Source organism: Streptomyces sp. LUP47B, assembly GCF_001746295.1.
In the GTDB taxonomy this organism is placed as follows: domain Bacteria; phylum Actinomycetota; class Actinomycetes; order Streptomycetales; family Streptomycetaceae; genus Streptomyces.
The window spans coordinates 113,254-168,492 of record NZ_MJAH01000005.1 but is presented as its reverse complement, the minus strand read 5'-3'; the positions used below and the strand labels follow the sequence as shown (position 1 = coordinate 168,492).

At 71.4% G+C, this 55,239-nt stretch carries 54 protein-coding genes (2 of these 54 cut by a window edge); 31 read left to right on the top strand and 23 right to left on the bottom strand.

The features are described from left to right. Positions 1-54, bottom strand: partial view of a 5-dehydro-2-deoxygluconokinase gene (gene iolC / locus BFN33_RS16945; protein ID WP_069760894.1) — the start only. The gene continues 900 nt to the left of window position 1, outside the view; 54 of the gene's 954 nt are visible here — the first part of the coding sequence; it begins with the start codon at positions 52-54; the stop codon falls past the left edge of the window. 178 nt (positions 55-232) lie between these two features. Between iolC and BFN33_RS16940 the strand changes: the two genes are divergently transcribed. Next, on the top strand, positions 233-1,234 hold the full coding sequence (locus tag BFN33_RS16940) for a LacI family DNA-binding transcriptional regulator (protein ID WP_069760893.1): 1,002 nt from the start codon (positions 233-235) through the stop codon (positions 1,232-1,234). A gap of 189 nt (positions 1,235-1,423) precedes the next feature. On the opposite strand, the gene BFN33_RS16935 is transcribed toward BFN33_RS16940, so the two are convergent. Continuing rightward, positions 1,424-3,136, bottom strand: a complete 1,713-nt coding sequence (locus BFN33_RS16935; protein ID WP_069760892.1) for a helix-turn-helix domain-containing protein — start codon at positions 3,134-3,136, stop codon at positions 1,424-1,426. 169 nt (positions 3,137-3,305) lie between these two features. Between BFN33_RS16935 and BFN33_RS16930 the strand changes: the two genes are divergently transcribed. The 6 genes from BFN33_RS16930 (at position 3,306) to BFN33_RS16905 (ending at position 9,759) form a co-directional block, all read left to right on the top strand. Further along, positions 3,306-5,045, top strand: a complete 1,740-nt coding sequence (locus BFN33_RS16930) for an FAD-dependent monooxygenase (RefSeq protein WP_069760891.1) — start codon at positions 3,306-3,308, stop codon at positions 5,043-5,045. 66 nt (positions 5,046-5,111) lie between these two features. Continuing rightward, positions 5,112-5,981, top strand: a complete 870-nt coding sequence (locus tag BFN33_RS16925; RefSeq protein ID WP_069760890.1) for an intradiol ring-cleavage dioxygenase — start codon at positions 5,112-5,114, stop codon at positions 5,979-5,981. Continuing rightward, positions 5,978-7,045 carry a maleylacetate reductase gene (locus BFN33_RS16920; RefSeq protein WP_069760889.1) on the top strand — a complete coding sequence of 356 codons (1,068 nt, stop codon included), beginning with the start codon at positions 5,978-5,980 and terminating at the stop codon, positions 7,043-7,045. Before BFN33_RS16925 ends, BFN33_RS16920 begins: the two co-directional genes overlap by 4 nt. 43 nt (positions 7,046-7,088) lie before the next feature. After that, positions 7,089-8,003 carry a YceI family protein gene (locus tag BFN33_RS16915; RefSeq protein ID WP_069761130.1) on the top strand — a complete coding sequence of 305 codons (915 nt, stop codon included), beginning with the start codon at positions 7,089-7,091 and terminating at the stop codon, positions 8,001-8,003. Positions 8,004-8,054: 51 nt separating this feature from the next. Next, complete coding sequence (locus tag BFN33_RS16910) at positions 8,055-8,462, top strand: DUF3224 domain-containing protein (protein ID WP_069761129.1); 408 nt, start codon at positions 8,055-8,057, stop codon at positions 8,460-8,462. A gap of 190 nt (positions 8,463-8,652) precedes the next feature. Further along, on the top strand, positions 8,653-9,759 hold the full coding sequence (locus tag BFN33_RS16905; protein ID WP_069760888.1) for an NAD(P)/FAD-dependent oxidoreductase: 1,107 nt from the start codon (positions 8,653-8,655) through the stop codon (positions 9,757-9,759). Between the two features lie 63 nt (positions 9,760-9,822). On the opposite strand, the gene BFN33_RS16900 is transcribed toward BFN33_RS16905, so the two are convergent. Further along, positions 9,823-10,500 carry a response regulator transcription factor gene (locus BFN33_RS16900; protein ID WP_069760887.1) on the bottom strand — a complete coding sequence of 226 codons (678 nt, stop codon included), beginning with the start codon at positions 10,498-10,500 and terminating at the stop codon, positions 9,823-9,825. A 232-nt stretch (positions 10,501-10,732) separates the two neighbouring features. Here BFN33_RS16900 and BFN33_RS16895 point away from each other — a divergent pair, with 232 nt between their 5' ends. From BFN33_RS16895 to BFN33_RS16875, 5 genes are all read left to right on the top strand, one after another. Then, complete coding sequence (locus BFN33_RS16895; protein ID WP_069760886.1) at positions 10,733-11,584, top strand: hypothetical protein; 852 nt, start codon at positions 10,733-10,735, stop codon at positions 11,582-11,584. 126 nt (positions 11,585-11,710) lie between these two features. Next, positions 11,711-12,757, top strand: a complete 1,047-nt coding sequence (locus BFN33_RS16890) for a LacI family DNA-binding transcriptional regulator (protein ID WP_256122772.1) — start codon at positions 11,711-11,713, stop codon at positions 12,755-12,757. Between the two features lie 120 nt (positions 12,758-12,877). Beyond that, positions 12,878-13,474: a hypothetical protein gene (locus BFN33_RS16885; protein ID WP_256122771.1), complete on the top strand. Its 597-nt coding sequence runs from the start codon at positions 12,878-12,880 to the stop codon at positions 13,472-13,474. A gap of 195 nt (positions 13,475-13,669) precedes the next feature. Further along, complete coding sequence (locus BFN33_RS16880) at positions 13,670-14,284, top strand: carbohydrate ABC transporter permease (RefSeq protein ID WP_256122770.1); 615 nt, start codon at positions 13,670-13,672, stop codon at positions 14,282-14,284. 26 nt (positions 14,285-14,310) lie between these two features. Further along, on the top strand, positions 14,311-16,374 hold the full coding sequence (locus BFN33_RS16875) for a beta-galactosidase (RefSeq protein WP_069760884.1): 2,064 nt from the start codon (positions 14,311-14,313) through the stop codon (positions 16,372-16,374). A 5-nt stretch (positions 16,375-16,379) separates the two neighbouring features. Here the strand turns inward: BFN33_RS16875 and BFN33_RS16870 are convergent, their stop codons facing one another. Further along, a complete protein-coding gene (locus tag BFN33_RS16870; protein WP_069760883.1) occupies positions 16,380-17,225 on the bottom strand; it encodes a helix-turn-helix transcriptional regulator in 846 nt (281 codons plus the stop codon). A gap of 103 nt (positions 17,226-17,328) precedes the next feature. On the opposite strand from BFN33_RS16870, the gene BFN33_RS16865 reads away from it, so the two are divergent. Beyond that, on the top strand, positions 17,329-18,036 hold the full coding sequence (locus tag BFN33_RS16865) for an SDR family oxidoreductase (protein WP_069760882.1): 708 nt from the start codon (positions 17,329-17,331) through the stop codon (positions 18,034-18,036). Positions 18,037-18,058: 22 nt separating this feature from the next. Here the strand turns inward: BFN33_RS16865 and BFN33_RS16860 are convergent, their stop codons facing one another. From BFN33_RS16860 to BFN33_RS16830, 7 genes are all read right to left on the bottom strand, one after another. Next, positions 18,059-19,021, bottom strand: a complete 963-nt coding sequence (locus tag BFN33_RS16860) for an electron transfer flavoprotein subunit alpha/FixB family protein (protein ID WP_069760881.1) — start codon at positions 19,019-19,021, stop codon at positions 18,059-18,061. Positions 19,022-19,042: 21 nt separating this feature from the next. Continuing rightward, positions 19,043-19,828, bottom strand: coding sequence for an electron transfer flavoprotein subunit beta/FixA family protein (locus BFN33_RS16855; RefSeq protein WP_069760880.1), 786 nt, complete (start codon positions 19,826-19,828; stop codon positions 19,043-19,045). A 33-nt stretch (positions 19,829-19,861) separates the two neighbouring features. Continuing rightward, positions 19,862-20,608 (bottom strand): GntR family transcriptional regulator, encoded by a 747-nt coding sequence (locus BFN33_RS16850; protein WP_069760879.1) that lies wholly within the window; start codon positions 20,606-20,608, stop codon positions 19,862-19,864. Next, positions 20,601-21,767, bottom strand: a complete 1,167-nt coding sequence (locus BFN33_RS16845) for an acyl-CoA dehydrogenase family protein (RefSeq protein ID WP_069760878.1) — start codon at positions 21,765-21,767, stop codon at positions 20,601-20,603. The genes BFN33_RS16850 and BFN33_RS16845 overlap by 8 nt, the downstream gene beginning before the upstream one ends. Positions 21,768-21,793: 26 nt before the next feature. After that, on the bottom strand, positions 21,794-22,987 hold the full coding sequence (locus tag BFN33_RS16840; protein WP_069760877.1) for a CaiB/BaiF CoA-transferase family protein: 1,194 nt from the start codon (positions 22,985-22,987) through the stop codon (positions 21,794-21,796). 134 nt (positions 22,988-23,121) lie between these two features. Beyond that, entirely contained in the window at positions 23,122-23,388 is a 267-nt protein-coding gene (locus BFN33_RS16835) for a hypothetical protein (protein WP_069761127.1), read from the bottom strand. A gap of 634 nt (positions 23,389-24,022) precedes the next feature. After that, positions 24,023-24,481: a MarR family winged helix-turn-helix transcriptional regulator gene (locus BFN33_RS16830; protein ID WP_069760876.1), complete on the bottom strand. Its 459-nt coding sequence runs from the start codon at positions 24,479-24,481 to the stop codon at positions 24,023-24,025. Positions 24,482-24,616: 135 nt separating this feature from the next. Here BFN33_RS16830 and BFN33_RS16825 point away from each other — a divergent pair, with 135 nt between their 5' ends. Then, positions 24,617-24,970: a hypothetical protein gene (locus tag BFN33_RS16825; RefSeq protein ID WP_057618086.1), complete on the top strand. Its 354-nt coding sequence runs from the start codon at positions 24,617-24,619 to the stop codon at positions 24,968-24,970. Positions 24,971-24,985: 15 nt separating this feature from the next. On the opposite strand, the gene BFN33_RS16820 is transcribed toward BFN33_RS16825, so the two are convergent. Together BFN33_RS16820 and BFN33_RS16815 are read right to left on the bottom strand one after the other, a co-directional pair. Then, positions 24,986-25,975: a helix-turn-helix domain-containing protein gene (locus BFN33_RS16820; protein ID WP_069760875.1), complete on the bottom strand. Its 990-nt coding sequence runs from the start codon at positions 25,973-25,975 to the stop codon at positions 24,986-24,988. A 321-nt stretch (positions 25,976-26,296) separates the two neighbouring features. Beyond that, positions 26,297-27,274 (bottom strand): alpha/beta hydrolase, encoded by a 978-nt coding sequence (locus BFN33_RS16815; protein ID WP_069760874.1) that lies wholly within the window; start codon positions 27,272-27,274, stop codon positions 26,297-26,299. Positions 27,275-27,543: 269 nt separating this feature from the next. Between BFN33_RS16815 and BFN33_RS16810 the strand changes: the two genes are divergently transcribed. Next, a complete protein-coding gene (locus tag BFN33_RS16810) occupies positions 27,544-28,425 on the top strand; it encodes an LLM class F420-dependent oxidoreductase (RefSeq protein WP_069760873.1) in 882 nt (293 codons plus the stop codon). A gap of 92 nt (positions 28,426-28,517) precedes the next feature. Here BFN33_RS16810 and BFN33_RS16805 read toward each other — a convergent pair whose 3' ends face one another. After that, a complete protein-coding gene (locus tag BFN33_RS16805; protein WP_069760872.1) occupies positions 28,518-28,724 on the bottom strand; it encodes a hypothetical protein in 207 nt (68 codons plus the stop codon). A 116-nt stretch (positions 28,725-28,840) separates the two neighbouring features. Between BFN33_RS16805 and BFN33_RS16800 the strand changes: the two genes are divergently transcribed. Further along, a complete protein-coding gene (locus tag BFN33_RS16800; protein WP_069761126.1) occupies positions 28,841-29,746 on the top strand; it encodes a LysR family transcriptional regulator in 906 nt (301 codons plus the stop codon). Positions 29,747-29,902: 156 nt separating this feature from the next. On the opposite strand, the gene BFN33_RS16795 is transcribed toward BFN33_RS16800, so the two are convergent. Further along, positions 29,903-30,466 (bottom strand): NAD(P)H-dependent oxidoreductase, encoded by a 564-nt coding sequence (locus BFN33_RS16795; RefSeq protein ID WP_069760871.1) that lies wholly within the window; start codon positions 30,464-30,466, stop codon positions 29,903-29,905. 120 nt (positions 30,467-30,586) lie between these two features. On the opposite strand from BFN33_RS16795, the gene BFN33_RS16790 reads away from it, so the two are divergent. The 4 genes from BFN33_RS16790 to BFN33_RS16775 are packed head-to-tail and all read left to right on the top strand — an operon-like array spanning position 30,587 to position 35,015. Further along, entirely contained in the window at positions 30,587-31,258 is a 672-nt protein-coding gene (locus tag BFN33_RS16790) for a TetR/AcrR family transcriptional regulator (RefSeq protein WP_088245346.1), read from the top strand. 47 nt (positions 31,259-31,305) lie between these two features. Next, complete coding sequence (locus BFN33_RS16785) at positions 31,306-32,352, top strand: LacI family DNA-binding transcriptional regulator (RefSeq protein WP_176742401.1); 1,047 nt, start codon at positions 31,306-31,308, stop codon at positions 32,350-32,352. Between the two features lie 17 nt (positions 32,353-32,369). Continuing rightward, positions 32,370-33,548 (top strand): 4-hydroxybenzoate 3-monooxygenase, encoded by a 1,179-nt coding sequence (locus tag BFN33_RS16780; protein ID WP_069760869.1) that lies wholly within the window; start codon positions 32,370-32,372, stop codon positions 33,546-33,548. Between the two features lie 30 nt (positions 33,549-33,578). After that, positions 33,579-35,015, top strand: coding sequence for a benzaldehyde dehydrogenase (locus BFN33_RS16775; protein WP_069760868.1), 1,437 nt, complete (start codon positions 33,579-33,581; stop codon positions 35,013-35,015). 9 nt (positions 35,016-35,024) lie between these two features. Here BFN33_RS16775 and trxA read toward each other — a convergent pair whose 3' ends face one another. Continuing rightward, positions 35,025-35,411 (bottom strand): thioredoxin, encoded by a 387-nt coding sequence (gene trxA, locus BFN33_RS16770; RefSeq protein ID WP_069760867.1) that lies wholly within the window; start codon positions 35,409-35,411, stop codon positions 35,025-35,027. A gap of 144 nt (positions 35,412-35,555) precedes the next feature. On the opposite strand from trxA, the gene BFN33_RS16765 reads away from it, so the two are divergent. Then, positions 35,556-36,986, top strand: coding sequence for an NAD(P)/FAD-dependent oxidoreductase (locus BFN33_RS16765; protein ID WP_069760866.1), 1,431 nt, complete (start codon positions 35,556-35,558; stop codon positions 36,984-36,986). On the opposite strand, the gene BFN33_RS16760 is transcribed toward BFN33_RS16765, so the two are convergent. Further along, on the bottom strand, positions 36,983-37,627 hold the full coding sequence (locus BFN33_RS16760) for a peptide deformylase (RefSeq protein WP_069760865.1): 645 nt from the start codon (positions 37,625-37,627) through the stop codon (positions 36,983-36,985). The genes BFN33_RS16765 and BFN33_RS16760 overlap by 4 nt on opposite strands. A gap of 136 nt (positions 37,628-37,763) precedes the next feature. Here BFN33_RS16760 and BFN33_RS16755 point away from each other — a divergent pair, with 136 nt between their 5' ends. Then, the gene (locus BFN33_RS16755) at positions 37,764-39,158 is read left to right on the top strand and encodes a PepSY domain-containing protein (protein WP_069760864.1); all 1,395 of its coding nucleotides are present in this window, start codon (positions 37,764-37,766) and stop codon (positions 39,156-39,158) included. A 52-nt stretch (positions 39,159-39,210) separates the two neighbouring features. On the opposite strand, the gene BFN33_RS16750 is transcribed toward BFN33_RS16755, so the two are convergent. Together BFN33_RS16750 and BFN33_RS16745 are read right to left on the bottom strand one after the other, a co-directional pair. Next, positions 39,211-39,657 carry a winged helix DNA-binding protein gene (locus BFN33_RS16750; RefSeq protein WP_069760863.1) on the bottom strand — a complete coding sequence of 149 codons (447 nt, stop codon included), beginning with the start codon at positions 39,655-39,657 and terminating at the stop codon, positions 39,211-39,213. Next, a complete protein-coding gene (locus BFN33_RS16745; RefSeq protein WP_069760862.1) occupies positions 39,654-40,136 on the bottom strand; it encodes a MarR family winged helix-turn-helix transcriptional regulator in 483 nt (160 codons plus the stop codon). The genes BFN33_RS16750 and BFN33_RS16745 overlap by 4 nt, the downstream gene beginning before the upstream one ends. A gap of 136 nt (positions 40,137-40,272) precedes the next feature. Here BFN33_RS16745 and BFN33_RS16740 point away from each other — a divergent pair, with 136 nt between their 5' ends. From BFN33_RS16740 to BFN33_RS16720, 5 genes are all read left to right on the top strand, one after another. Further along, complete coding sequence (locus BFN33_RS16740; RefSeq protein ID WP_069760861.1) at positions 40,273-41,238, top strand: pirin family protein; 966 nt, start codon at positions 40,273-40,275, stop codon at positions 41,236-41,238. 534 nt (positions 41,239-41,772) lie between these two features. After that, positions 41,773-42,711 (top strand): ABC transporter ATP-binding protein, encoded by a 939-nt coding sequence (locus BFN33_RS16735; protein WP_069760860.1) that lies wholly within the window; start codon positions 41,773-41,775, stop codon positions 42,709-42,711. Then, positions 42,708-43,547, top strand: coding sequence for a hypothetical protein (locus BFN33_RS16730; protein WP_069760859.1), 840 nt, complete (start codon positions 42,708-42,710; stop codon positions 43,545-43,547). The genes BFN33_RS16735 and BFN33_RS16730 overlap by 4 nt, the downstream gene beginning before the upstream one ends. A 27-nt stretch (positions 43,548-43,574) precedes the next feature. Further along, complete coding sequence (locus BFN33_RS16725) at positions 43,575-44,858, top strand: sensor histidine kinase (protein WP_069760858.1); 1,284 nt, start codon at positions 43,575-43,577, stop codon at positions 44,856-44,858. Next, a complete protein-coding gene (locus BFN33_RS16720; RefSeq protein WP_069760857.1) occupies positions 44,855-45,523 on the top strand; it encodes a response regulator transcription factor in 669 nt (222 codons plus the stop codon). Before BFN33_RS16725 ends, BFN33_RS16720 begins: the two co-directional genes overlap by 4 nt. Before the next feature lie 173 nt (positions 45,524-45,696). On the opposite strand, the gene BFN33_RS16715 is transcribed toward BFN33_RS16720, so the two are convergent. Next, entirely contained in the window at positions 45,697-46,308 is a 612-nt protein-coding gene (locus tag BFN33_RS16715; RefSeq protein WP_069760856.1) for a TetR/AcrR family transcriptional regulator, read from the bottom strand. A gap of 157 nt (positions 46,309-46,465) precedes the next feature. Between BFN33_RS16715 and BFN33_RS16710 the strand changes: the two genes are divergently transcribed. The 4 genes from BFN33_RS16710 to BFN33_RS16695 are packed head-to-tail and all read left to right on the top strand — an operon-like array spanning position 46,466 to position 51,351. Further along, entirely contained in the window at positions 46,466-47,023 is a 558-nt protein-coding gene (locus BFN33_RS16710; RefSeq protein ID WP_069760855.1) for a (2Fe-2S)-binding protein, read from the top strand. After that, complete coding sequence (locus BFN33_RS16705) at positions 47,020-48,012, top strand: xanthine dehydrogenase family protein subunit M (RefSeq protein ID WP_069760854.1); 993 nt, start codon at positions 47,020-47,022, stop codon at positions 48,010-48,012. The genes BFN33_RS16710 and BFN33_RS16705 overlap by 4 nt, the downstream gene beginning before the upstream one ends. After that, positions 48,009-50,126, top strand: coding sequence for a xanthine dehydrogenase family protein molybdopterin-binding subunit (locus BFN33_RS16700; protein WP_069760853.1), 2,118 nt, complete (start codon positions 48,009-48,011; stop codon positions 50,124-50,126). The genes BFN33_RS16705 and BFN33_RS16700 overlap by 4 nt, the downstream gene beginning before the upstream one ends. Then, positions 50,119-51,351, top strand: coding sequence for an XdhC family protein (locus tag BFN33_RS16695; protein ID WP_069760852.1), 1,233 nt, complete (start codon positions 50,119-50,121; stop codon positions 51,349-51,351). Before BFN33_RS16700 ends, BFN33_RS16695 begins: the two co-directional genes overlap by 8 nt. Before the next feature lie 185 nt (positions 51,352-51,536). On the opposite strand, the gene BFN33_RS16690 is transcribed toward BFN33_RS16695, so the two are convergent. The 3 genes from BFN33_RS16690 to BFN33_RS16680 all read right to left on the bottom strand — a co-directional run. Beyond that, positions 51,537-52,292: an NPP1 family protein gene (locus tag BFN33_RS16690; protein WP_069760851.1), complete on the bottom strand. Its 756-nt coding sequence runs from the start codon at positions 52,290-52,292 to the stop codon at positions 51,537-51,539. Between the two features lie 13 nt (positions 52,293-52,305). Next, positions 52,306-53,421, bottom strand: coding sequence for a chitinase (locus BFN33_RS16685; RefSeq protein WP_069760850.1), 1,116 nt, complete (start codon positions 53,419-53,421; stop codon positions 52,306-52,308). 72 nt (positions 53,422-53,493) lie between these two features. After that, positions 53,494-55,239 carry the 3' portion of an RICIN domain-containing protein gene (locus BFN33_RS16680; protein WP_069760849.1) on the bottom strand. The gene runs 441 nt beyond the window's last position, so the window shows 1,746 of its 2,187 coding nt (coding positions 442-2,187); the start codon falls outside the window, past its right edge; it ends in the stop codon at positions 53,494-53,496.

Sequence of the window (55,239 nt, the reverse complement as noted above, 5' to 3'; positions counted from 1 at the left end):
GAGCGGATAGACATCCACCCCCACGCGGCCCATGGTCAGCACATCGAACGGCATCGCTGAATTCCCTCCGCTGTCGCGCTCTACTAGCGCGCTCTAGTGCGAGTACGATGACCCCTGTCCAAATGTCATGTCAATAGCTTGTTGCCGGAAGATTTCGAGGCTGCCCTAGGGTGGGCTCCGTCGAAAGGTGGGTTCACGCGTGGGTGCAGCACCGGGCAGACAGCGGCCGACGATGGCCGATGTGGCCGACAAGGCAGGTGTGTCCCGGGCGCTGGTCTCGATCGTGTTCCGCGATCAGCCCGGCGCGAGCCAGGAGACCCGTGAGCGGGTGCTGAGGGTCGCCGACGAGATCGGCTACCGGCCGGACAGCGCGGCCCGGTTGCTGGCCCGGGGCCGCAGCCGCACGCTCGGCGTGATGTTCACCGTGCACCAGACCTTCCAGACCGACCTGATCGAGGGCATCTACCCCGAGGCCGAACGGCTCGGATACGACGTCCTGCTCTCGGCGTCGGTCCAGGGGCGCAGCGAGGCCAAGGCGGTCGAGGCCCTCCTCGGGCACCGCTGCGAGGCGCTGATCCTGCTCGGCCCCGACGCGGACGCCGGCTATCTCGACGCCCTCGGTCAGCGGGCCGTGACCGTGTCGGTCAGCCGTCGCGTCCCGCGGGCCCGCGTGGACTTCGTGCACAGCGCCGAGAGCAAGGGCGTCCGGCAGGCCATGGACCACCTGGTCGAACTCGGCCACCGCAGGATCGTGCACATCGACGGCGGCCGGGGCCCGGGGTCCGCCGAACGGCGGCGCTCCTACCGGGCCGCGATGCGCCGGCACGGCCTCGAGTCGGAGGTCCGGGTCATCCCCGGTGAGCACACCGAGCAGTCCGGTATCGAGACCGGCAGACTGCTCCTGGCGGAGCGGGACCGCGGGCTGCCGCTGCCGACCGCGGTGCTCGCGGGCAACGACCGGTGCGCGATGGGCCTGTTGATGCCGCTGGCCCGGGCCGGTGTCGAGGTCCCGCGGGACATGTCCGTCGTCGGCTACGACGACAGCCACCTCTCCCATCTCATGCCGATCGGCCTCACCACCGTGCGCCAGGACGCGGTGCTGATGGCCGAGCACGCGGTGCGGTTCGCCGTGGAGCGACTGGAGAATCCGCAACTGGAGCCGCGCGAGGCCGTGTTGGACCCGAAGCTCGTCGTGCGCGGCACCAGTGGGCCGCCGCCGCGGGAAGCGCCCTGAACGTTTAACCGTGGGCGTCGAGAACCAGGGCTCCGCCCCGGCGGTGTCCCCGCCCTGGAGCAGCAGAATGGCGAGCGCGTTGGCCGCGCGGCAGCCGCCCGCTCGTACCACCGCAGAGCGACGGCCTCCTCGCCCCGCCCGGCGAACAGGATCCCGAGGTTGCCGGTTGCTCGGGTGCGGAACCCGTGCTCAGCCCTCGTACTCCCGCAGCTTGCGGTACAGCGTGGCCCGCCCGATGCCGAGTACCGCCGCCGCGCGGGACTTGTTGCCGCCGTGGCGGTGCAGTGTCTCCAGGATCGTGGCGCGTTCGGCGTGTTCCATCGGGCTGAGCGGACGGACGGCGGGCCCTTCCCGCACGGTGTCCGGCAGTTCGGTCCGCCGTACCGGCCCGGAGGCCCGTCGGTGTTCCGTCAACGCCTGGACGACATGGGCGAGTTCGGTGACGTTCCCGGGCCACGGATGCTGTTCGAGCGCGCGCAGGGCGTCCAGCGTCCAGGTCAGCGGAGGACTTCCCGGCGCGGGACGCGGTGTGAGCGCCTGCAGCAACTCCCTGATGTCCTCGGTGCGTTCCCGCAGCGGCGGGAGGACGACCGTGCGGGCGGCCAGTTTGTCGAGGAGCCGTTGCAGGCAGGGGCCCGGCGAAGTGCCGGGGGTGTGGGTGACCAGCAGCCGGGTGTCCGGGTGCGCGTCGAGCAGGGAGTTGAGCGTGGCCACGGCGGGCTGCGTCAGCCGCTCGGCGTGCCGGAGGATGAGGGGGCTCGCCGCGGCCCACTCCGTCAAGTCCCCTTCGAGCGCGCCCCCTTCGGCCGCGTCGACCGTCTCGATCTCGGCCGGCCTCAGCAACTCCCGGGCCAGCGCGGTCTTCCCCGTCCCCCGTTCACCGGTCAGCAGCACGGGTTCGGGGGAGCGGATCAGTTCGGCGGCGCGCTCCACGGCGTACCGCCACGGCAGGGAGGAGCCGGTCAGGCGGGGGAGCGGGCGCGGCCTGGGCCTCGGCGTGCCCTCGTCGTGCGGCTCCAGGACGGCCACGATCCCCACGACCACGCCCGTCTGCCGCACCAGGTCGATCCGAGCGCTGCACCCGGCTCCCTCGGGCAGCTCGGCGGCGGCCGGCGCGTCCGTGTGCCGTGCCGTCGTCGCCGTACGCTCAAGAACCCGAAGCACTTCCTCGGTCATCAGCCGCTCCGCCGCCGCGCTGATCAGACGGTTGCGGCCGTCCAGTGCGACCACCGCGCGGTCCTCTCCTCGCACGGCTCGCAAGTAGGCGTCCAGAAGGACCTGTTCGGCACGTCCCGCCCGGGCGAGCAGTTCGGCCTCCACGGCGGCGGCAGCGGCCTCGGCGAGAGCCGCCTGCGGGTGCGGCGGGCATCCGCCGCACAGGTGGGAGGCGATGGTGAGGGTGCCGAGTGCCTGTCCGCTCTTCGGCGCGAACACCGGGACGCTGACCGCCGACACGTCCTGCCACACGTCGAGGAAGTGCTCGGGCCCGTGCACCTCGGCCCGGCGCCGATTGCGCAGCGCGAGGGCCGCGCTGTTGTGGCCGACCTCCTGCTCCGACAGTCCCGGGTGCGGAGTGAGCCCGGGCGCGTTGCCGGACGTCCACAGCACACGCAGTCGCGCGTCGGTGAGGAGGAGGACCGAGCGGCCGGTGCCCAGGGCGGGGGCGATCCGTTCGAGCACCGGACGGGCGGCGCCGAGTAGCGGCGACTCGACCGGCCGGGACGGATCGGCGGCGGGCTCCTTCAGGTCGTGCGGTACGCCGAAGAACCGGGCCCGCCGCCATGCCGCGAGGACCTCCTCCGGCACACCGTCGGGCAGCGGGCGCCCGGCCAGGAAGCGCTCGCGCGCCACTCGCAGCGGTGGGCGGGCGTGGACTGCGGGGGAGGGTTCTGTGGTGGTCACGACGTACCCACCGTAGCGGGTTCGGTTGAACCGACAACGACTGGCCTGTGCGGGCGGCGGCTGCCGTGACGTACGCGCCCCATGTCTCGTATTGAGACACCCGCACATCGCCGCGACGCACCATGATCAAGACTGTCCGTCGTCCGTGAGCCCACGCCAGGAGCGCCCCGTGTCCCCCGTCGTCGAGACCGACGTCCTGATCGTAGGCAGCGGCCCGGCCGGAGCCTCCGCCGCGCTCGCCCTGAGCACCTACGGCGTCCCCAACATCGTCGTCACCCGCTACGCGAGCCTCGCCGACACCCCCCGCGCGCACATCACCAACCAGCGCACGATGGAGGTGCTGCGCGACCTCGGGGTGGAACAGGACGTCATCGCGCGGGCGACCCCGCAGCATCTGATGGGCAACACCACCTTCTGCACGAGCCTCGCCGGCGAGGAACTGGGCCGGGTGCGCTCCTGGGGCAACGACCCGCTCGTCCAGGCAGCCCATGAACTCGCCAGCCCCACCCGCATGTGCGACATGCCGCAGCACCTCATGGAGCCCGTCCTCGTCGACGCCGCCGTCGCCCGCGGCAGCAACCTGCGCTTCCAGACCGAGTACCTCTCTCACACCCAGGACGCCGACGGCGTGACCGTCACCGTGCGGGACCGGCTGCGCGGAGACTCGTACGAGATCCGCGCCAAGTACCTGATCGGCGCGGACGGCGGCCGCTCCAAGGTCGCCGAGGACGCCGGGCTGCCGATGGGTGGCCAGATGGGCGTGGCCGGCAGCATCAACATCGTCTTCGAGGCGGACCTCGCGAAGTACACCGCCCACCGGCCCTCCACCCTGTACTGGGTCCTCGCCCCGGGTGCCACCGTCGGCGGCATCGGCGCCGGCCTGGTGCGCTGTGTGCGGCCGTGGAACGAGTGGATGATCGTGTGGGGGTACGACGTCACCGCGGGCGCCCCCGACCTGACCACCGAGTACGCCGAGTCGGTCGTGCGCCGGCTGGTCGGCGACGACGACATCCCCGTGACGATCAAGTCGTCCTCGGCCTGGACCGTCAACGAGATGTACGCCGAGACCTACTCCAACGGCCGCGTCCTCTGCGCCGGTGACGCCACCCACCGCCACCCGCCGTCCAACGGCCTCGGCTCCAACACCTCCATCCAGGACTCCTACAACCTCGCCTGGAAGCTCAAGCTCGTCCTCGACGGCACCGCCGCCCCGAAGCTCCTCGACTCCTACACCGCCGAACGCGCTCCCGTCGGCAAGCAGGTCGTCACCCGCGCCAACCAGTCGATCGGCGAGACCGCCCCGATCTTCGAGTCCCTCGACGGACTCTCCCCGCAGACCCCCGAACAGCTGTGGGCCAACATCGCCGCCCGCAAGGAGGCCACCGAGGCCGCCGAGAAGCAGCGGGCCCGGCTCCGCGAGGCCATCGCCTTCAAGGTGTACGAGTTCAACGCGCACGGCGTCGACCTCAACCAGCGCTACGCCTCGGACGCCGTCGTCCCCGACGGCACCCCCGCGGAGACCTTCGCGCGCGATCCCGAGCTCCACCACCAGCCCACCTCCCGCCCCGGCGCCCGCATCCCGCACGCCTGGATCACCTCCGGTACCCGGACGGTGTCCACGCTGGACACGGTCGGCAACGGCCGCTTCACCCTGCTGACCGGCATCGGCGGCGAGGGCTGGATCCGGGCCGCCGCGGCACAGGACATCGAGATCGCCACCGTGGTCGTCGGTCCCGGGCAGGAGTACGAGGACCCGTACGGCGACTGGGCGCGGCTGAGTGAGATCTCCGACGCGGGCGCCCTGCTCGTACGGCCAGACGGGTTCGTCGCCTTCCGGCACCCGAACGCGGCGCCGGACGCCGGAACACTCCTGACGGACGCGCTGCGGCGGATCCTCGGACACGCCTGAGGCCGGGCCGAACACACCGGGCGCGCCATCATGGAAGAAGCGACACGTCTACGAGGAGGAGCCGGGATGACCACCGACGCAATCGCAACCGGCGTCACCGAGGAGGCCGTCGCCAGTCTCCACGCCACCACCGATCCCCGCCTGCGCGAACTGCTCGCCGGACTGATCGGCCACCTGCACGACTTCGTGCGCGAGAGCCGGCTCACCCAGGAGGAGTGGGAGAAGGCGATCGCCTTCCTGACGGCGACCGGGCAGAAGTGCACCGACACCCGGCAGGAGTTCATCCTGCTCTCGGACGTCCTCGGCGTCTCCATGCTCGTGGAGACCCTCAACGGCGACCGCGTACAGGGCGCCACCGAGTCCACCGTGCTCGGCCCCTTCCACATGACCGAGTCGCCCGTGCGGGAACTCGGGGACGACATCGACCTGGTGGGCGGTGCCGAGCCGTGCGTGGTCAGCGGCCGGGTGCTGTCGGCGGACGGCACCCCGCTGCCCGGCGCCGTCCTCGACGTCTGGCAGGCCGACGACCAGGGCTTCTACGACGTCCAGCAGCCCGAGGTACAGCCCGCGGGCAACGGACGCGGACTGTTCACCGCCGACGCCGAGGGCCGGTTCTGGTTCCGCACCTGCGTCCCGGCGCCGTACCCGATCCCCACCGACGGCCCGGTCGGCGACCTGCTGGAGGCGACCGGACGGCACCCGTACCGGCCCGCCCACATCCACTTCATCGTGGGGGCCGAAGGACACGCGCCCGTCACCACCCACATCTTCGTCGCGGGCAGCGACTACCTCGACTCCGACGCCGTCTTCGCCGTGAAACAGAGCCTGGTGCAGGACTTCGCGACGACCGACGACCCGTCCCTGGCCGCGGAGTTCGGCGTGCCGAACCCCTTCCGGCACGCCCGCTTCGACCTCGTACTGGAGCCGAACGCATGACGTTCTCGGCCGACTTCACCTACGAGAGCCGTCCCGTGCGGGTCGTCCTCCGGTCCGGCGCCGCTGTGACCGCGACGCCTGGCGAGGCCGAACACCTGGGCCTGCGCCGCCTGTTGGTGGTGTGCGGCAGCCGGGGCGAGGCCGTGGCACGGGCAGTCGCGTACGCACTCGGCGACGCCTGCGCGGGGCTGCACGCCGAGGCCCGTATGCATGTACCCGTCGAGGACGCCGACCGGGCCGTGGCGGTGGCCCGCGCGGCCGGCGCCGACGGGGTCGTCGCGGTCGGCGGCGGCTCGTCGATCGGCCTCGGCAAGGCGATCGCCCTGCGCACCGGACTGCCGCTGATCGCCGTCCCGTCGACCTACTCGGGCTCCGAGATGACCCCCGTGTGGGGCCTGACCGAGGGCGGGGTCAAGCGCACCGGACGCGACCCGAAGGTCCAGCCCCGCAGTGTCGTCTACGACCCCGACCTGACCGTCTCCCTGCCGGTGCCGCTCACCGTGACCAGCGGCATCAACGCCCTCGCCCACGCCGTCGAGGCGCTCTACGCCCCGGACACCTCGCCGCTGATCGCGCTGATGGCGGAGGACGGCGTCCGGGCGATGACCGAGGCGCTGCCCCGACTGGCCGCCGACCCGGTGGACATGGCGGCTCGCGGACAAGCGCTCTACGCGGCGTGGCTGTGCGGGTCCTGCCTCGGGTCCACCACCATGGGCCTGCACCACAAGCTGTGCCACGTGCTCGGCGGCAGCCATGGACTCCCGCATGCCGAGACCCACACCGTCGTCCTGCCCTACGCCCTCGCCTACAACGCGCCCGCGATCCCGGAGGCGTTGACCGTGCTGAAAAGGGCACTGGGCACCGACGACCCGCCACATGCCCTGTGGCAACTGGCCGGACGCCTCGGCGCACCGCGCTCCCTCGCCGAACTCGGTCTCAAGGAGACCGACGTGGCGGAGGCGGCCGTACAGGTGGCGGGACAGCCGTACGCCAACCCGCGTCCTGTGACGGAGGAAGGCGTGCGGGAGGTACTCCAGGCGGCCTATGAGGGACGTCGACCATGAGTACCGCAGCACCACAGCAAGTCCCCTAGGAAAGGTGAACATCATGGCCCTCGCACTGCTCCGGCGTCGGCGGTCCAAGGCTGCCCTTGCCGAGGCGGCGGGCCTCTCCGTCCCCCTCCCGGAAGGCGCGGGCGCGGTGGCCCGTGAGATCGTCGACCCGATGGGCTCCCCCATGGCGGGCGCGGACGTCACCGTCACCGCCCTGGACACGCACCGGGTCGCGGTCCGCGGGACGACCGACCCCTACGGCTACTTCCTCGCCGTTCTGCCGCCCGGCCGTTACAGCCTGCTGGCCGCGGCCGAGGGACTCCAGCCGCACCGCGAGACGGTCGAGGTGGGGCCGTACGGAATGACGCCCACCGAGCGGGTCTGGCTCCAGCCCGCCCAGGCGCTGCAACTGCCCACGCCCGGCGTCTGGCTGTTCGATCCGCCGCACACCGCGATCCGCTTCATCGCCAAGCATGTCGGCATGGCCCACGTCCACGGCCGCTTCGAGCGTTTCGAGGGCGGCATCCAGGTCGCGCAGGACATGGCGCAGACCCGGGTCCAGGTCCGTATCGACGCCTCCAGCATCACCACCGGCAACACCACACGCGACAACCATCTGCGGTCCGCCGACTTCCTCGATGTCGAACGCTTCCCCCACATCGACTTCGTCAGCACCCGCTTCGCCTATCGCGGCGGGAGCAAGTGGACCCTCCAGGGCAGCCTGACCATGCACGGCGTGAGCCGCTCGGTCGCCCTGGACACGACCTACCTCGGCACGGTGAACGGCGGCTACGGCGAGGAACTGCGCTGTGCGGCCCTGGCGACGGCGGAGCTCCACCGCGAGGATTTCACGCTGAACTGGCGGTCGATGCTGGCCCGGGGCATCGCGGTCGTCGGCCCCACGGTCCAGCTGGAACTGGACGTCCAGGCGATGTACCGCACCCACGACACGCCGACCCCGCCCAAGTAGGCGCGAGCGGACAGCCGGGCATTGTCAGTCCCGGTCGGTACCGTCGGGCGCATGAGAGCCAACGGAACATTCAGTGTGAAGGCGTTCGTCCCGACCGAGCTGAAGCCCGAGCCGGCCGTGGCCACCGGGCTTCCGGTCGGTGTCGCGACGATGGAGAAGCACTTCGAGGGCGAGGTCGCCGGCCGCTCGGCGACCTTGTTCACCGCCGCGTACGACCAGCAGTCCGGCGTCGGCACCTACGTGGCCATGGAGTCCTTCGAGGGTTCGCTGCACGGCAGGTCCGGCGCCTTCAACTTCGTGCACTCGGCGACCACCTCCGGCAGCGACCGCACCGCGGAGTTCTTCACGATCGTGCCCTCCAGCGGCATCGGGGACCTGGCGGGGATCTCCGGCACCGGCGCCCTCGCGGTCGACGCCGACGGCACCCACCGGATCCGGCTGGACTACGAGCTCGGCTGACGTCCCGGTCCAACTCACCGTCAACGAGGGGCACATCGCACGTTCCCGGGGTCGACAGCTTCACACAAAGCTCACACAACCCAACCGAAACTTTAGGTTTCAAGCGTTACGCTCACCGGCATCCGAGTGCTCGGGGGAGCGGCTCGTCCGCCATGGCACTCCCTCCCCCCACGGTTTCAGGAGACTCGGCGTGAGTGACGGCGACGTAGTGGTGATCGGCGGCGGCTATGCGGGCGTCCGGCTGGCGAAACGGCTGGACGCGACGGCACGGGTCACGCTCGTGGACCGCAAGGAAGTCTTCTTCCACCGTATCTCCTCCCTTCGGGCAGGTGTGCGCAGGGAATGGAGCGCCACCCCCTTCATCCCGTACGACCGGCTGCTGCGCCACGGTCAGGTGGTCGTGGGCAAGGTGGTGCGCATCGACACCGCCGAGCGACGAGTGGTGCTGGCCAACGGCACGCGGCTGCCCTACGACGTGGTGGTGATCGCGACCGGCGCCGACTACCCGGAGCCGGCCCGCTTCGCCGGGACCACCACCGAGGAGGCGATGAAGTCCTTCGCCGAGCACCAGCAGAAGATCTCCTTCGCCGAGCACGTCCTCGTCGTCGGCGGCGGGCCCTCCGGTGTCGAACTCAGCGCCGAGATCCGGCTGGCCCGGCCGGACGCCCGGGTCACGCTCGCGCACTCCGGTCCCGAGCTGCTCGGCAGTACGGGCAGCGAACGGGCCGGACGCAAGGCGCGCGAGTGGCTGGAGGCGCACGACGTGGAGGTGCGGCTGGACTCCTTCATGGCGCCGGGCAACGACTTCGCCACCTACCGCGACGCCCGCGGCGACGTCATCGCCGCGGACCTCTCCTTCTGGGCGACCGGCACCACCCCCAACACGCTCTGGCTGCGGCTGGGCGGACACGGGGACCTGCTGACCCCGTCCGGGCATGTGAAGGTCGACCGCTCGCTGCGGGCCGAGGGGCACCTGGACGTCTTCGCGGTCGGCGACGTCAACGACGCCACCGAGCTCAAGATCACCCCGGCGGCGCTGGCCCAGGCCGACCTCGCCGCCTGGAACATCCGCGCGCACCTGAACAGTGCGGGCCGGCACCGCAAGGAGCCCCGCTTCTACCGGCCCGTCCACCGCACCCCGCTGATCGTGCCCTTCGGCCCTGCCGACGGGGTGACCATGCTGCCCGTGCCGGGTGGCGAGACGGCGGTGCTCGGCAGCCGCACCAGCGCCGTGGCCAAGGCCAAGACCCTCATGACGCCATACATGAGGCGCCAACTCGGCTACACGGCTGCCTGATCGGCGAAGGCGACCTCGGCGGTGGTGTGCCGGGGCCCCCGGCGCGGAGGGCGCCGGGGTCTCTCACGCGTGCAGCACGTGCTGGGTCGGCCGGACCAGCCCCGACTCGTAGGCGAAGACCACCGCCTGTACCCGGCCGCGAGCGCCGATCTTGGTGAGGATGTTGCTGACGTGGGACTTCACGGTGGTCGGGGCGATGCAGAGCCGGTCGGCGATCTCGGCGTTGGAGTCGCCGGAGGCGACGGCGGTGAGGACGTCCCGCTCGCGTCCGGTGAGGGTGCCCAGCCGGTTGCCCGGTGCGGTGCTCTCGACGGCGCGCTGGTCGCGGACGGCGTCGATGAGCGCACGGGTCAGTCCGGGGGAGACGACCACGTCACCGGCGGCCACGACCCGCACGGCCGCGACCAGTTCGTCGGCGGTGGCGTCCTCGCGGAGGTGCCCGGCGGCTCCGGCGCGCAGGGCGGCGTAGGGGTAGGTGTCGTCGGCCGTGGTGAGGAGCAGGACGTGCGGGGCGTGCCCGTCCGGGGAGTGGGCGATACGGCGGACGGTCTCGACGGTGTCCGTGTCGGCGGCACGGCCCTCCAGCAGGACGACGTCCGGCCGGAGCAGGGCGCTCAGCCGGGCCGCCTCCGGCCCGTGTGCCGCCTCGCCGACGACACTCAGGTCGGGCTGGGACTCGAGGAGCATTCGAAGGCCGACACGCTGAAGTGACTGGCCGGTGGCGATGAGGACGCTGGTCATGGCGTGCGTGCTCCATCCTCGTCCAGCCGACTACATGCTGAACGAAACGGTTTCGTTCTCGTGGAGTTCAGCGTAGCTCCGGAGTTATCGAAACGGGTGCGTACCGGTTGTGGGGTGGGTCACATTCCGGTTGTGCTTGCGCCCTCAGGCGTATGTGCGGCAGGGGGCAACCCCGGCCGGACCGGCGGCGACCCAACAGTGAATCCCGTTCCCCACGAAGGGAGTTCACTCCATGCGCACCCGCATCGCGCGTCTCGTCACCGTCCTCGCCGCCCTGCTCGCGGTACTCGCCGCCCCCGCCGTCACGGCGGCCCCGGCACAGGCGGCGGACACCTGGAACCCGCCCGCAGGCCTCGTGCAACCGCTGGGCGAGGTGTGGAACCACGTCGAGTCGACCTACCCCGACCTCTACGGCTTCCGCAACTACGGCTGGGACCAGGTCGTCGCCAACAGGGGAAGCGTCAACTACTGCGTCCGCTGGGAGTCCGACGCCCCCGTCAGTGCCGCCCTGCGGGACCAGGTCCACGCGGCGCTGAAGAAGCAGTTCGGCAAGTGGATGGCGGCCATGCTCGACAACGGCACCGGCACCAACGCCTGGCCGTACACCACCGTGCCCGTCAACGTCGTCGGCTGGGCGGTGAAGAACCGCTCGACCCTCCAGTGGACGGACAACTCGGTCGACATCTACGCCGGGAACCTGGACTCCGGCGGCGCCCCGCAGTGCGCTCCCGACTGCGGCCGCTTCTTCCACCAGGACGGCAACTACTCGAAGTGCCCCGGCGGTGCGACCCGTCACTACGACCAGTCGCTCTGGCTCACCAAGGGCTTCCAGGGCGGCGCCGGCGGGGACTGGGGCCAGCGCGTCGGTCAGGAGTACTTCACCGGCGCCCTCGCCCAGGAGGACATCCACATCTATCTCCACGAAGTCGGCCACACCTTCGGGCTCGACGACTTCTACGACTGGACCCCGACCGGTCAGTGCTGCTTCCTGATGAACGCGGGCAGCGCCACCCGGATCACCGACTTCGACAAGTGGATGCTGCGTGATTTCTGGCGCCACCTGAAGAGTCGGTACGGCTACTGAGTGGAAGGGGATTGACGCGGCCCGGAGTGGCTGTCAGAGTTTTGACTACGTAGTCATCGATCCGTGGCGCAAGTGTGCGGACTTTCGTGACTACGTAGTCAAACTTCTACGGCGAGGAGCGCGCACATGGCGGCCACCGGACCCGGACGTCCGCGGCGGGGCCCCGGCATGACCGAGGTCGCGCGGGCCGCCGGTGTCTCGCAGAAGACCGTGTCGCGGGTCGTCAACGGCGAACCGCACGTCAGCCCGGAGGTACGCGACCGCGTGCTCCGGGCCGTACAGGAGCTGGGGTACCGCCCGAACAACGCGGCGCGCGCCCTGCTCCTCGGCCGCTACCGGCGGATCGGCGTCGTCTCCCTCGGCAGCGCGCTCTACGGCCCCTCCACCCTGCTCCTCGCCCTGGAACGAGCCATGCACCGCGCGGGCTACTCCTTCACCCTGGCCGGAACCCTGGAGGGACAGCCGGTCCAGGTCGCCGTGGAGGCACTGCTGGAACAGGGGGTGGACGGGATCGTCCTGTCCGAGCCCATCGACGACGGCGCCCCGCTCCGGATCGGCGCGGACGTGCCGGTGGTCAGCCTCGGCGAAGGCGTCGAGGTCGGCCAGGGAAAGAGTGCCGTCGTGGGCGCCGACGGGCTCGTGGCCGCCCGGACCGCCACCGAACACCTGCTGTCCCTGGGCCACCGCACGGTCTGGCACATCCCGGGACCGCACGACTGGTGGGCCGCGCGTGACCGCGTGCGCGGCTGGCGGGAGGCCCTCGCCGCCGCCGGTGCCCCCGAGCCCCCGCTGCCGGTCGAGGGCGACTGGAGCCCGGCCTCCGGGTACGCGGCCGGACGCCGGCTGGCGGGGCTCTCCGATGTCACCGCCGTGTTCGCCGCCAACGACGACATGGCGATCGGGGCGCTCCGGGCGTTCGCCGAGGCGGGCCGGTCCGTCCCCGGCGACGTGAGCGTCGTCGGCTTCGACGACATCCCCGCGGCCGCCTATCTCTCTCCGCCCCTGACCACCGTCCGCCAGGACTTCACCGCGGTCGCCGACCGGGCCGTCGACGTGCTCATCGCCATGATCGAGGGCGGCCCGGCACCGGCCGAACGCACCGACATCCCCGTCGAGTTGACCGTACGGGCCTCCAGCGGCCCGGTACGCGAACCCGCACCACCCCTGCGCTGAACCGTCGGCGCGACGGCCCGCGGCACCCCCTGCCGCGGGCCCGCTCCGCCCTGCCCGCGAGTGCCGCCCGGGACGGCCGCACCCGCGCTCCCCGTAGCCGCACCACGTGAGGAGTCACGTGTGTTCCCCGCATCCCCGACCCGCCGCACCCTGCTGCGTGGCGCCCTCGGCCTCGGCACCGCCGCCGCCCTCACCGCCTGCGGAGACGGCGGCACCACCGCCCGCACCTCCGGAGACGTGACCCTCTCCCTGTGGACCCACGACCCCGGATACGAGGACTTCTTCCGCAAGGGCATACCGGCGGCCGACCGGCTCACCGACTTCCGCTACCACCTCGACGTCACCCGCGCCGGACCCGGCGACCTGGTCACCAAGCTGCTCGCCCAGGCCGTCGCCGGACGCGGCACCCCCGACGCGATCGGCTTCGAGATCGGCAGCTTCCCGCGGATGCTGCGCGGTGACATCGCCCCGCGGCTGCTGCGCGACCTGACCCCCGACATCGCCGCCGTCCCCGGCCTGAAGGACGACCTGCTCCCCGCCCGCCTCGCCCCCTACAGCAAGGACGGCAGGCCCTACGCCCTCGACTCGGACACCCCGATGGTCGTCCAGCGCCAGCAGTTCGGCTACGCGGCCGCCGCCGTCGTGCTGTTCGTCCTGGTCTTCGGCCTCAGCCAGCTCTTCAACCGGCTCCTCGGCATCGGGAGGGCATCCGCATGACGCGCACGCGCATACCCCTCTACGCTCGTCCTGCTGCTCCTGGCCTTCCTGGCCCCGCTGCTGTGGGCGCTGAGCGGTTCCTTCAAGCCGCGCGGCGACATCTTCGCCTACCCGCCCCGGCTGCTGCCCGACCCGTTCACCCTCGACAACTACCAGCGCCTGCTGTCCGGGCAGCCGTTCTGGCGCTGGTTCCTGATGAGCACGGTCGTCGCCCTCGTCGCCACCACCGTGTCCGTGTTCGTCTGCGCCCTGGCCGGCTACGGCTTCGCCAAGTTCCGCTTCGCCGGCCGACGTCTGCTGTTCGGCGTGATGTTCAGCTCGCTGTCGGTCCCCTTCGCGGTGATCCTGGTGCCGTTGTTCGTGATCCTCGTCAAGACCGACCTCGGCAGCCCCTGGTTCGCGCTGATCGTGCCGTGGGTGGCGCCCGCGTTCGGAATCTTCATGATGCAGCAGTACATCGTGCAGTCCGTCCCTGACTCCGTCCTCGAGGCCGCCAGGATCGACGGGGCGAGCGAGTTCGGCCTCTTCCGCACCATCGTGCTGACCCTGCTGCGGCCCTCGCTGGGCGCGCTCGCCGTCTGGCAGTTCCTGCAGAGCTACAACAGCTTCCTGTGGCCGCTGGTGCTGGTCTCCGACAGTTCCCAGTACACCCTGCCGCTCGGCCTGCAGACCCTGTTCGTGTCCGAGCAACGGCAGTACGACCTCGTGCTCGCCGGAGCCGTCATCGCCGTGGTGCCCGCGGTCGCTCTGTTCGTGGTGCTGCGCAAACAGCTCCTCGAAGGCCTGTCCACGGGTGCCGTCAAAGGCTGACCCGTCAACAACCGTATTGGAGAAGGATGTTCGAGCTTCCACCCCGGGTTCTGTTCGGCGCCGCCTACTACCACGAGTACCAGCCGTACGAACGGCTGAAGGACGACCTCGACCTGATGGCCGAGGCGCGCTTCACGGTGATCCGGGTCGGCGAGTCCGTGTGGTCCACCTGGGAACCGGAGAACGGCCGCTTCGACCTCGACTGGCTCCAGCCCGTCCTGGACGGCGCTCACGAACGGGGCATCTCGGTGATCCTCGGGACACCGACCTACGCCGTACCGCCGTGGCTGGCCCGCCAGTACCCGGAGATCGCGGGGGAGTCACGCACGGGTGAGCGCATCGGCTGGGGTGCCCGGCAGGAGGTCGACTTCACCCACCCGGCGTTCCGCTTCCACGCCGAACGGGTCATCCGGAAGATCGTCGCCCGGTACGCCGACCATCCCGCCGTGATCGGCTACCAGGTCGACAACGAACCCGGCCCCCATCTCCTGCACAACCACGGCGTGTTCCAGCGCTTCACCGACGAACTCCGCGCGCAGTACGGCGATGTGGAGACCCTCAACCGCGAATGGGGCCTGGTCTACTGGTCGCACCGGCTCTCCACCTGGGCCGACCTGTGGACCCCCGACGGCAACGCCCAGCCCCAGTACGACCTGGCCTGGCGGCGCTTCCAGGCCCGCCTCGTCACCGAGTTCATCACCTGGCAGGCGGACATCGTCCGCGAGTACACCCGCCCCGGCCAGTTCGTCACCACCTGCATCTCCTACGACCGCCAGGGCGTCGAGGACGACAAGCTCACCGAACGGCTGGACGTCACCGCGGGCAACCCGTACTACACGATGCAGGACGCCCTCGAACTGCCCGACCCCGGCGTCGACGGACAGGACTGGACGACCAACGGCACCTGGGCGCTGTATCGCACCGCCGACCGCATGTACTCCTCCCGCCAGGAACCGTTCCTGGTCACGGAGACCAACGCCCAGGCCATCAGCTACCCGTGGAACAACCGTCCCGCCTATGACGGCCAATGGCGCCAGGCCGCCTGGGCGTTGATCTCCCGCGGTGCCTCGATGATCGAGTACTGGCACTGGCACACCCTGCACTTCGGCACCGAGACCTACTGGGGCGGCATCCTCCCGCACAACGGCCGACCCGGCCGCGTCTACCGTGAACTCGCCACGCTGGGCGCGGAGTTGGAGAAGGCGGGCGACCTCGCGGCGGCCCTCACCCCGGACGCCGACGTCGCCTTCCTGTACGACGGCCCCAGCAAGTGGGCGCTCCAGGCGCAGCCGCCCCTCGCCCTGGCGGACGGGGGTGCGAACGGGCGGTCGTACGAGACGGTCTTCGACGCCTTCTACCGGGGCGCCTTCGACGCGGGGCTCCAGACCCGCATCCTCCACCCCGGGCAGCTCTCGACGGCCGCCCTGCCCGAGGTCCTCGTCGCCCCCGCCTTCTACGCCGCCGACGACGAGACCCTCGACCGCCTCAAGGCCTACGCCGAGGCGGGCGGGCACCTGATCGTCGGCCCCCGCACCGGCTACGCCGACACCGAGGCGCGGGCCCGCACCGAAGCGCAGCCCGGAAGGCTGGCGGAGGCGGCCGGGGTGACGTACGACGAGTTCAGCAACCTGGGCGCCCCGCTGCCGGTCACCGGCACGGAAAGCCTCACCGTGCCGCCCGGAGCGTGTGCCCTGCACTGGGCCGACGGTCTCCGGCCGCAGGGCGCCGAGGAGCTGGCGACCTACGACCACCCCCACTTCGGGCGCTGGCCGGCGGCCACGACACACCGTCATGGCGCGGGCCGCATCAGCTACGTGGGTACGGTCCCCGACCCCGCCTTCGCCCGGGCCGTGTTCGAGTGGGCAGCCCCGGGCGCCTGGCGCCCGGACCGGCCGAGCGTCACCGCGACCTCGGCCACCGCCCGCGACGGCCGCCGGGTCCGCTTCCTGCACAACTGGTCGTGGGAGGCGGTGTCGGTCGCCGTGCCGATGTCCCTGCGGGACGCTCTCACGGACGAGGTGTACTCGCAGGCCGTGCCCCTGGGGCCCTGGGACGTGAAGATCCTCACGGAGGACGCGATGAAGGAGTAGCGCCGCTAGCTTCTCCCGACCAGGCTCTGCGTGCCCAGCACCGAGATCAGCCGGAGCTTCTCGGCGGCCTCGGTGCCCGGCTCGGCCGAGTACACGAGGATGTGCAGGTCGTTCTCCTCCACCCGGAGCAGGTCGCAGTCGAGCGTGAGCGTGCCGACCTGCGGGTGCTCGACCGTCTTGCGTGATCCGGCGAGACGGCCCACCACCCCCGCGTCCCACAGTTCGGCGAACCGCTCGCTCCTCGTACGCAACTCCGCCACGAGTGCCTGGAGTTGGCGGTCGGCGGGATAGCGGGCGGTGGTCGCGCGCAGTTCGGCGACCATGCCCGCCTCGAAGTCACGCCGTTCCTCCGGCGTGTGCCGCACCCGGCTCGGCATGCCCGTGAAGTTGCGCCACACACCGTTGCGTTCGAAGCCGCGCAGGACCGACGGATCGCCCATCAGAGCCGCGTACACCGGGTTGGCGAGCAGCAGCGTCATGGCCGCGTCGGAGACCGCGACGGGGGTGTCGACCAGCCGGTCCAGCAGCCGCTGCACGCTGGGCGTGATGAACCCGGGCACGACATCCGGTCCCGGTGGCACCAGTTCCGCGAGGCCGAAGAGGTACGTCCGCTCGTCCCCCGAGAGCCGCAGTGCCCGGGCCAACGCCTCGACGACCTGCACGGACGGGTTGGCCGCCCGGCCCTGTTCGAGACGCGTCACGTAGTCGACCGAGATGCCGGCCAGCAGGGCCAGCTCCTCGCGCCGCAGCCCGGCAGCCCGCCGATGACCCCCGGAGGGCAGCCCGGCCGCGTCCGGAGGCACCCGGTCGCGCCAGCGCCGCAGCGCCTGTCCCAGTTCTGTCACCGCCATGCTCCTCAGTGAACACCGTCGGCCCCGGATGTGCCTGGTACCGCCAGTCCCAGGAAGAAGGGTCTTCTGGCTGACCGGACCTCGGCGCAGCAAGCTGGACGGCATGACGACAACACTCATCACCGGAGCGAACAAGGGCCTCGGCTTCGAGACCGCCCGCCGACTCATCGCCGCAGGCCACACCGTCTACGTCGGCGCCCGTGACGCCCAGCGCGGCCGCCGCGCCGCCGAAGAGCTCGGCGCGCGGTTCGTCCAGCTCGACGTCACCGACGACGCCTCCGTCGAGGCCGCGGCCAAGACCCTGGACGCCGCGGGCGGCCTCGACGTCCTGATCAACAACGCCGGTATGGAGACCCGCACCGAGGACAACAGCGTGCCGGTCGCGGCGACCGTGACCGCCGACCAGATGCGCACCACCTTCGAGACGAACGTCTTCGGTGTGGTCCGCGTCCTGCACGCCTTCCTTCCGCTGCTCCAGCGTTCGGCCGCGCCCGTCGTGGTCAACGTCAGCAGCGGCCTGGCCTCGCTGACCCATCTCTCCGACCCGGACCACCCCGCGCACTTCTACCCGGGCATCGCCTACCCGACGTCCAAGACCGCGGTCAACATGCTCACCGTGCAGTTCGCGAAGGCCTTCCCGGCCATGCGGATCAACTCCGTGGAGCCCGGATTCACCAAGACCGACCTGAACGGCAACACGGGCACGCAGACCGTGGAGGAGGGCGCCGAGATCATCGTCCGCATGGCGCAGGTCGGCCCGGACGGCCCGACCGGCGGCTTCTTCGACGTCAAGGGACCGCTGCCCTGGTGACCCGGGCAGCCGTCCAACAGACTCAGCCCTTGCGGGTGTTGATCTCCTCGGTGAGGGCGGGGACGACGTCGAAGAGGTCGCCGACGACGCCGTAGTCGACGAGGTCGAAGATCGGGGCCTCGGCGTCCTTGTTGACCGCCACGATGGTCTTGGAGGTCTGCATGCCGGCGCGGTGCTGGATGGCGCCGGAGATGCCGTTGGCGATGTACAGCTGCGGTGAGACGCTCTTGCCGGTCTGGCCGACCTGGTTGGTGTGCGGGTACCAGCCCGCGTCCACCGCGGCCCGGGAGGCGCCGACGGCCGCGCCGAGGGAGTCGGCCAGGGCCTCGATGATCGCGAAGTTCTCGGAGCCGTTGACGCCGCGGCCGCCGGAGACCACGATCGCGGCCTCGGTCAGCTCCGGACGCCCGGTCGACTCGCGCGGGGTACGGCCGGTGACCTTGGTGCCGGTGGCCTGCGCGGAGAACGTCACGCTCAGCTCCGAGACCGCGGGGGTGGCCGGGGCGGCCTCGACGGCGGCGGAGTTGGGCTTGACGGTGATGACGGGGGTGCCCTTGGAGACGCGGGACTTGGTGGTGAAGGAGGCGGCGAACACCGACTGGGTGGCCACCGGGCCGGTGTCGCCGGCTTCCAGGTCGACGGCGTCGGTGATGATGCCGGAGCCGATGCGCAGCGCGAGGCGGGCGGCGATCTCCTTGCCCTCGGCGGAGGACGGCACCAGCACGGCGGCCGGGGAGACGGCCTCGACGGCCGCCTGCAGGGCGTCGACCTTGGGGACGACCAGGTAGTCGGCGTACTCGGAGGCGTCGTGGGTCAGGACACGCACGGCGCCGTGCTCGCCCAGCACGGCGGCGGTGTCACCGGCACCGGCACCCAGCGCGACGGCGACCGGCTCGCCGACGCGGCGGGCCAGGGTCAGCAGCTCCAGGGTGGGCTTGCGGACGGCACCGTCCACGTGATCGACATAGACGAGAACTTCAGCCATGGGAAAGCAACTCCTGTTGACTTAGATGAACTTCTGGCTTGCGAGGAACTCGGCGAGCTGCTTGCCGCCCTCGCCCTCGTCCTTGACGATCGTGCCCGCGGTGCGGGCGGGACGCTGGGCTGCGGAGTCGACCGTGGTGTAGGAGCCCTCCAGGCCGACCTGCTCGGCCTCCAGGTCCAGGTCGGACAGGTCCCAGGACTGAACCGGCTTCTTCTTCGCCGCCATGATGCCCTTGAAGGACGGGTAACGCGCCTCGCCCGACTGGTCGGTCACCGAGACGACGGCCGGCAGCGAGGCCTCCAGCTGCTCGGAGGCGGCATCACCGTCGCGGCGGCCCTTGACCGTGCCGTCCTCGACCGAGACCTCGGACAGCAGCGTCACCTGCGGCACACCCAGACGCTCGGCCAGCAGCGCCGGGACCACACCCATCGTGCCGTCGGTGGAGGCCATACCGGAGATCACCAGGTCGTAGCCGGCCTTCTCGATCGCCTTGGCCAGCACCAGCGAGGTGCCCAGGGCGTCGGTGCCGTGCAGGTCCTCGTCCTCCACGTGGATCGCCTTGTCGGCGCCCATCGACAGCGCCTTGCGCAGCGCGTCCTTGGCATCCTCGGGGCCCACGGTGACCACAGTGACTTCGGCATCGTCCGCTGCTTCGGCGATCTGCAGGGCCTGCTCGACGGCGTACTCATCGAGTTCGGAGAGCAGACCGTCCACGTCGTCCCGGTCGACGGTCAGGTCATCGGCGAAGTGCCGGTCGCCGGTGGCGTCGGGCACGTACTTCACAGTGACAATGATCCTCAAGCTCAAGGTCTTCTCCTGGTTCTTGCGGGTGGGAAGGCATCAGCGTCCGCTGCGCCGCAGCCGTACGCGATACGAGTAGTGCTCGGGCAGGAAGTGACTGACGGCCAGCTCCACGAGCCGTCCGGCCGCCGACTGGTAGACCCGGTCGATGCGCAGCAGCGCACGGCCCGGTTCGCACCCGAGGTGTCCGGCGATCCCGGCGTCGGCCGCCGCGACCGTGATGCTCTGCTCGGCTTCGGCGATCGGCTCCGGCAGCCGCTCGTCGAGCAGTCCGATGACGGTGGTGGCACCGGCGGTGCCGGGCTCGGCCAGTTCCGGGACCGACTCCAGCAGCCGGCCGACCTCCGGCGGCAGGAACACTGAGGTGTGGCAGAACGCGGTGTCCTCGTGCAGCCGTAGGAAAGAGACCTTGTGCACCTGGTCGCTGTGCAGGCCCAGCCGTCCCGCCGCGTCGACGTCGACCCGTCGGCACAGGGGGGTGACGACCTGCATGCGGGTGTCGATGGACAGGCCCATCAGATCGTCCACCGAGCCGAACTGACGCAGGTACTGCTCCTCGCGGGTGGTGGCGAAGGTGCCCCGGCCCGGCACCCGGTGCACCAGCCCTTCGGCGACGAGGTCCTGGAACGCCCGCCGTACGGTCTGGCGGCTGATCCCGAACCGGTCGGCCAGCTCGGCCTCGGTCGGCAGCCGCACCCCTTCCGGGAAGTCCTGGCGCAGGATCGAAGTCCGCAACTCCCGTGCCAGCCGCAGGTAGATGCTGTCGCGCTGAGTCTGCTCAGCCATCGAGACCACCCCGCGCCACCAACTGGGCCGCGATCACGTTGCGTTGGATCTCGTTGGTTCCCTCGCCAACGATCATCAGCGGTGCGTCCCGGAAGTACCGTTCGACGTCGAACTCGGTGGAGTATCCGTAACCACCGTGAATCCGTACGGCGTTGAGCGCGAGCTCCATCGCCGTCTCCGACGCGAACAGCTTGGCCATGCCGGCCTCCATGTCGACCCGGCGTCCGGCGTCGGCCTCCCGGGCCGCGTACAGCACGAGTTGGCGGGCGGCCGTCAGCTTCGTCGCCATGTCGGCGAGGTAGGTGCCGATAGCCTGGTGGCGCCAGATCGGCTTGCCGAAGCTCTCGCGCTCCTGGGCGTAGCGCAGCGAGTCCTCCAGCGCGGCCCGCCCCACGCCCAGGGCACGGGCGGCCACTTGGAGCCGTCCGGTCTCCAGCCCCTTCATCATCTGGGCGAAGCCGCGTCCCTCCGTGCCGCCCAACAGGGCGTCGACGGGGGCCCGGTAACCCTCGAAGCTCAACTCGCAGCTCTCCACGCCCTTGTAGCCGAGCTTGGGCAGGTCACGGGAGACGACAAGGCCGGGACCATGTTCGGCGAGCAGCACGGAGATGCCCGTGTGGCGCGGTTCGGCCAGCGGGTCGGTTTTGCAGAGAAGGGCGATCAAACCGGAGCGGCGGGAGTTGGTGATCCAGGTCTTCGCCCCGTCGACGACGTACTCGTCGCCCTCGCGGCGGGCGACAGTGGTGATCGACTGGAGATCGCTGCCGACACTCGGCTCGGTCAGCGCCATGGTGGCGCGCAGCTCTCCGGTGGCCATCCTGGGCAGGCAGCGGTTCTTCTGCTCCTCGGTCCCGAAGTGGAGGAGCAGCTTGGCGACGACGGTGTGCCCGCCCATCGCCCCGGCCAGGCTCATCCAGCCGCGCGCGAGCTCCTCGGTGACCAGGACGAAGCAGGGCGTGGAGACGGGGTTGCCGCCGTACTCCTCGGGGATCGCCAGGCCGTAGACGCCGAGTTCCTTCATCCTCTCGATGAGATGCTCGGGGTAGGTGTCGCTGTGCTCCAACTCCCGGACGACGGGCCGAACTTCCCTGTCGACGAACTCGCGCACGGTCCGTACGACGAGACGCTCGTCGTCGGAGAGGATGTCCTGAACGCCCATCGCTCGTGCCTCCTCCGGTCCAGGCCTCAGACGACCGCGTCGGCACGCAGCGCCGCGATGTCGTCGCCGGTACGGCCGAGCTCCGTGAGGATCGCCTCGGTGTGCTCGCCCACCGCCGGGACCGGGTCCATACGGGCGGGCAGTCCCGCGAGGTCGGCCGGGGGCAGCAGCGCCTCCACCGTGGCCCCACCGGGAACGGCGACCTCGTGCCAGCGGCCGCGGGCGGCCAGGACCGGATGGTCGAGGAACGCGGCGACGTCATTCACCCCGGCACACGCGATGCCGATGTCCTCCAGATCCTTCAGGACCTCTGCGGCATCGGAGCACGCGATCCGCTCCGCGACCACGGCGTTGAGTTCCTCGCGGTGGGCGACCCGGGCGGAGCCGGTGGCGAAGCGCGGATCCTCGGCCAGCTCGGGCCGCCGTAGGAAGTGCGCACAGAGGGCGAGCCACTCGCGTTCGTTCTGGATGGAGAAGAGCACGTCCTTGCCGTCGGCGGCGGTGAAGGCGCCGTACGGGGCGATGGTGGCGTGCTGGGTTCCCAGACGCGGCGGCTGGCTTCCGCCGTAACGCGTGTAATTGGCCGGCTGGCTCATCCACTCGGCCAGTGCCTCGAACAGGGACACCTCCACCGGGTGGACCCTGCCGGTGGTGGCCCGGGTGTACAGGGCGGTGAGGACGCCGCTGTAGGCGTACATCCCGGCCGCGATGTCGGCGACCGAGATCCCGACCCGCGCGGTCTCCTCGGCGGTCCCGGTCAGCGACACCAGGCCCGTCTGGCACTGCACGAGCAGGTCGTACGACTTGCGGTCGGCCCACGGCCCGTCGGTGCCGTATCCGGAGATCGTGCACGGGATCAGCCGCGGCCGGCGCTCGGCGAGGACGTCCACGCCCAGGCCCAGCCGGCCGGCCGCGCCCGGAGCCAGGTTCTGTACGAACACGTCTGCGCCGTCGAGGAGTTGGCGCAGGATCTCGAGGCCGCGCGGGTCCTTGAGGTCCAGCGTGAGCGACTCCTTGGACCGGTTGAGCCACACGAAGTAGCTGGAGTGGCCGTGCACGGTCGTGTCGTAGCGGCGGGCGAAGTCACCCTCGCCCGGCCGCTCCACCTTGATCACCCTGGCGCCGAGGTCGGCGAGTTGACGGGTGGCGTAGGGCGCGGCCACGGCCTGCTCCAGGCTGACCACCGTGACCCCGGACAGGGGAAGCTGCGGCACGCTCATGGGGCCTTTTGTACGGCCAAATCCAAGAGGGTGTCAACGACCGTCGCAGCGTCACGACCTGTGCTCTTCGCCACCACGGGACTGTCGGCTAGATCACCCACGCCGCTTTGTACGGCCCTTCGGGCGCCCGCCGCTCAGTTCTGGCGGCCCGGATGGCACAGGACCAGGACCGCGCGTGCGACGAGCTCACCCGCCCCGCCGAGCTCCTGTCGGTAGCGGTCCGTTATGTCCCGTACGGCCTCCACGAAACCGGGGTCGACGGCGCGGGCCCGGGCCGGGGCGGGGAGTTCCTGAGCCATCTCGCGTCGGCGCGCGAGCAGCGCGATGATCTCCTCGTCGAGACGCTCCAGCCGAGTGAGTGAGATGTCCTCGCCCGGTGCGGTGGCCTGGTTCGTCGTCACGCTGAATCTCCGTTCGTCTGCGAGATACGCGGCGCTTTGCTTCACCGCTGGTCCTTGAAGACCTTGCCCGTGGCGGTCAGCGGCAATTCCTCCCGGAGGCGGACGGTCCTCGCGCCTTCAGCCGTGCGCATCGGGCAGGGCGCGGCTGATGCCGTGTGCCCCCTCCGTCCGGCAGCCGGTGTCGACCGGCGGTGGCGCGCCCTGCCGGAACCCGTGAGGTGCAGGGGGCCGTGGACGACCGGCTCGGTGTCCGGCAGGGGTCGGTCGCGGTCAGCGTCATGCGCAGTCCGGACTGCCCGGCGCCGCCGGTTCCTTCCATCAGCCGGTGTCGACCGGCACTGGCACCCGCCGGAAACCGTGAGGCGCAGGGGGCCGTGGACGACCGGATCGGTGTCCCGCAGGGATCGGTCGCTGTCAGCGCCATCCGCAGTCCGGACTGCCCGGCGCCGCCGGTTCCTTCCATCAGCCGGTGTCGACCGGCACTGGCACCCGCCGGAAACCGTGAGGCGCAGGGAGCTGCGGACGACGGATCGGTGTCCCGCAGGGGTCGGTCGGGGTCACGGCGGCGGGTGTCTTGCCGGGCATCGTCGCGATGGCCTCGGACGAGGCGTCACCTCGGTGAACGGCGTTCCAGTCAGGCCGGGACGCGGTGGGCTTCGAGAGCTCGTACGAGGGGGGCGAGTTCGGGGTTGGTGGCTGCCTGGTCGAGGGCTTCGCGGAGGGCCCTCTCGTTGGTGGGGCGGGCTTGTTCGAGGAGGGTGCGGCCGGCGTCGGTGACGTCGGTGTAGATGCCGCGGCGGTCGGTGGGGCAGAGGTAGCGGGAGAGCAGGCCGCGGTCCTCGAGGCGGGTCACCAGGCGGGTGGTGGCGCTCTGGCTGAGGACGACGGCGTCGGCGACCTGCTTCATCTGCAGATGCCCGCCCTCGCCGTCGTGCTGGCGGCCCAGGACGTCGAGCAGGGAGTACTCGCGCACGCTGAGGTCGTGTCCGGCCTGCAGGGCGCGCTCGATGTGGGCCTCGATCCGTCCGTGCAGCAGGGAGAGCGCGCACCAGCCCTGGGCGAGGGCGGTCAGTGCGGGGTCTGTGGCGGTCATGGGGCCTGCTTCCTCCGTCCCGGTACGGGTACGTCCAGGATATTGCATCGCCGAAACTTCCAGCGTCTGCTTCTATAGTGCGCGCGCAACTATCAGCGCCCCCACCGGCACCCGCACCCGCAGAGAGCGACTCCGATGACGACCCGGCCCTCCACCACGACCCTCTGGCGCCCGACCGGCCCGAAGGAGCTGGACCTGGTCCGGGAGCTCGACTGGCGTGCCTGGCCGCCGAGGCTGCCCGAGCAGCCGATCTTCTACCCGGTCCTCAACGAGGACTACGCGATCAGGATCGCCAGGGACTGGAACGTCAAGCACGACGGCGCCGGCTTCGTGACCCGCTTCGAGGTCGAGTCGGACTTCCTGAGCCGCTATCCCGTCCAGCAGGCGGGTGGCCGCACGATCCTCGAACTGTGGGTCCCGGCCGAGGAGCTCGACGAGTTCAACGCGCACATCGTCGGCGTGATCGAGGTCGTGCACGAGTTCCGCTGACCCTCCGCCCTCCCGCTACGACCGTGCCAAGTGCCGCATGGTCAGGGCCAGTTGTAGTCGCAGTCGCCCCTGAGGTGTGCGCAACGGCCAGCCCAGCAGATGCTCCGCGTGGGACAGCCGGTCCTGGAGCGTGGAGTGATGGACGTTGATCTCGGCGGCAGCCGCACGCAGGCTCGCCGTCGAGACCACGGCGTGCAACGTACCGAGCAGCCAGGGCGCGGCCGCCCCCGCCGCCTCCAGCGCCTGGACGTCCGGCGGCGGGTCGGCGCCCGGCGCGACGAGGTCGGCCAGGAGCGCGACGCCGCCCAGCTCGTCGGCGTACACGATCTTCGGTCCAGGATCCTGAGCCGTGCCCTCGGCGGTGAACCGCAGCGCGGTACGGGCGTCCGCGCAGGACTGCGGCAGTTCGAGCACGGGCACGGCGGGCCCCACCCCGACCCGCCCCGCGGGCAGTACGGAGTCCGCCCGCCCGGCAATGATCCGGGGCCGTCCGTCGAGCGGGGCCAGCGCACGCGCGGACGCCGCGGGGTCCAGCCCGAGCCCACGTGCCGCGTGCAGCCGGGCGGCCTCGGGGGCCGTGGCGTCCAGCACGGTCTCGACCAGCGCCGGATCATCGACGGGCGCGCGTCCCCGCGTACGGTCCAGCACGAGCCGTACGGCCCCCGCGGCCCGCTCCAGGATCACCGCGTCGACCACACTGGGCGCCGCCGCGGCCCGCTCCAGCCACAGAGCGGCGACCCCGCCGGGCGCGAGCGCGGTCGTGGGCCAGCCGGGGTCCGGCGGCGCCCCGGAGTCCCGGCGCGTCCCGTCGGCCTCGACCCGAACCCGCACCCGCCGCTCGACGTCGACCAGGCGGGCGGGCACCCCGGCCAGTACGGCGGCCCCCCGCACCAACGCCTCCAGCCCCGCGCGAGCCTCGGACAGCCGATCGAAGTAGGCGATGACCCGGACGGCGGCACCGGCGTCCGGATCCAGCGCGGTGAGACGCCCGGCCAGCTCTTTCATACGCCCATGGTGCGCCATCGGGGACGCGGAGCGCCCCCACGGGACGCGGGACTGTGACATGGCTGGCCGCGCGCTCACGTGGCGGAGCCACACGTCCCTACGTGGCGGAGCGATACGTTCCTACGTGGCGGAGCGATACGTTCCTACGTGGCGGAGCGATACGTCCCTACGTGGCGGAGCGATACGTCCCCACGTGGCGGAGCCACACGTCCCCACGTGGCGGAGCGATACGTCCCCGCATGGCGGAGCCACATCGCAGCCGCCCGACGTCCGCCCGTGGCGCTTCCTCCCGTGCCTCCCCACGCGCCTCCACCCGCCCCCCTAACTGCCCAGCAACCTCCGCAGCCACGCCAGATGTGCCGCCCGCGCCGCCTGGGACAACGCCGCCTGCGGAGCGAAGCCGTCGAACCCGTGGAAGCCTCCCGGCCACACATGCAGCTCCGCCACCCCGCCCGCCTGCCAGATCCGCGAGGCGTAGGCGACGACCTCGTCCCGGAACGTCTCCGCCGACCCCACGTCGAGGAAGGCCGGCGGCAGTCCCGACAGGTCCTCGGCCCGGGCCGGAGCCGCGTACGCCGGAACGTCGGGACCGCCCCGCAGTTCACCCAGCAACGCGGTCCAGCCCGTCTCGTTGGCCGTCCGGTCCCAGACGCCCAGCCCCGCCATCTGATACGTCGAGGGACTGTCATTGCGGTCGTCCAGCATCGGACACATCAGCAGCTGCCCCAGCGGACGCGGCCCCTTGCGGTCCCGGGTGAGCAGCGCCAGCGCCGCCGACAGCCCGCCACCCGCGCTCGCACCGGCGATCACGATCCGCTCGGGGTCACCGCCCAGCTCTTCGGCGTGCTCGGAGGTCCACACGAGCCCGGCGTAGACGTCCTCGACCGGCGCCGGATGCGGATGTTCGGGCGCCAGCCGGTACTCCACCGACACCACCACCGCGTCCAGTTCCTTCGCCCAGGCCAGCGGACCGTCCACCCCGACCCGGTTGGTGCCGAGGACCATGCCGCCGCCGTGCACGTGGTAGATCACCGGACGTCCGGTGCCCGCGGTCGCCGGACCGGTGGGACGGCAGATCAGCAGTGAGATCTCGGGGGCGCCCGCAGATCCCGGCACCGAACGGTCCTCCACCTCGAAGAACCCGTCCAGCGTCAGATCCAGGTCGGCCAGCATCTCGATGCCCGGTCCCTGGCGCACGACGTCGATCTCGTCGACGGTGAAACCGGGCGAGATCACGTCCTTGATCAGATCCAGGGCGGCACTGAGCTCGGGATCGAACGGGGGCGGCACATGGGTCATGGCTTCTCCTCACGCGGGGCGCGGCGGCTCGTGACGTCATGATCCGGGCAACGACGTCCGTCCTGGACGCCGCCGTACGGCGGAACCTGCCCGCCGTACGGCGGGTGGTGAGCGGCGGGATTCCGCCATGTTCTGGTGCGACCTGCGGTTCCTTGCCAAGTGAGAGGCGCGGTGACCGGAGCAACGCGCACGTCCCACCCTTGACTTCGAGAGCGCTCCAGGCTCTAGCGTCGTCCCGGTCGGCGAAAGTCCCGTGAACGGAGACGGACATGCGCGTGGGCGTGCACATCAACCGGTTCAACCACCCCGCCGGCGCACCGGCTCTCGGTGCCGAGCTCGCCGCCGCGGGTGCCGCGGCGGAGGCGGCCGGCGTGAGCTGGCTGTCGGTGATGGACCACTACTTCCAGATGGAGTTCAACGGCGGCGCCGAGGACCCCATGCTGGAGGCCTACACGACCCTGAGCTTCCTCGCGGCCCACACCGAGACCGTCCAGCTCGGCGCGCTCGTGACCGGAGTGACGTACCGCCACCCCGGACTGCTGGCCAAGATCGCGACCACGCTCGACGTGCTCTCCGGCGGCCGGGCCACCCTCGGCATCGGAGCCGCCTGGTACGACCGGGAGCACGAAGGGCTCGGCGTGCCGTTCCCGCCCCTCGCGGAGCGCTTCGAGCGGCTGGAGGAGACCCTGCGGATCTGTCTCCAGATGTGGGACCCGGCGGCGAACGGCCCCTTCGAGGGCACCCACTACCGGCTCGCCGAGACCCTGTGCGTACCGGCCCCGGTCAGCAGCCCGCACCCCGAGATCATGATCGGCGGCAGCGGCGAGAAGAAGACCCTCCGCCTGGTGGCCCGTTACGGCGACGCCTGCAACCTCTTCGCCACCTCGCCGGAGGAGGTCACGCACAAGCTCGACGTGCTGCGCGGCCACTGCGACACCGAGGGGCGGGACTACGACGAGATCCGCAAGACCGTCGCCTACACGGGCGACCCGGCCACCGAGGGCGACCTGGAAGCCTTCACCTGGGACATCACCGGCTACGGCAAGCTCGGCATCGACACAGTCATCCTCGCCCCCCGCGTCGGCGCCCCCGCGGAGTGGATCGAAAGCTTCGTCGCACCGGCCGTGGAGCGGCTCGCGGAACTGGACTAGGGGCTGCAGGGCGGAGGAGGGAGCCCAGGGCTCGGGTCCCCGCCGGGGGAGTGCGCATCAGACGCTGCGAAGTCGGCATGGCCGGACCGGCTCTAACCCGCCCGCGCGGCGGTGGGCCGGCTGCGGGAGACGACACGCGTCCCGCGGCCGTCGGTCACGCGGACCTGCAGCGAGCCGCACGCGCAGCGGGTCCACAGGGTCCCGCCCGTCGCCGTGCCGTGCCGGGACACCACCTGGAAGGGCTCGGCGCCGTCCGGCCAGCCGCAGTGCGGGCAGACGGCGCGGATCGTGCTGGTCATGGTGACTCCTCGTACCTCGTGGCTGTTACGGCCGTCGCGACACAGCCCAGAGTGCAGCGGAGTCTTCGTTCACGTCCAGGTTGACTTACTGGACCCGACCTTGAAGCGTGGGCTTCATGATTGACCTGCGCCGACTCCACGTCCTGAGGGCGGTCGCCCACTACGGCACAGTCACCGCGGCCGCCCGCGCCCTGCACTTCACCCCGTCGGCCGCCTCCCAGCAGATCCGCCAGCTCGCCCGCGACCTGGGCGTCGACCTCCTCGAACCCCAGGGCCGCGGGATCCGCCTCACCCCGGCCGCCGAGAGCCTGCTCGCGCACGCCGACGCCATCCAGGCGCGTTGGGACCAGGCCGAACTCGATCTGCGCGCCGACCACAGCGAGCCCGCCGGACCGCTCAGGGTGGGCGGATTCCCGGTGGCCGTGTCCGTGCTGCTCGCCCCGATGGCGGTTCGGCTGCGCGAGCTGTATCCCCGGCTGACCGTCGGCATCCAGGAGTCGGGCGTGACGGAGAGCTTCGACCTGCTCTTCGAGGGGGAGATCGACCTGGCGGTCGTGGAGGCGACCCCGTACAACCCGCCCATGAGCGACGTCCGCTACGACCAACAGCCCTTGCTGGACGACCCGTTCGACCTGGTCGTCCCCGCGGACCACCCCCTCGCCGGACGCGAGCGCGCCGACCTCGCGGACGCGGCGCACGAGGACTGGATCGCTCCGGTTCCGGCGAGCCCCTGCAGCCCGCACGTGCTGTCGGCGTGCGGCGCGGCCGGCTTCACCCCGAGCGTGGTCCATCACGCCCTGGACTGGAACGTCACCGCTCACCTGGTGGCCCACCGGCTGGGCGTCGCCCTGATCCCCCGCCTGGCCCACCTGACCCCCCACCTGCCGATCGCAAGGGTGCGCTGCGGAGGCAACCCCCACCGAAAGCTGCTCACCTGCACCCGCGGCGGAGCGCACGAACGCCCGGCGATCGCGGCGGCGTTGGGAGCTCTACGGGAACTGGCTCCTACGGCAGTGGCTTGATGCGGCGCGCTCCCGAAGGGGCGCGGGGCTGTGTCGACATGCGGCTCCGCCGCGTGGGCGCGACCAGCCCCCACCGGGCCCGCGGACAACGAGCAAGCGGGGCCGGAGTACCAAGACTCCAGCCCCTCAAGAAATGCCGCTCCGCTGCCCCAGGCGTCAGGCGGCGGCGACCTCACCCGCGTTGCTGTGCAGCTGCGCGACGACCTCGGCCAGCTGCGCGGCGACCTCGGCGTCGTCGGCCGGGTGCGTCTCGGCGAAGCGCACCAGCGAACCCGGGATGGACAGCTTGACGTCCTCGAGCACCTTGCCGCCGGCGATGCCCACGGACTTGCGGGTCTCGTCCTGCGCCCACACGCCGCCGAACTGACCGAACGCGGTACCGACCACGGCGACCGGCTTGCCGCCGAAGGCGCCGGCGCCGTACGGACGCGACAGCCAGTCGATCGCGTTCTTCAGCACGGCCGGGATGGTGCCGTTGTACTCGGGGGAGAAGAACAGGAACGCGTCGGAGGCCTGCGCGGCCTCACGCAGCTTGGCGGCAGCCGCGGGGACGGCGCCCTCGACGTCGATGTCCTCGTTGTAGAAGGGGATCTCGCCGAGGCCCTCGAAGAGCACGATCTCCGCGCCCTCGGGGGCGTGCTTGACGGCCGCCTCGGCGAGCTGGCGGTTGTGCGAACCGGCGCGAAGGCTTCCGACGAGCGCGAGAATGCGAACAGACATGCGAACTCCAAGGGAGGGATGAAACATTGCCGTAATGATGCGGACCGGGGTCCGTTTAAAGTTGTACCTCGTAAACCGGACCTCGGTCCAGTTTTCTTCCCGCTGCTTTACGCTTATTTCATGTCCGCCGTCCTGCCACCGCTGCCGCCACTGCCGACGCCCCCTGATCCCAGTGGGGAACCCGAGCTGCTCCAACTCGGCCTCCGCGAGGACGAGCCCTGCCTTCGCGCCGACGCCGCACGCAACCGGGCCCGGCTCCTGGAGGCGGCCACTCGCCTGGTCGCGGAGCACGGGGCGGCCGGGGTCACGATGGAGGCGGTGGCCGCGGCCGCGTCGGTCGGCAAGGGCACCGTCTTCCGTCGGTTCGGCGACCGCACCGGCCTGCTGACGGCCCTGCTCGACCACTCCGAGCGCAACTTCCAGGCGGCCTTCCTCAGTGGCCCCGCCCCGCTCGGGCCCGGCGCACCGCCCGCCGACCGGCTGCGTGCCTTCGGCCACGCCCTCCTGCGCCGGTCCGGCGACGAGATGGACCTGATGCTGGCCGCCGAGCCGAGCCCGGAGCGCCGCTTCACCCCCGCGCCCCGCCGGGTGCACCACAGCCATGTGACCCTGCTGCTGCGCCAGGCACGCCCGGAAGCGGACTCCGAACTGCTCGCCCAGGCCCTGATGGGCTACCTCGATCCCGCCACCATCCACCACCTCACCCGGAGGTGCGGAATGTCGCTGGAGCGCCTGGAGAGGGGCTGGGACGACCTCGTCGCCCGGCTCACCTGCACCGATCCGCCGCCGTGAGGTCGGGCCGCGACCCGGTCCGGTACACCGTCACAGCTTCTGCAAAGATGACGACCGTCATGGTGCAGATACCGAAAACGCCCGCGCCCGTTTCCCCGGCGACGCGCTCGGTTCCCACGAGCGCCGATGTGGCCCGCCTGGCCGGCGTCTCACGAGCGACCGTCTCCTACGTCCTCAACAACACCAGCGCCGTCCGGATCAGTGAGCCCACGCGCCGCCGCGTCCACGCGGCCGCGAAGGAACTCGGGTACGTGCCGCACGCGGCCGCCCGCAGCCTGCGCGCCGGCCACAGCCGAATGGTCCTGATGCCCGCCCCGTCCATCCCGGTCGGCCCGCTCTACAGCCAGTTCATCAGTGAACTCCAGTGGGCCCTGGGCCGGTTGGACTACACCGTCGTGCAGTACGGCAGCGTCGGCCTGCAGGGCGACGAGGCAGCGCGTGCCTGGGCGGAGCTGCGCCCGGTCGCGGTCCTGGTGCCCGGCACGGGACTCGGTCCGCAGGGGGTGGCCCTGCTCCGGCGCTCCGGTGCCCGGGCGGTGGTCACCCTCGGTCCCGAGGCGGTCGAGGGGGCCCACGCCCTGCTCATGGACCACGCGGGCGTCGGCCACAGCGCCGCCGGCCACCTGTACGCCCGCGGCCGGCGCCGCATCGGCGTGGTGGTGCCCGAGGAGGCCGGCCTGGAGGCCTTCTCGCTGCCCCGCCTGGCAGGTGTCCGCAAGGCCCTGCACGGCACCGACGCCACGCTGACCGAGCTGCCCCTCGCCTACGAGGAGCAGGCCGCGGCCAAGCTCGCCGTCCGCTGGCGGGACCTCGGCCTCGACGCCGTGTTTGCGTACAACGACGAGTACGCGATGCTGTTAATGCGTGCCCTCCAGGACGAGGGCATCCGCATTCCGGAGGACACCGCCATGATCGGCGCCGACGACCTGCTCCTCGGCCGGCTGCTGCGGCCCCGGCTGAGCACGGTCCACCTCGACCTGCCGTCCGGCCGCGACCTCGCCGAACTGGTCGACCGCGCGGTGCGCGAACCCGGCGCCGCGACCGAGACCCACACGGTGCTGGGTGCCACGGTGGTGCACCGCGACTCCAGCTGACGCAGGGAGGGCCTGCCATGCGCACGACGGTCGGGATCATCGGCGGCGGCCCCGCCGGACTGCTCCTCGCCCGCATGCTGCACCGCGCGGGCATCGACTGTGTGGTCCTGGAGAGCAGGACGCGGGAGTACGTCGAACACCGGCAGCGTGCCGGGATGCTGGAGCAGGGCACGGTCGACGCCCTGCGCGCGTGCGGCGCCGCCGGACGTCTGGAGACCGAGGGACTGGTCCATCGGGGCATCGAGCTGCGGTTCGCGGGGGAGCGGCACCACATCGACTTCCCCGCCCTGACCGGTGGCCGTACGGTCACGATCTACGCCCAGACCGAGATCGTGAAGGATCTCGTCGCGCTCCAACTGGCCGAGGGGCCACCGCTGTTGTTCGGGGCGGAGGCTCTGGCGGTCGAGAAGCCGGAGAGTGACACCCCTGTCGTGCGGTTCCTGCACGAGGGCCGCGAACAGACGCTGACCTGCGACTGGATCGCGGGCTGCGACGGCTTCCACGGCATCTCCCGGGAGGCCTTCCCGGAGGCGACGAGCCGGACGTACGCGCACGACTACCCGTACTCCTGGCTCGGGATCCTCGCCGATGTCCCGCCGTCCTGCGAGGAGTTGATCTACGCACGTGGCGGGCGCGGCTTCGCCCTGCACAGCATGCGCTCGCCCGCCGTCTCCCGGCTCTACCTCCAGGTCCCGAACGGGACCGATCCCGACGACTGGTCCGACGAGCGGATCTGGGACGAGCTCGCCGCCCGCTTCGCGATCGACGCCGACTGGACACTGGAACGCGGCCCGATCACCGCCAAGTCGGTGACGCCCATGCGCAGTTACGTCCACGAACCGATGCGGTACGGCCGTCTCCTGCTGGCCGGCGACGCCGCGCACATCGTGCCGCCGACCGGGGCCAAGGGCCTCAATCTCGCCGTGTCCGACGTATGCGTGCTCGCTGGGGCCCTGACCGAACTGCACGGCACGGGATCGACACATCTGCTCGACGCATATTCAAAGTTGTGTCTTTCTCGTGTGTGGCAGGCCACGCGGTTCTCGTACGACATGACTAGGATGTTGCACGCTCAACCAAATGGGGATGCGTTCGAGAGCCGGATGCAGCTCGCACGCCTGCGCCGCATCACCGCATCCCGCCACGCGGCCGCCGAACTGGCCGCGAACTACACGGGACTTCCGCTCCCCGTGTGAGTCCCACCGGTGATCGAACGGAGAGCCGTCATGTCATTGCTCGACCCCAAGAGCTGGCAGCCCCACCCCCTTTCGGGACCTGAGTACGCCGTCACCGAGCCCGCCACCGGCGACACCCTCGCCACCGTCACCCTCGCCGGCGCCGAGGACGTGGAGCGCTCCGCGGCGGCCGCCCGTGCCGCCCAGACCGAATGGGCCCGGCTCCCGCACTTCGTGCGGGCCGGGGTGCTGCGCAAGGCCGGTGACCTGTTCTCCGCCCACGCCGACGAACTGCGCGAGTGGCTCGTCCGCGAGTCCGGGTCCATCCCCGGCAAGGCGGACTTCGAACTGCACGTGGCCGCCCAGGAGTGCTACGAGGCCGCCGCCCTCGCTTCCCGCCCCGCGGGCCAGGTCCTGCCCAGCGAGGCGCCCCGCCTGTCCTACACGCGCCGGATCCCGGTCGGCGTCGTGGGCGTGATCGCGCCCTTCAACGCCCCGCTGATCCTCTCGATCCGCTCCGTCGCCCCGGCCCTGGCGCTGGGGAACGCGGTGATCCTCAAGCCGGACCCGCGCACCGCGGTCTGCGGCGGCCTCTCGCTCGCCGCCGTCCTCGCCGAGGCCGGGCTGCCCGAGGGGCTGTTCCATGTCCTGCCCGGTGGCCCCGATGTCGGCCAGGCCCTGGTCGCCGACCCGCGGGTCCCCGTCATCTCCTTCACCGGATCGACCGCGGCGGGCCGCGCGGTGGGGGAGGCGGCGGGACGCCACCTCAAGCGCGCCCACCTGGAACTCGGCGGCAACTCCGCGCTGATCGTCCTGGAGGACGCCGACATCGAGGCCGTCATCTCCACGGCGGCCTGGGGATCCTTCTTCCACCAGGGCCAGATCTGCATGACGACGGGCCGGCACCTGGTCCACGACTCGCTGTACGAGGAGTACGTCGAGCGTCTGGCCGCCAAGGCCGACTCCCTCGCCGTCGGCGACCCCAACCGGGAGCAGGTCCACCTGGGCCCGATCATCGACGACAACCAGCTCGCCAAGGTGCGCGGTCTGGTCGAGGCCAGCACCGCCCAGGGGGCCAAGCTGGCGGCAGGCGGCACGCACGAGAAGCTCTTCTACCGTCCGACGGTCCTCGCCGGTCTCGACGACACCATGCCCGCCTACGCGGAGGAGGTGTTCGGGCCCGTCGCACCCGTACGGTCCTTCAGCACGGTCGACGAGGCCGCCGCCCTGGCCGCCGCGGGGCCGTACGGCCTCTCGCTCGGCATCGTCACCGGGGACGCGGCCCGCGGTCTCGACCTGGCGGAGAGGATCCCCACCGGCATCGTGCACATCAACGACCAGACCGTGAACGACGAGGCGGTCGCGCCCTTCGGCGGCATCGCCGCGTCCGGCACCGGCGCCCGGTTCGGCGGTGAGGCCAACGTGGAGGCCTTCACCGACGTGCGCTGGACGACGGTACGCGCGGACGTGGCGACCTACCCCTTCTGATCCGGGGCGTTACTCGCCGTTCTGCTCGGCCTGGGCCTGCTGCTCGGCCACGGACTTGCGGACCTCGTCCATGTCCAGCTTGCGGGCCTGCCCGATGACGTCCGTCAGGGCGGACTCGGGCAGCGCCCCGGGCTGGGCGAACACCGCGACCTGGTCGCGGACGATCATCAGCGTCGGGATGGACTGGATACCGAAGGCCTGGGCCAGCTCCGGCTGCGCCTCGGTGTCCACCTTGCCGAACACCAGGTCGGGGTTGTCCTCGGCGGCCTTCTCGTAGACCGGGGCGAACTGGCGGCAAGGACCGCACCAGGACGCCCAGAAGTCGATCAGGACGAACTCGTTGTCCGTGACCATCTGGTCGAAGTTCTCCTTGGTGAGCTCCACGGTGCTGCTCATGACGTGATCCCTCTTCCTGGTCTCGGAGCGAAGCCGTCGGCACAACACGGCCTGTCCGCCGGGTATTCCGCAGCTGTCACCACTCGGTATGCGGCGCGCGTACCCCTGGTGGCCCGCGCGCACACCAACCACCAGACTGGGCCCATGACGGAAACGGAAAACATCGCCTACGACGTTGTGGTTCTGGGTGCCGGGCCCGTGGGGGAGAACGTGGCCGACCGCACCCGCGCGGCCGGCCTCTCCACCGCGGTCGTGGAGAGCGAGCTGGTCGGCGGAGAGTGCTCCTACTGGGCCTGTATGCCCAGCAAGGCCCTGCTGCGGCCGGTGATCGCCCAGGCGGACGCGCGCCGCCTGCCGGGCCTGAGCGCCTCGGTGCAGGGCCCCCTCGACACGGCCGCGGTTCTCGCACGCCGGGACTACTTCACCTCGAACTGGAAGGACGACGGCCAGATCGGCTGGCTGGAGAGCATCGGCGCCGAGCTCCACCGCGGCCACGGCCGTCTGACGGGAGAGCGCACGGTCACGGTCACCGGCCCCGACGGCATACGGAAGGTGCTGACCGCCCGGCACGCCGTGGCCGTCTGCACCGGCACCCGGGCCGTCCTGCCCGACCTGCCGGGCCTCGACGAGGTCAAGCCCTGGACCAGCCGCGAGGCCACCAGCGCCAAGGCTGCGCCTGGACGGCTCGTCGTGGTCGGCGGGGGAGTGGTCGCCACCGAGATGGCCGCGGCCTGGCAGGCACTCGGCTCGCAGGTCACCCTTCTCGTGCGCGGGAAGGGCCTGCTCAACCGCATGGAGCCGTTCGCCGGCGAACTCGTCGCCGACGGGCTCACCGAAGCAGGCGTGAAGGTCCGCACCGGCACGTCGGTCGAGTCGGTCACCCGCGAGAACGGCACCGTCGTGGTCGTCACCGGCACCGGCGACCGTATCGTGGCGGACGAGATCCTCTTCGCCACCGGACGCGCCCCGCACACCGACGACATCGGCCTCGACACGATCGGCCGGGAGCCCGGCACCTGGCTGGAGGTCGACGACAGCCTCCGGGTGACCGGCAGCGACTGGCTCTACGCGGTCGGCGACGTCAATCACCGCGCGCTCCTCACCCACCAGGGCAAGTACCAGGCGCGCATCGCGGGCGCGGCGATCTCCGCCCGGGCCTCCGGGGCCCCGGTACAGGCGGGCCCCTGGGGCGCCCATGCCGCGACCGCCGACCACGACGCCGTACCCCAGGTCGTCTTCACCGACCCGGAGGCCGCCGCGGTGGGCCTCTCCCTGGCGGAGGCCGAACAGGCGGGCCACCGGGTCCGCGCGGTCGACTACGACCTCGCCTCGGTGTCGGGCGCCGGTCTCTACGGCGACGGCTACCGAGGGCGGGCCCGCATGGTCGTCGACCTGGAACGCGAGATCCTCCTCGGTGTCACCTTCGTCGGCCCCGGCGTCGGCGAACTGATCCACTCCGCGACGATCGCGGTCGTGGGCCAGGTCCCGATCAGCAGGCTGTGGCACGCGGTCCCGTCGTACCCGACGATCAGCGAGGTGTGGCTGCGGCTCCTTGAGGCCTACCGGGACAACTAGGGCAGCTCGAAGCCGAGGGACGCGGCCGCCTGCTCCGGCGTCGGTTGCGTCCACCGCTCGGCCATCGCCTGGTTCGAGGACAGCGAGCGCAACTCGGCGCGGTCGAGGTACAGCATGCCGTCGAGGTGGTCCGTCTCGTGCTGGACGATCCGCGCGGGCCAGCCGCCGAACACCTCGTCGACCGTGCGGCCCTTCTCGTCCTCGCCCGTCAGCCGTACCTGAGCGGGCCGTGCCACCACGGCCTGCCACCCCGGCACACTCAGACAGCCCTCGAAGAACGCCACCCGCTCGGTGCCGACCGGCTCGTACGACGGATTGACCAGGACCCGGAAGGGCTGCGGGACCCGCCCACGGGCCACCCGCACCTCTTCCGGTACGGGCGCCGGGTCCTCGATCACCGCGATGCGCAGCGGAACACCCACCTGCGGAGCGGCCAGCCCCACGCCGGGCGCCGCGTGCATCGTGACGCGCAGGGCCTCGACGAAGCGGGACAGGAGGCCGGCGTCCAGCTGGCCGTCGTAGCGCTCGGTGGGCCGCCGCAGGACCGGTTCGCCGGCCGCCACGATCGGCAGCGGACCGTCGGTGGCCAGGAGTTCCTCGACCAATTCGGCAAGGGGCGTGCGATGACTCGGAGTTGCCATCGCGCCAGGATGCCATGGCGCCGGGCGAGCCGCGCGCTTCCCGTGTGATGCGGGTCACTTCAAGTCCCGGGAACTCGATCCCCCCTTCCTCCGACTACTGGACCGCCACCGTCCCCAGCCCTCGGAGAAGCCGCCGATGTCCATCGCCCCCTCGACGACCACCGACGAGGCCCCGCAACCGGCCGCCCCCGCGCCGGCCCCCAGCAGATGGGCACCGCTGCGCCCGCTCGTGCTGCGTCTGCACTTCTACGCCGGCGTTCTCGTCGCCCCCTTCCTCCTCATCGCCGCCGTCACCGGCTTCCTGTACGCCGGCGCGTTCCAGGCCGAGAAGATCGTCTACCGGGACCAGATGACCGTCGCCGCCGTCGGCGACAGCAAGCTGCCCGTCTCCACCCAGGTCGCAGCCGCCCGCAAGGCGCACCCCGAGGGCACCGTCTCGGCCGTACGTCCTTCCCCCGAGGACGACGCGACGACCAGGGTGATGCTGTCCGGCGTCAAGGGAGTCGACCCGAACCACACCCTCGCCGTGTTCGTCGACCCGTACACCGGCAAGGTGCGCGGCGCGCTGGAACAGTACGGCTCCACCGGCGCGTTGCCGCTGCGCACCTGGATCGACGAGTTCCACCGCGACCTCCACCTCGGCGAGAACGGCCGCCTCTACAGCGAGTTCGCCGCCAGCTGGCTGTGGGTGATCGCGGGCGGCGGCATCGTGCTGTGGTTCTCCCGCCGGCGCGCCCTGCGCAAGGTCCGCGGTACCAGCGGGCGGCGCCGCACCCTCGGACTGCACGGCAGCGTCGGCGTCTGGGCCGCGGCCGGCTTCGTCTTCCTGTCGGCGACCGGACTGACCTGGTCGACGTACGCAGGCGCCAACATCGACGAACTCCGCACCTCCCTGGGCCAGTCCACGCCCTCGGTCTCCGCGGCCACGGGCGGCGACCACGCGGGCCACGGCGCGTCCGCCTCGGCCGGGGGCGCCGAGCACGGCGTCGGCCTCGACAAGGTGCTGGCCGCCGCCCGCGCCCAAGGGCTCGGTGACCCCGTCGAACTCGTGCCGCCCGCCGACGAGTCGTCGGCCTATGTCGTACGACAGGTGCAGCGCAGCTGGCCCGAGAAGCAGGACGCGGTCGCCGTCGATCCCACCAGCGGTGAGGTCACCGACACGGTGCGGTTCGCCGACTACCCGCTGCTCGCCAAGCTCACCCGCTGGGGCATCGACCTGCACACCGGCGTCCTGTTCGGGCTGGTCAACCAGATCGCCCTGATGCTCCTGGCGCTGTCGCTGGTCCTGCTGATCGTGTGGGGCTACCGCATGTGGTGGCAGCGCGGTCGCGGCTCCGCCTTCGGCCGGCCGATCCCGCGAGGCGCCTGGCAGCAGGTCCCGCCGCAGATCCTGGTACCCGGCGTGGTGGTCGTCGCCGTCCTCGGCTACTTCGTGCCGCTGCTCGGCATTCCGCTGGCCGGCTTCGTCGTCGCCGACGTGATCCTCGGTGAGGTCGCCCACCGGCGGGGCAAGAGGGGCGTGGCGGCCTGAGACGTGTGCGGGCCCGGTTCCTGTACGGAACCGGGCCCGGTCGCGTGTTCGGCTACTTGTTCAGGGCGGCGAGCTCCTCGTCGGCCCGCTCGGTGATGAGGCTCAGTACGCGTCCGGCGACCGCGAGGTCCTCCTCCGGGATGCCGGCGTAGACCCGGGCGGAGATGGGCGCGGTCTCGGCGGACGTCGTCTCGAACAGCTTCCGTCCGGTGTCCGTGATCCGCACCTGGGACGGCTCCTGGGGAGCCAGCAGTCCCGCGGAGATCAGCTCGTCGACCACGGAGTGCGCCTCCGTCGCGTCGATCTTCAGTGCGCCGACCAGGTCCTCGACGATGCGGTCACGCTCGACCGGGCCCTCGGCGACGGCGGCGAGCCGCAGGGTGACGGACTGCTGGAAGGTCGCGCCGTGGCGGGCCAGGACGTTCTCGAGAAGTGCGCGGGCGGCGTAGTGGGCCAGGGCTATGACGCGGGGGTTGAGGACGGGAGTGGTGGTGGTCATGACTGCTCCTCCAGGTTCACGTTCGTCGGGTCGAGAGGTGCGTCGAGCAGGGTCGCCAGCTCGCGCTTGAACTCCCGCGTGCGCGCGCTGTCCAGGCCTCCGAGCGGGGCAAGCAGTTGCTCCAGGAGCCCCTGGACGACCTTGATGGCGCGCAGGGTCCGCTCACGGCCCTCCTCGGTCAGCGCCAGTTGCACCGCGCGCGGGTCGCGGGGATCCCGGGTGCGTTCCAGGAGTCCGGCGCTCTCCAGGGAGCGCGCCAGCTTGGAGACGTAGAGCGGTTCGAGGCCGGTCTGGTCGGCGAGGCGTCGCTGGCTCGGGCGTTCGCCGCCGCTCTGCATGCCGTACAGCGATGCCACCAGCGAGTACTGGGCGTGGGTCAGGCCCAGCGGCGCCACCGCGCGGTCGACCGCGACCCGCCACTTCATCGACAGTCGCCAGACCAGGAAACCGGGCGTCGCGCCCTCGGATGCCGTACTCATGCTCGATACAGTACATGGCTACTATATCCATGGCTACTATTTTCCGGCCGGATCACAGGCGGCCCGCGGAACGACCGTCGCGGAGCCCGGAGGGAGGACCTGACGGGAATCGCCTCACGGGTCTAGGTTGGGCGTCATGAGCAATCTTGATCGCGAGCCGGTTCCCGCCCTGTGCGGCGGACGCGGCTTCGTGGTGGCGGAACCCGTGCGCGAACTCCTGAGCCCTCGGCGCGTCAAGCTCGGCGAGTCCAGCGAGGTACGCCGGCTTCTTCCCAACCTGGGCCGCCGCATGGTCGGCGCCTGGTGTTTCGTCGATCACTACGGCCCCGACGACATCGCCGACGAGCCGGGCATGCAGGTGCCCCCGCACCCGCACATGGGCCTGCAGACGGTGAGCTGGCTGCACCAGGGCGAGGTGCTGCACCGCGACTCCACCGGCAGCCTCCAGACCATCCGCCCCCGTGAGTTGGGGCTGATGACCTCCGGTCGCGCGATCAGCCACTCCGAGGAGAGCCCGAAGTCCCACGCCCGCTTCCTGCACGGCGCCCAGCTCTGGGTCGCTCTGCCGGACGGCCACCGGCACACCGACCCGCGCTTCGAGCACCACGCCGAGCTGCCGCAGATCACGGCACCCGGCCTGACGGCCACGCTGATCCTGGGCGACCTCGACGGCGCACGCTCACCCGGAACGGCGTACACCCCCATCGTCGGCGCCGACCTGTCCCTCGCCCGCGGCGCGGACGTACGCCTGCCCCTGGTACCGGACTTCGAGTACGCCGTCCTGTCCATGTCCGGCGAGGCCCACGTGGACGGCGTACCGCTCCTGCCCGGCTCGATGCTCTACCTCGGCTGCGGCCGCACCGAACTCCCGCTGCGCGCCGAGTCGGACGCGGGCCTGATGCTCCTGGGCGGCGAGCCGTTCGAGGAGGAGCTCGTCATGTTCTGGAACTGGATCGGACGATCCCAGCAGGAGATCGAGCAGGCCCGCGAGGACTGGATGACGGGGTCCCGCTTCGGCGAGGTGAAGGGCTACGACGGAGCCCCACTGCCCGCTCCGGAGCTGCCACCGCTGCCGTTGAAGCCACGGGGGAGGGTGCGCTGAGCTGTAGCGATGTGCCGGTGAAGTTGCCTGGGCGGTTGATGCCGACGTGCGGCAGCGTGCGGGCGGCCGGGACGTAACAGGATGCGGCAGCCGTGGTGGTCACCTGACTCGACAGTTTGAGGGCCTGCTTGAGGTCACCAGGGACGAGTGCACGCGGGACACCCCGCGGCCGGCAAGGCAGAGGCGGCACGCGGCCGTCGCCGTCGCTCGCTTGGGCACCGGTGGTCAGTGTCTTCTCTCATCGCCCGTCCGCGCGTGACGGTCCGTCAGCTGCGCTGGTTCGAGCGCGGGGCGGGTCCGGGGTGCCGAGTGCCGCGCGGGTGGGTCGCGCTTCCGTGGGGGCCGGCTGGCTGGCGCAACCACGGTGGAGCCGGCGGACACGGGAAGCATCGCAGGTGAGCGCGTAGTACCGCGGTACCACGCGTATGGCCCAGATCAGCCTCCCGGTACCACCGCACCGGGGTGATCCGGCACCTAGCGTTGCCGGTGCGGCGTCGAAGTGTCGGACGCCGGAGCCCGACAGAAAGAACGCGAATGATCGACGCACGGCAGCTGACCAAGAAGTACGGCGAGAAGACAGCCGTCGACGGACTGGACTTCGTCGTGAAGCCGGGCACGGTGACCGGCTTCCTGGGGCCGAACGGCGCGGGCAAGTCCACGACCATGCGCATGATCGTCGGCCTCGACGCCCCGACGAGCGGTTCCGTCACCGTGAACGGCAGCCACTACGCCCGCCACCAGGCGCCGCTCCAGGAGGTCGGCGCGCTCCTGGAGGCGAAGTCGATCCACCCCGGCCGTTCGGCGTACAACCACCTCAGGGCCCTCGCGCTGACTCATGGCATTCCGGGCCGCCGGGTCGACGAGGTCATCGATCTCGCCGGGCTGGGCAGTGTGGCGAAGAAGCGGGCCGGCGCCTTCTCCCTCGGAATGGGCCAGCGGCTCGGCATCGCCGCCGCCCTGCTGGGCGACCCGCAGACGGTGATGCTGGACGAGCCGGTCAACGGGCTGGACCCGGAGGGCGTGCTCTGGATCCGCAACCTGCTCAAGGGGCTCGCCGACGAGGGCCGGACGGTGTTCGTGTCCTCGCACCTGATGAGCGAGATGGCCCTGGTGGCGGACCACCTGATCATCGTGGGGCGCGGGCGGCTGCTGGCCGACACGACCGTGGAGGCGCTCATCCGCGAGGCGGGCGGAGACACCGTGAAGGTGGCGACGCAGGACCCGGCGCGGCTGCGGGACGTGCTCGCCGGGCCGGGCGTCGACGTCACCGGCCAGGTCGGCTCCGAGGAACTGCAGGTGACCGGGCTGACCGCCCGCGAGATCGGGTTGAAGGCGGCCGAGCAAGGGATCGCCCTGTTCGAGCTGAGCGCGCGGACCGTGTCGCTGGAGGAGGCGTTCATGGACCTGACCAGGGATGCCGTGGAGTACCACGGCACCACGACCGGCATCGAGACCCTCGGGAGGACCGCATGAGCACCCTCACCGCAACCGCCGAGGAACCCCGGACCACCCCTGCCCGCCCCGCCTACCGGGTGACCGGACGGCGCGTGCTGGCCTCCGAATGGGCCAAGTTGTGGTCCCTGCGCTCGACCTGGATCACCTTGGGCCTGGGCCTGCTGTTCCTGGTGGCCTTCGGCCTCATCGCGGCGAGCCGCTACAAGTCGGGGATCGACTCCGGCAACCTCGACTCGGACTTCGCCGACTCGACGACCGTGAGCCTGTCCCTCTTCGGTACGAACTTCGCCCAGCTGGCCCTGGGTGTGCTCGGCGTGCTGGTCACGGCGGGGGAGTACTCGACCGGCATGATCCGCTCGACGCTCGCCGCGGTGCCCCGCCGACTGCCCGTGCTGTGGTCCAAGGCGGCCGTGTTCGGACTGGTCGCGCTGGTGGTGGGGACGCTGGGCGCCTTCGTCACCTTCCTGATCGGAAGCGGCATCGTCTCGGGTACGCCGGCGGACGTGAGCTTCTCGCACGCGGGTGTCCTGCGGAGTCTGCTGGGCGCCGGGCTCTACCTCGGCCTGGTCGGGGTGATCGGCGCCGCCCTGGGCGCACTGCTGCGGTCGGTGGCCGGCGGGATCTCGGTCCTGGTGGCTGCCCTGATGCTGATCCCCGGACTGATCTCACTGCTGCCGAGCTCCTGGCAGAACGACATCAGCCCCTACCTGCCGTCCAACGCCGGGGAGGCGATGTTCGCCCTGACCCACGACTCCACGACCCTGTCGCCGGGCGCCGGACTGCTGGTGTTCCTGTGCTGGACGGCGCTGGCGCTGGGCGGCGCGGCCTACCGGCTCGTGCGCAGTGACGTCTGACGCCCGCACCATGTACAGGTGACGTCCGTGACCACCGATGACCTCAGCGGGATGGGACCGCTGGTCGCCCGTCTGTCCCGGGGCGGCCAGCGGCTGCGGCATGCCGACCGGACACATCCCTGGGTGCTGGACACCTCGGTGGTGGTCCTGGTCTTCCTGATGTTCTGCCTGCCCGATCTGATCCATGGCGGTGTGGACGACGGTGACAGCCCGCATCGTTTCCGGGTGGCCTTCACCCACCTGCCCGTCGCGGGGATGCTGGTCCTGCAGGCCGGACTGGTACTGCCCCTGCTGTGGCGGCGGCGCACGCCCGAGGTGGCGTTCGGCGTCATCGCCGCGGTGTTCGTCCTGCAGTGGTCCCTGGGCGCCGCGCTGCGTGCGGACATCGCCCTCTTCGTCGCGCTGTACAGCCTGGCCCTGCACGGGCGGCTGCGGAAGTTGCCGTGGGCCTGTGCGGTCATGGCGGGCGCCATGGTGCTGGTCGCGGTCCGCGCGTCGTCGGCCGTGTCCGTGTGGGACGCGCTGTTCTTCCTGCTGAGCACGGCGACGGCGGCCCTCGCGCTCGGCCTGATGGTTCGGATCCGCCGGGCGCAGCTCGACGGACTGCGCGACCGGGCCGCCCGGCTGGAGATAGAGCGCGACCAGCGCAGCAGGCTGGCCACGGCCACCGAACGCACCCGTGTCGCCCGCGAGATGCACGACATCGTCGGCCACAACCTGTCCGTCATCATCACGCTCGCCGACGCCGGCGCCTACGCCGCGGACATCCGACCCGAACGAGGCAAGGAGGCCCTGCAGCTCATCGGCGACACCGGTCGACAGGCCCTGGGAGAACTGAGGCGCGTGCTCGGCGTGCTCCGCGAGGCGGCGGACGGTCCCCCGTCGGGGCCGGAACTCAGCCCGCAGCCCGGGACCGCGGACGTCGAGGCGTTGTGCGCCAAGGTGCGCGCCGCCGGACTTGAGGTCTTCTACCGGACCTCCGGCGGCATCGACGCCCTGGACAGCGGGGTGCAGTTGACGGTGTACCGCATAGTCCAGGAAGCCCTCACCAACACCCTGAAGCATGCCGCCCCCGACACCCGGGTGCACCTGGCGATCCTCGTCGAGGACAGTCGGCTGACCATCCGGGTCCAGGACACGGGTCCGGACGCATCGCCCGGACCGCCGAACGAGGAAGGGCATGGCCTGGTGGGCATGCGAGAGAGAGCGGCCTTGTACGGCGGCACCGTCAGCGCGGGACCGGCGGCCGGCGGAGGATGGAGCGTCGAGGCCGTCCTCGACCTCACGCCGGGAAGCGGCGGTGAGCGATGACCACCGTGCTCATCGTGGACGACCAGCCGCTGCAACGCTACGGCTTCCACCTGCTCCTGGACTCCGTCCCCGAGACCGAGGTCGTCGGTGAGGCGGCCCACGGCGCCGAAGCGGTCCGCAAGACGGCGGAACTGCGACCGGACGTCGTCCTGATGGACGTCCGCATGCCCGGCATGGACGGCATCGAGGCCACCCGCCGCATCGTCGCCGCGGGCGGCCGCTCACACGTCCTCGTGCTCACCACCTTCGACCTCGACGAGTACGTGCACGCCGCCCTGCGGGCCGGCGCGAGCGGGTTCCTCCTCAAGGACGCACGCCCCGAGGAGCTCCTTGCCGGGATCCGTGCGGTCGCCGTCGGCGACGCCGTGATCGCGCCCGCTCTCACCCGCCGCCTCCTTGAGGAGTTCGCCCAGTACGTCCCCTCCCACCGAACGGATACCGCCGAGGACCCGAGGCTCGCCTCGCTGACCGACCGTGAACGCGAGATCCTCGTGGCCGTCGGCAAAGGCTGGACCAACGGGGAGATCGCCGCGCGGTTCGTGCTGTCCGAGTCCACCGTCAAGACGCATGTCGGCCGGGTCCTGGCCAAGATCGGAGCCCGCGACCGCATCCAGGCCGTGATCTTCGCCTACGACTGCGGCCTCGCCCGTCCCGCCGTGGACTGAACCGACGGGGCGAAAGGCTTCCCTCCCCGTGGTCACCTGCGACCGTCCTGGATACGGCGGCAGCGCCGCCCTGCGCGGCGAGATCTCATTCCGTCGGAACGCCCCGGTCCTCCAAGGGCGATCGCGCACCGCCGGCTCTCCCCCGCTCACCCGTGCCGACGAGGCACCGTTGCCTACGGTCGGCCCGATCCGCCGGACAGGCCCCGGCCTCCGGGCGCCCCCGCGCGCAGTCCGTCCATGACGATGTCCAGCAGACGGGTCGCCTGCGGCTGCCAGTTGTCGTCGGGAGCGAGCTGCCACAGGCCGGCGATGGCCAGCATGAAGTCGTCGGGCGTGACGCCGGGACGGATCGTGCCCGCCTCCTCGCATGCGCGGAGCAGGAGGTCGGCCGCGTCGGTCACCGGGGTGTGACCCGGCTTCGCCACCTTCCCGGACGAGGTGCTCAGGGCCTGACGGATCGCCTCCGCCAAGCCGGCCTTGGCCATCGCGAACCGGGCGAGGTGGTCCATCCACGCCCGCAGCGCGCGGTCAGGTTCCATGGTCTCCAGCAGCACGGACGCGGTGTCGGCGATCTGCTGTACGCCGTGGCGGTAGAGCTCGAGCACGAGCGTCTCGCGGTTGGGGAAGTTCCGGTAGAACGTGCCCTGGCCGACGCCCGCCTTCTTGGCGATCGCGCTCAGCGGGGTGTCGGCGGCCCGGGACAGCTCGGCGAGGGCCACTTCCAGGATGCGTTCGCGGTTGCGTTGCGCGTCCGAGCGCAGGCGCGGGTCGTTCTTCTGCCGCACTCGTCCTCCTCGCCGACTCGTGTCCGAAAGCGGTCCTTGAGAACCGGACAGTTGTCCACTACGTTCAGGACCGGTAGCGGACAGCTGTCCGCTTGAGCTCACTCTAGCGTCGGACTGACGCCCCGACGTGTCCGGGACACGTGAAAGAAGGCTGAACATGGCCCCAGCCCCCTCGTCGACGTCCAGTGACATCACCCTGAACATCAACGGCGAGAAGCACACCCTGCCCGTCGACCACCGCACCACCCTGCTCGACGCCCTGCGCGAGCGCCTCGACCTGACCGGCACCAAGAAGGGCTGCGACCAGGGGCAGTGCGGCGCCTGCACCGTACTGCTCGACGGGCGCCGGTCGGTGTCCTGTCTGCAGCTCGCCGTGGCCGCCGAAGGACGCGAGATCACCACGATCGAGGGCATGGCGGAGGGCGACCGACTGCACCCGGTGCAGCAGGCGTTCCTCGATCTGGACGGCTACCAGTGCGGCTACTGCACCCCCGGCCAGATCTGTTCGGCGATCGCGGTGATCGAGGAACACGCGGCCGGCTGGCCGAGCGCCGTCACCGATGACGTCCGCCCCGAGGCAGGACCACCACCCCTGAGTGCCGAGGAGATCCGGGAACGGATGAGCGGGAACCTGTGCCGCTGCGGCGCGTACGTGTCGATCGTCCAGGCCGTGGCCCGGGCAGCGGAAGCGAAATCCGAGGAGGCCGCAGCGTGAGGGAGTTCGTCTACGACCGGGCCCTCGACGTCTCCGGGGCCCTGGCCCTGCTGGACGCCGACCCCGACGCCCGTTACCTCGGCGGCGGTACCAACCTCGTCGATCTGATGAAGACCGGCGTCGAGCGGCCCACCCGCCTGGTCGACGTCCGCGAACTGCCGCTGGACGGCATAGAGCCGACGGCGGACGGCGGCCTGCGCATCGGCGCCACCGTCACCAACAGCGACCTCGCCGCCCACCCCGAAGTCCGCCGACGTTACCCGGCGTTGGCCCAGGCGGTCCTGGCCGGCGCCTCCGGTCAGCTGCGCAACATGGCCACCGTCGGCGGCAATCTGCTCCAGCGCACCCGCTGCGGCTACTTCGCCGACGTGACCAAGCCCTGCAACAAGCGTGTGCCCGGCAGCGGTTGTCCCGCGATCGAGGGCGAGCACCACAACCACGCCATTCTGGGCGCCTCCGAGCACTGCGTGGCCACCCACCCCTCGGACATGGGCGTCGCGCTGACCGCCTTCGACGCGGTTGTCTCGTACGAAACCGCCGACGGGTCCGGCGAGTTGGCGCTCGCCGACTTCTACCTGCCGGTCGGCGACACCCCCCACCGGGAGACCGCGCTGCCGCCGGGCGCGCTGATCACCGGCGTCACGCTGCCGCCCGCTCCGGTGGCCGCCCGCTCCCGCTACCGCAAGGTGCGCGAGCGTGCCTCGTACGCCTTCGCCATCGGCTCGATCGCCGCCGCGCTCGACGTCCAGGACGGCGTCGTCCGCGAGGTGCGCCTCGCCTTCGGGGCGGTCGCGTCCCGGCCGTGGCGGGCAACGGCGGCCGAGCGCGTCCTGACCGGGGCGCCCGCCGACGCCGAGACCTTCGCGGCCGCCGCGGACGCCGAACTCGCGGCGTCGAAGCCGCTGCCGCGCAACGCATACAAGGTGACCCTCATGCGCAACCTCGTCGTGGCCGTGCTGGCCGAACTGGCCGAGGAGGCCGCCCGATGACCACCGCCCCCACGGCACGCACCAACGCCGTCGGCACCGCGCACACCCGCGTGGAGGGCCGCGACAAGGTCACCGGAGCCGCCCGCTACGCCGGCGAGATCCCGTTCGCCGACCTCGCGCACGGCTGGCTGGTGCTGTCCACGGTCGCCCGTGGCCGCATCCGCTCCGTCGACACCGCCGACGTCCTCGCCATGCCCGGCGTGGTCGCCGTCCTGCACCACGGCAACGCCCCGCGGGTCGAGACCGGGTACGTCGGTCTGCTGGGCGTCCCGGACCCGACCGTGACCGTCTTCCAGCACGACCGGGTGCCGCACGCGGGCTGGCCGGTGGCGCTGGTCGTCGCCGAGACCGCCGAACAGGCCCGGGAGGCCGCCGAGGCGCTGGTCGTGCACTACGAACAGGAACCGCACGACGTCGACTTCGCCGGCGAGCACCCCGACGCGTACCCGGTGGACTTCCATGGGCCGGCGGTGATCGAGAAGGGCGACCTGGAGGCCGAACTCGCCGCGTCCGCGGTGGTCGTGGACGTCGAGTACACCACCCCGGAAGAGCACCACGGCATGATGGAGCCGCACGCGGCCACCGCCCGCTGGGACGGCGGCCGGCTCGAAGTCGTCGACTCGAACCAGGGCACCTTCTGGGTCGCGAGCGAACTCGCACAGATGTTCTCGCTCGACCCGTCCGCCGTCCGGGTGCGCTCCGAACACGTCGGCGGCGGCTTCGGCAGCAAGGGCATCCGCGCCCACCAGGTGGCCGCCGTCATGGCCGCGACCGAACTGCAGCGCCCGGTCCGCGTGGTCATGACCCGCCGTCAGATGTTCTCCCTCACCGGCTACCGCAGTCCCACCCGGCAGCGCCTGCGGCTCGGCGCGGACGCCGACGGCCGGCTGCGCGCGCTGGAGCACCGTTCCCTGAGCGCCACCTCCACCGTGCACGAGTTCATCGAGACGGCCGCCGGCCCGGCCCGGACCATGTACGGCGCCGACGCCCACCACACCGCCAACCGCCTTGTACGACTCGACGTGCCGACCCCGACCTTCATGCGCGCGCCGGGCGAGGCACCGGGGTCGTTCGCGCTGGAGTCGGCGATGGACGAACTCGCCGAGAAGTGCGGCCTCGACCCGATCGAACTGCGCGTCCGCAACGACCCCGAGACGGGCCCGGTGTCCGGGCTGCCGTTCAGCGGCCGCAACCTGATCGCCTGTTTCCGGGAGGGCGCCAGCAGGTTCGGCTGGGCCGACCGTGACCCGCGCCCCGGCCTGCGCCGCGAGGGACGCTGGCTGCTCGGCACCGGCACGGCGGCCGCGTCCTTCCCGGCGGGCGCCGGCCCGTCCACCGCGGCCGTGACGGCTCAGGCGGACGGCACCTTCACCGTGGGGGTCAACGCCGCCGACATCGGCACCGGCGCGCGGACCGCGCTCACCCTGGTCGCCGCCGACGCCCTTCGGACCGCGACGGAAAACGTCCGGGTGCGCATCGGCGACAGCGACCTCGGCCCCGCGTTCATCGCCGGCGGCTCCATGGGCACCCGCTCCTGGGCCTGGGCTGTCATGGCCGCCGCGGAGGAGCTGCGGGAGCGGCTCGCCCTCGGCGCCGACATCCCGCCGGAGGGGATCACCGTACGGTCCGACACCACGGAGGCCATCGGCGCACTCGCGCAGAAGGAACGGCATTCCTTCGGCGCCCAGTTCGCCGAGGTCGCCGTCGACCCCGCCACCGGCGAGGTCCGGGTGCGCCGGATGCTCGGCATCTTCGCGGCCGGCCGGATCGTCAACCCGCTCACCGCCCGCAACCAGTTCGTCGGCGGCATGACCTGGGGCATCTCCATGGCCCTGCACGAGGAAGCCGTCCGCGACCGGGCCTCCGGCGGCCACTACGGCGCCGATCTCGCCGGCTATCACGTCGCCGCCCACGCCGACGTCCCGGCCATCGAGGCGGACTGGATCGACGACCCGGACCCCGACGACCCGGTCGGCATCAAGGGCATCGGCGAGATCGGCATCGTGGGCGCCGCCGCGGCCATCGCCAACGCGGTCTGGCACGCGACCGGCGTACGCCACCGGGACCTGCCGATCCGCCCCGACCGCGTCCTGACGGCAGGCGGCCATGCTTGACCTCGCCGCGGAGCTGCACCGCTGGATGGAGGAGGGGCGCGCGTTCGCCGTCGCCACCGTCGTGGCCGTCGGCGGCAGCGCCCCGCGCGGACCGGGCGCCGCCCTCGCCGTCGACAGCGAGGGCACGGTCATCGGCTCGGTCTCCGGCGGCTGCGTGGAGGGAGCGGTGTACGACCTGTGCGTCCAGGCGCTCCAGGACGGCGAGACGGTCGTCGAACGGTTCGGCTACAGCGACGAGGACGCCTTCGCGGTCGGGCTGACCTGCGGCGGGATCATCGACGTCATGGTCACCCCGGTCGGCACGGACGCGCCCGCGCGGCCGGTGCTCCGGTCGGCCCTGTCGGCCGCCGCCCGGGACGAGCCGGCAGCCGTCGCCCGCGTCGTACGCGGACCCGCCGAACTCCTCGGCACGGCACTGCTCGTGCGGCCCGGCGAGGTGAGGCGGGGGTCATCCCGGGCGGAGTTCGGGGGAGGCACGCACGAAGGCGGACTGGGCGGGCAGGCGGAGCTGGACCGTACCGCGGCCGGCGAGGCCCGCGCCCTTCTGGACGCCGGCCGCACCGGCACGGTCGAGCTGTCGGCGGACGGCTCGCGCTGCCCCGGCGGACTGACCTTGCTCGTCGAGTCGAGTGTGCCGCCGCCCCGCATGATCGTCTTCGGGGCGGTCGACTTCGCCGCGGCACTCGTACGGGTGGGCAAGTTCCTCGGTTACCACGTGACCGTGTGCGACGCCCGCCCGGTCTTCGCCACCCGAGCCCGCTTCCCCGAGGCCGACGACGTCGTGGTCGACTGGCCGCATCGCTACCTGCGCGGCACCGCGACCGACGCGCGCACGGTGCTGTGCGTTCTGACCCACGACGCCAAGTTCGACGTACCCCTGCTGGAAGCGGCCCTGCGGATGCCGGTCGCGTTCGTCGGCGCGCTGGGCTCCCGGCGCACGCACGCCGACCGGGACCGACGGCTGCGTGAAGCGGGCCTGACCGACGGGGAGTTGGCCCGGCTGCGGTCGCCGATCGGCCTCGACCTCGGTGCCCGAACCCCCGAGGAGACGGCCCTGTCCATCGCGGCGGAGATCGTCGCTGCCCGACGGGGCGGAACGGGCACGCCGCTGACCACGTCGGGCAGACCAATCCATCACGAGGAGACGCACGGCGCGGGGACGAGTTCCGGCCCCTGGGCGCGGAGCACCGTGCCGACGCGATCGTCCGTGCCGAGCCTGCGGTAGTCGCCGGCCGCGCGCCGCGGCGCGCTCGTGGACCGTACGGTCGGAGCCGCTCCGACGGCGCACGGCCGACGAGCGGCCCTGACAGTGGCTCCTTGGCCCGGCCGCGGGAGCGGGCCCGCGCGGTGATCGCCGCGCAGGTCCCTGCCCGGGCCTGTTCGATGGCCGTGGCGCGGCCGTTCGTCCGGTCAGGCGTACGGATCGAAGCCGATCCCCGACGGCTTGGCGCGGTCGAGGGCGTACTGGAAGTCGCCGTCGTCGATCTTGAGGGTCGCCGAGCCGAAGTCGGCGGCGATGAGCTTGTCGCGGTACCCGGCGGGATAGCCGTTCCACCCGACGAGACGAGGGAAGAACCATCCGCCGGTGGCGTTCTCCGGCGGCTCGTCGTTGCCGCTCGCGAACCGGAAGCAGTGGGTCGAGACACCGTCCTTGTGATAGACGATCTTCGGGTGGGTGCCGTCGAAACGCACCGCGGAACGGGCCGCCACCTGGTAGCCGGAGTGCTGCGACACCGACACGTACTGCACCTGGTCGCCGAGGACCCACACCACGACGTGCTCCCAGTCATGGGTGTGCCCGATGGCCGCCGGGCCCAGGGTCGCCTGGTCCTTCTCGAAGTAGCTGGCGTACATCACGGCACACCAGCCGTTGTCGCACTTGGCCCGTGAGTAGGTGTTGGCGTTGGCCAGTTGGGCGTAGTCGTGGCACTTGCCGTTGACGTCGCCGCCGAGTTTCAGCCCGGGATTGATCGTGCCGTCGGCGCCGATCGCGGCGGTGGCGTAGCAGCCGTCGCCGTCGTAGTCGTAGGCGGGGGAGTAGGTCTGCTCAAGACCGTCGGCGTTCTGGGGCAGCAGGGTCAGCACGTTCGCGTGGGCGCTCGCGGGGATCGCCACGACGAGCGCCAGCGCGCCCAGAACCGTGATCAGTGATCTCAACTTCCGCATGCCGTGCCCCTGTTCAGCAGTAGAGGTTGCCGCCGGGGGCGACCCCGAGGATCGAGGTGAACCGGTTGTAGGCGTCGACGCGGCTCTGCACCTGGGCCGGGTTGCGGCCGTCGCACTCCAGGGAGCCGTTGATGCTGCGGATCGTCTGGCCGAAGCCGGCCTGGTTGACCATCGCGTTGTGCGGGGTCATGGTGCCGGGGCCGGACTGGGTGTTCCAGTACCAGAGGCCGGTCTTCCAGGCCACGGCGGAGTCGTTCTGCACCAGCCAGGGGTTGTTGAGCAGGTCGAGCCCCAACGCGTCGCCTGCCGCCTTGTAGTTGAAGTTCCAGGACAGCTGGATCGGGCCGCGCCCGTAGTACGCGGCCTGGCCCGCCGGGCAGCCGTACGGCTGGTTCCAGTCGCAGTAGGTGGGGTAGTTGGCGGTGTTCTGCTCGACGATGTGGACGAGACCGCCGGTCTCGTGGTTGACGTTGGCGAGGAAGGCCGCGGCCTCCTGCTTCCTCACCGTGTCGCTGCCGGTGTCGGCGAAGCCGGGGTAGGCGCTCAGCGCCGCGACCAGGCCGCTGTACGTGTAGAAGGAGTTCCGGCTCGGGAACATCTGGTTGAACTGCGCCTCGGTGACGACGAATCCGGACGGGGTGCTCCCGCCGCCGCTCGCGGGCGCGTTCCACTTCTGGTTGGCCGTACCGGCGCAGGTCCAGATCTGGAGCCGGGCGCCGTTGGCGCTGGTGTTGTCCCGGACGTCCAGGCACTTGTTCGCGGCCGGGTTGACGATGTCGCGCGCGGCGGAGACCACCCACTGCTGGTTGGCGCCGCCGGAACAGTCCCACAGCTGTACGGCCGCCCCGTCGGCGGTACCGCGGTCGGCGACGTCCAGACACTTGCCGAGCGCCCGCAGGGTCCCGTCACCGGAGTTGGACCAGATCTGCGCGCCGGTGCCGTTGCAGTCGTAGAGCTGTACGGCCGTGCCGTTGGCGGTGCTCGCGCCCGCCACGTCGACGCACTTGCCGGCGAGGCCGGTGATCGTGCCGGCGGCGGCGTGTGCGGGCGTCACCGTGAACAGCGCGGTGAGCACGGCGGCGAGGACGGGGAAGACCGCGAAGCGACCTCTGCGGAGGGAAACGGACATGGGTGAGCACGCTCCTTGAGGGGGGTGTAGGAGGCCGCCCCCCGTCGCGGGGGGCGGCCGAAGGACGGAGCTCTACGGGTAGCTGGTCAGATTGGCCACGTTGGTCGAGGAGTTGGACGGGCCGCCGGTGCCGTTGACGACGTGCCGGATGGTGCCGGTGCCGCCGAGGGAGACCGTCACCATGCTCTGGAAGCGCACGCCCGCGGTGTTGGGCGCCTCGATGGCCCGTTCCGCGACCACGCCCGGGTTCACGTTGAAGTAGCAGTAGCTGCCGAGGCCGTAGGCCTGGTGGCTGGTGACCGAGTCGGCGACCTTGTAGGCGGCGTAGCCCTGCGTGGAACCGTTCATCCACGCAGCCTGGTTGGGCGGGTCGTAGGGCATCTCGTTCTGGTAGAAGTACGTGCGGCCGCCGTTGCCGTTCCAGATGGTCTGGTACTTCTGGTAGTGCTCGACGAACAGGCCGTACGCCGTGACGTTGTCACCGTTGACGATCAGGCCCGTGTCCGCGGTGTTGCTGGTCCAGCCGACGCCGCTGCCGTGGTCGGCGCGCCAGATCCACGTGTGGTCGGCGATGACGTTGTCGCTGTTGATCACGAGGCTGGTGGTCGCCTTGCCGACGCCCGCGCCGCCGACGCGGAAGTACACGTCGTGCAGGGAGGTCGGGTTCGCCGCGTGGGAGGCGGAGGAGCCGGTCGGCCCGACCTCCATCAGGGTGGGCGAGTTGGTGGTGCCCGCGTCGAAGAGGACACCCGCGACCTGCACGCCGTCGACGTCGGCCACCTTCATCGCTGTGACGCCGTTGTCCGGGACGAACGTGGCGAGTCCGAGGCCGAGTACGACGGTGTCGGCGCGGTTCACCTGGAGCGTCTGGTTCAGGTGGTACACCCCGGGCGTGACCAGGAGGTTCTTGCCCGCCGCCAGCGCCGCGTTGATGTCCGCGGCACTCGCGCCCGGCTTCACGACGTAGAAGGTGTCCAGGGACAGGGAGCTCCCGGACGGGGAGCCGTTCGCCCAGCTGGTACCGCTGGAGTTGGACCGTACGGACGGCACGAACACCTTGTAGGCGCCGTCGCCGCCGACGTACAGGAAGGGCTTCTCCCGGCTCACCGGGGACTGCGCGACGGTGGTGTGGGGCGGGTTGGGGAACGTGGTGCCGGGGACGCCCTGGCTGCCTACGAAGACCATGTTCCAGTTGGCGCCGGTCCAGCTGCCGAGCTGGGAGTTGCGGGTCAGCCACTGTTGCTGGCTGCCGGAGTCGACCTGACCGTCGATCTTCGTGTCGGCGAGCAGGCCGCCGCTGGACCAGCCGTTGTCGTCGAGGGCGAGATTGCCGCGCAGATGCATCCGGCGGTACGCCGCCGCCTGCGAGACCGCCCAACGGTCGCTGCCGTTGGTGGGGTTGACGGACAGGTTCTCGGCCCCGCGCCAGAAGTTCTGCGTCGCGTTGCCCTGGAACCAGTCGGCCTCGGCGTGCACCGCGCCGTTGACCGTGACCGAGTCCGGGCTCAGACCGAGCCCCGCCGCCTGCGTGTAGAAGCCGACGTTGACGTCCGCGCTGTAGGAGCCCGGCTTGAACAGGACGGCGTAGCGCTGGGCGCCGAACTGGTTGGTCTCCTGCTGCTGGAAGATCGAGTTCAGCCGCGACTGGATCGTCGAAGTCGGCATCGACGGGTCGAAGACGACCACGTTGGGCCCCAGGTCCGGGTTGGTGGCCGACTGGGCCACGGGGACCACCTGGAAGCGCTGGGCGGCGCTGCCGTTGCACGTGTACTGCACGAACTGCACGCTGTCGGCGGTCGAGGCGCTCGGATCGTCCAG

What these genes read in the sequence shown, in the direction of transcription:
- BFN33_RS16940 (WP_069760893.1), top strand. Translation starts at nt 233, where the DNA reads ATGGCCGATGTGGCCGACAAGGCAGGTGTGTCCCGGGCGCTGGTCTCG.
- BFN33_RS16925 (WP_069760890.1), top strand. Translation starts at nt 5,112, where the DNA reads ATGACCACCGACGCAATCGCAACCGGCGTCACCGAGGAGGCCGTCGCC.
- BFN33_RS16920 (WP_069760889.1), top strand. Translation starts at nt 5,978, where the DNA reads ATGACGTTCTCGGCCGACTTCACCTACGAGAGCCGTCCCGTGCGGGTC.
- BFN33_RS16915 (WP_069761130.1), top strand. Translation starts at nt 7,089, where the DNA reads ATGGCCCTCGCACTGCTCCGGCGTCGGCGGTCCAAGGCTGCCCTTGCC.
- BFN33_RS16910 (WP_069761129.1), top strand. Translation starts at nt 8,055, where the DNA reads ATGAGAGCCAACGGAACATTCAGTGTGAAGGCGTTCGTCCCGACCGAG.
- BFN33_RS16900 (WP_069760887.1), bottom strand. Translation starts at nt 10,500, where the DNA reads ATGACCAGCGTCCTCATCGCCACCGGCCAGTCACTTCAGCGTGTCGGC.
- BFN33_RS16895 (WP_069760886.1), top strand. Translation starts at nt 10,733, where the DNA reads ATGCGCACCCGCATCGCGCGTCTCGTCACCGTCCTCGCCGCCCTGCTC.
- BFN33_RS16890 (WP_256122772.1), top strand. Translation starts at nt 11,711, where the DNA reads ATGGCGGCCACCGGACCCGGACGTCCGCGGCGGGGCCCCGGCATGACC.
- BFN33_RS16880 (WP_256122770.1), top strand. Translation starts at nt 13,670, where the DNA reads ATGAGCACGGTCGTCGCCCTCGTCGCCACCACCGTGTCCGTGTTCGTC.
- BFN33_RS16875 (WP_069760884.1), top strand. Translation starts at nt 14,311, where the DNA reads ATGTTCGAGCTTCCACCCCGGGTTCTGTTCGGCGCCGCCTACTACCAC.
- BFN33_RS16870 (WP_069760883.1), bottom strand. Translation starts at nt 17,225, where the DNA reads ATGGCGGTGACAGAACTGGGACAGGCGCTGCGGCGCTGGCGCGACCGG.
- BFN33_RS16865 (WP_069760882.1), top strand. Translation starts at nt 17,329, where the DNA reads ATGACGACAACACTCATCACCGGAGCGAACAAGGGCCTCGGCTTCGAG.
- BFN33_RS16860 (WP_069760881.1), bottom strand. Translation starts at nt 19,021, where the DNA reads ATGGCTGAAGTTCTCGTCTATGTCGATCACGTGGACGGTGCCGTCCGC.
- BFN33_RS16850 (WP_069760879.1), bottom strand. Translation starts at nt 20,608, where the DNA reads ATGGCTGAGCAGACTCAGCGCGACAGCATCTACCTGCGGCTGGCACGG.
- BFN33_RS16845 (WP_069760878.1), bottom strand. Translation starts at nt 21,767, where the DNA reads ATGGGCGTTCAGGACATCCTCTCCGACGACGAGCGTCTCGTCGTACGG.
- BFN33_RS16840 (WP_069760877.1), bottom strand. Translation starts at nt 22,987, where the DNA reads ATGAGCGTGCCGCAGCTTCCCCTGTCCGGGGTCACGGTGGTCAGCCTG.
- BFN33_RS16830 (WP_069760876.1), bottom strand. Translation starts at nt 24,481, where the DNA reads ATGACCGCCACAGACCCCGCACTGACCGCCCTCGCCCAGGGCTGGTGC.
- BFN33_RS16825 (WP_057618086.1), top strand. Translation starts at nt 24,617, where the DNA reads ATGACGACCCGGCCCTCCACCACGACCCTCTGGCGCCCGACCGGCCCG.
- BFN33_RS16820 (WP_069760875.1), bottom strand. Translation starts at nt 25,975, where the DNA reads ATGAAAGAGCTGGCCGGGCGTCTCACCGCGCTGGATCCGGACGCCGGT.
- BFN33_RS16815 (WP_069760874.1), bottom strand. Translation starts at nt 27,274, where the DNA reads ATGACCCATGTGCCGCCCCCGTTCGATCCCGAGCTCAGTGCCGCCCTG.
- BFN33_RS16810 (WP_069760873.1), top strand. Translation starts at nt 27,544, where the DNA reads ATGCGCGTGGGCGTGCACATCAACCGGTTCAACCACCCCGCCGGCGCA.
- BFN33_RS16805 (WP_069760872.1), bottom strand. Translation starts at nt 28,724, where the DNA reads ATGACCAGCACGATCCGCGCCGTCTGCCCGCACTGCGGCTGGCCGGAC.
- BFN33_RS16800 (WP_069761126.1), top strand. Translation starts at nt 28,841, where the DNA reads ATGATTGACCTGCGCCGACTCCACGTCCTGAGGGCGGTCGCCCACTAC.
- BFN33_RS16795 (WP_069760871.1), bottom strand. Translation starts at nt 30,466, where the DNA reads ATGTCTGTTCGCATTCTCGCGCTCGTCGGAAGCCTTCGCGCCGGTTCG.
- BFN33_RS16790 (WP_088245346.1), top strand. Translation starts at nt 30,587, where the DNA reads ATGTCCGCCGTCCTGCCACCGCTGCCGCCACTGCCGACGCCCCCTGAT.
- BFN33_RS16785 (WP_176742401.1), top strand. Translation starts at nt 31,306, where the DNA reads ATGACGACCGTCATGGTGCAGATACCGAAAACGCCCGCGCCCGTTTCC.
- BFN33_RS16780 (WP_069760869.1), top strand. Translation starts at nt 32,370, where the DNA reads ATGCGCACGACGGTCGGGATCATCGGCGGCGGCCCCGCCGGACTGCTC.
- BFN33_RS16775 (WP_069760868.1), top strand. Translation starts at nt 33,579, where the DNA reads ATGTCATTGCTCGACCCCAAGAGCTGGCAGCCCCACCCCCTTTCGGGA.
- trxA (WP_069760867.1), bottom strand. Translation starts at nt 35,411, where the DNA reads ATGAGCAGCACCGTGGAGCTCACCAAGGAGAACTTCGACCAGATGGTC.
- BFN33_RS16765 (WP_069760866.1), top strand. Translation starts at nt 35,556, where the DNA reads ATGACGGAAACGGAAAACATCGCCTACGACGTTGTGGTTCTGGGTGCC.
- BFN33_RS16760 (WP_069760865.1), bottom strand. Translation starts at nt 37,627, where the DNA reads ATGGCAACTCCGAGTCATCGCACGCCCCTTGCCGAATTGGTCGAGGAA.
- BFN33_RS16755 (WP_069760864.1), top strand. Translation starts at nt 37,764, where the DNA reads ATGTCCATCGCCCCCTCGACGACCACCGACGAGGCCCCGCAACCGGCC.
- BFN33_RS16750 (WP_069760863.1), bottom strand. Translation starts at nt 39,657, where the DNA reads ATGACCACCACCACTCCCGTCCTCAACCCCCGCGTCATAGCCCTGGCC.
- BFN33_RS16745 (WP_069760862.1), bottom strand. Translation starts at nt 40,136, where the DNA reads ATGAGTACGGCATCCGAGGGCGCGACGCCCGGTTTCCTGGTCTGGCGA.
- BFN33_RS16740 (WP_069760861.1), top strand. Translation starts at nt 40,273, where the DNA reads ATGAGCAATCTTGATCGCGAGCCGGTTCCCGCCCTGTGCGGCGGACGC.
- BFN33_RS16735 (WP_069760860.1), top strand. Translation starts at nt 41,773, where the DNA reads ATGATCGACGCACGGCAGCTGACCAAGAAGTACGGCGAGAAGACAGCC.
- BFN33_RS16730 (WP_069760859.1), top strand. Translation starts at nt 42,708, where the DNA reads ATGAGCACCCTCACCGCAACCGCCGAGGAACCCCGGACCACCCCTGCC.
- BFN33_RS16720 (WP_069760857.1), top strand. Translation starts at nt 44,855, where the DNA reads ATGACCACCGTGCTCATCGTGGACGACCAGCCGCTGCAACGCTACGGC.
- BFN33_RS16710 (WP_069760855.1), top strand. Translation starts at nt 46,466, where the DNA reads ATGGCCCCAGCCCCCTCGTCGACGTCCAGTGACATCACCCTGAACATC.
- BFN33_RS16700 (WP_069760853.1), top strand. Translation starts at nt 48,009, where the DNA reads ATGACCACCGCCCCCACGGCACGCACCAACGCCGTCGGCACCGCGCAC.
- BFN33_RS16695 (WP_069760852.1), top strand. Translation starts at nt 50,119, where the DNA reads ATGCTTGACCTCGCCGCGGAGCTGCACCGCTGGATGGAGGAGGGGCGC.
- BFN33_RS16690 (WP_069760851.1), bottom strand. Translation starts at nt 52,292, where the DNA reads ATGCGGAAGTTGAGATCACTGATCACGGTTCTGGGCGCGCTGGCGCTC.
- BFN33_RS16685 (WP_069760850.1), bottom strand. Translation starts at nt 53,421, where the DNA reads ATGTCCGTTTCCCTCCGCAGAGGTCGCTTCGCGGTCTTCCCCGTCCTC.